The organism is Marinobacter sp. S0848L (genome assembly GCF_023016065.1).
Classification (GTDB): Bacteria; Pseudomonadota; Gammaproteobacteria; order Pseudomonadales; family Oleiphilaceae; genus Marinobacter.
The window spans coordinates 57,672-115,342 of record NZ_JALKAQ010000009.1 but is presented as its reverse complement, the minus strand read 5'-3'; the positions used below and the strand labels follow the sequence as shown (position 1 = coordinate 115,342).

The following is a 57,671-nucleotide window of genomic DNA, read 5'->3' as shown; positions in this document are numbered from 1 at the left end:
CGATACCGCCAACCAGATCCAGCAGCAAACCCGGCGCATCTCAACCATTCTGCAATCACTGATGAACTTCTCTCGCACGGGTAACCACGCCCATGCCACACGCTATGAACCGGTCAGCCTGCACCGGTGTGTTGAAGAATCCATCAATCTGCTGTCATTGGGCAATAACAGCAAAGGCATTCACTACGCAAACGATTGCCCACCGGAACTGCAAATACTTGGCGATGAACAACGTTTGGTGCAGGTGTTCGTCAACCTGCTGGCCAATGCCCGCGACGCTTCACCCGAGGGTGGCAGCATACAGGTGACTGGCAAGCGCGATAGCTACTCCGCTATCATCGAGGTAATTGACGAAGGTTCCGGGATACCGGAAGATCAACAAGACCATGTTTTTGAACCTTTTTTTACTACCAAAGCGTCGAACAAAGGTACTGGCCTTGGCCTCTCTCTTGTGTACAGTATTGTTGAAGAACACTATGGCAACATCCAGGTAGAGAGCCCTGCCCACTCCATGAGCGGCAAAGGAACTTGCATGAGGCTTCGCCTGCCAGCTTACGAACCCGACACCGATGCTGACAGTCGCCCGAACGAAAGGTCGTGAACGTACTATGCCCCGCATACTGATTGTTGAAGACGAAGACATTATCCGCTCTGCAGTCCGAAAACTGCTCCAGCATGCCGGCTACGAGGTAGCCGATGCCATTTCGGTAGAAGCCGCGGAAGAGCTGGAACCCGATACCTTCGACCTCGTCATTACCGACCTCCGCTTACCCGGCGCCGCTGGCACCGAGATGATCAACAGGGCCCCCAATACGCCCGTTCTGATCATGACCAGCTACGCCAGCCTGCGCTCTGCCGTAGACTCCATGAAAATGGGCGCGGTGGATTACATTGCCAAACCGTTTGATCACGATGAAATGTTGGTGGCCGTCGAAGGCATTCTGGCACGCAAAGACGCATTACCCACTGGCAACGAAGACGCGGCCGATTCCGGGGCTGAAGCGCCAGATCCATCCAACATCATGTTTGGCCAGTGCGAGCCCATGGAAAAGGTGTTCACCCTTATTCGGAAAGTGGCGCCAACCCAAACAACAGTGCTGATCAACGGTGAATCCGGTACCGGTAAAGAACTGGCTGCCCGAGCACTGCACCTATTGAGCCCCCGGGCCTCCAAGCCCCTGATTTCCGTTAACTGCGCGGCGATTCCCGAGAGCCTGATTGAATCCGAACTGTTCGGTCATGAGAAAGGTTCGTTTACCGGCGCGGTGTCGGCCCGCACCGGTCTGATCGAAGCGGCTGACGGCGGCAGTTTGTTTCTGGACGAAATTGGTGAGCTACCCGCCGAAGCGCAGGCCCGACTACTGCGAGTGCTTCAGGAAAGCGAAATTCGTAGGGTGGGTGCCACCCAAAGCCGGAAAGTGGACGTGCGCATGATTGCGGCCACCCACCGAAACCTCAAAGCCATGACGCGCACAGGCGAGTTCCGGGAAGATCTTTACTACCGTCTGAACGTCATGCAGATCCGCCTGCCGCCTCTACGAGAGCGCCGTTCAGACATCCTGGGCCTGGCCGGACGGTTCCTGAAGCAACAGGCGCAGAAACTTGACCGGCCGGACCTGCACCTGAGCCCGGAAGCCATGCAAGCTCTGCAGCGCTACCGCTGGCCGGGTAACGTGCGGGAATTAGAGAACGCGATTGAACGTGCCTCTATTCTGGCAGATGGCGACACCATCACACCGTCCGTTCTGGACCTCGACAGCGACTCGGGCGACGAATACATCCCTGAAACCCTGGTAGAAGGCAATAACGAGAGCACGCCTACCCGGGAATCCGATTCAGCCAACGATTTGTCGCTGGAAGACTACTTTCAGCATTTCGTCATCGAAAACCAGGACCGCATGAGCGAAACCGAACTGGCTCAAAAACTGGGCATCAGTCGAAAATCCCTCTGGGAGCGCAGACAACGTCTGGGCATTCCTCGTAAAAAAACCAGCGGTAGCTAAAAGCGCACCGGTAACAAATGAACCAAGACTCACTTGTTACCGGACGTTCCCCTCGGTAACACTTCCCCCTTCACCCTTTGTGACCCAGGTAACACTTTCCCTCAGTACGGGGTAACACTTACTTTACCGAAAATCATAACCCACTGTTAACAAACAAGTTTCAAATTCTGGCACGGCCTCTGCACTAGTAAGAGCGCACAACAACAAAAACAAAAAGTGACAACGCAGCGGCAACAACAAAAACAAAAAGCTGCAAGAAAACGTCCGGTAACAAAAACAAAAATAGGGCGTAAGCGAACTGAGTGTTTTGGGTGCTAGGTTTTTTTGTGGTCCCTCAGCATGCGCGAGTTGTAGATGTGGATAAGAATCGTCTTTCAGACGACGCTACACCTGCCTTGATAACCCGCTCCATGCTATTGACTGCACCATGTATTCAAAGCTTTCCGCTTGCATAAAATTGATGCCCGTATTTTGGGCTCGCAGTGGGGCAAAACATTAAAAAGAATCCCGACTCAAAAACAAAAATAATTGCAGATCGTCGAAGCTTTCAGGGCGGGTTCGTGAAAACGGATCCGCCTTTTGATTGTCTGGCCGCCGCAAAATCGCCTCTTTCCCCTCCCCGGCCACACAAAATCCAGCATTTCCTACCTAATCTCAGTCAAATATGTGCAATTCCTGCGCAAACCGTTAAAATCCACGTTTTTGCTCTGCGCAAACACGGACTTCCATGCCTAATAGACTTGTAGAAAAGCTGCGTTCTTTCATGCCCGGCACCGGGAAAAAGAAAGTTAACGATTACCAGCGCCAAGAGATTCCGAGAGACCAACACAACGTGTCTCGCTCGATGATCAGCGAACCCGCCAAAAAAGTACTGAACCGGCTGAACAAGTCCGGCTATGAAGCCTATTTGGTGGGCGGCGGTGTGCGAGACATCGTGCTGGGTGGTCGCCCCAAAGACTTCGATATCGCCACCAACGCCACGCCCGAAGAAGTACACGACCTGTTTCGTAACTCGCGGCTAATTGGCCGTCGCTTTCGTATCGTGCATGTGGTCTTTGGCCGCGAGATCATCGAGGTGACCACTTTCCGCGGCAACGCTGAAGCCTCTAACGAAGACCATTCTGACCACGAACATAAAACCAGCGAACACGGTCTGCTCCTGCGTGACAACGTTTACGGCAATCTGGAAGACGATGCACTGCGTCGCGACTTCACCATCAATGCGCTCTACTACTGCATTCGTGACTTCACCATTATCGACTTTGCCAACGGCATGCGGGATCTCAAAAACCGTCAGATCCGCCTGATTGGCGACCCGGCAACCCGCTACCGTGAAGATCCGGTGCGCATGCTGCGCGCTATCCGTTTTGCCGCGAAACTTGGTTTTGATATCGAACCGGAAACCGAAGCCCCTATCCGTGAACTGGCCCCGCTACTGGGCCACATTCCACCGGCCCGCTTGTTTGACGAAGTTCTCAAGCTGTTTTCAGCTGGATATGGCGAAGCCACTTACGAGCTTCTAAAAGATTACGGGCTGCTAGAAATGCTGTTCCCGGAAACCGTGCGCGCCCTGAACAACGGAGAACCCGACGAACTTATTCGGCAGGCGCTGCGTAATACCGATGCTCGCATTGCCCAAGGCAAGTCAGTCACCCCTTATTTCCTGTTCGCCGCCATGCTGTGGCCGGCACTGCAAGCCGAATGGCGTGTTCGACAGGATAACGGCGATCCGGTGCAGCCGGCTTTGCACGGCGCGATCGGCAAGGTTATTGGTCGCCAGGTGCAAGCTACGTCGATCCCAAAGCGTTTCTCCGGCCCGATGAAGGAAATCTGGGAACTGCAGATTCGCCTGCCCCGGCGTCAGGGCAAGCGCGCTTTTGGCACCTTGAGCCATCCTCGCTTCCGCGCTGCGTATGACTTCCTGCTGGTGCGCGAATCCGCTGGCGAGCTTGAGCCTGGCCTGGGGGCCTGGTGGACTGACTTCCAGAAAGTAGACGAACGCGGGCAGGAAAAGATGTTGTCGCAGCTTGGCTCAGCCGCCGGGCCTCGCAAGCGCAGCCGTAAACGCAGCCCCAACAAAAAGCCCCAGCAGTCATGACCACAGACGTTTACGTTGGCTTGGGTAGCAATCTGGAAAACCCCACGGCGCAGCTGGCCAGAGCCGTCATGGAACTGGCTCGCCTGCCCCGTACCACCTTGCAAGCCCAGTCGCCCTTCTATGCCAGCCGGCCTGTGGGGCCACAAGACCAACCCGACTTCGTGAACGGCGCGGTGAAACTGAGCACCGGATTGTCGCCGCACCAGCTGCTGGACCACCTGCAGGCTATCGAGCAAACTCACGGCCGCGAACGCCTCAGGCACTGGGGGCCACGCACACTGGATCTTGACGTGCTTCTTTTTGGCTCCGAAGTCCTCAACGATGAGCGCCTGACTGTTCCCCATGCCGAGTTGCCAAACCGGGATTTTGCGCTTCAGCCGCTACTGGACCTGGATCCGGAACTGCAATTGCCGGATGGACGACGTATTGATCAGTTGCGCGCTCAATGCCCAGACAATCAACTGCGTAAGCTCCCCCCAATGGCCGGATCAGACTGACCCAAGGCCAGCAACTCCATGCTACCCTTGTGCCTGACACACCTCGGCATTAATCTTATACTTCTCTGAACACCGGAAGACCCCGGATCACTACTGGCCCATCCACCCAAAAGGCAAGGATCTTATGGCAGTTACCATTAATACCCTGCGGGAACTCAAGCAGAAAGGCGAAGCCTTCTCCGCATTAACCTCTTACGACTCCACCTTTGCACAGGTGGTCAGCGAAGCAGGCGTGGATGTAATCCTGATTGGTGACTCACTCGGCATGGTGCTGCAGGGCAACGACAGCACGCTGCCAGTGACCATGGAACATATGGTCTATCACACCAGCTGCGTGGCGAAGGGCAACAAAGGCTCGTTAATCATGGCCGACATGCCCTTTATGTCTTATGGCACCGTGGCCGACGCTCTGGATAACGCCGCTGAGTTGATGCGCGCGGGAGCCCACATGGTGAAGCTGGAAGGCACAGACTGGATGCGGGACACCATCGAAGCCCTGAGCGAACGGGGCGTGCCGGTATGCGCGCATTTGGGGCTGACCCCACAATTCGTCAACAAATTCGGCGGTTACAAAGTTCAGGGCCGTGACGACAAAGCCGCGGAAGCGATGATCGAACACGCCTGCCAGCTCGAAGCAGCCGGAGCAGACATCATTCTGCTGGAATGTGTTCCCGCTCCGCTCGCCGCCCGCATCACTCAAGCGGTAAAAGCGCCGGTTATCGGTATTGGTGCCGGTTCAGACACAGACGGCCAGGTGCTTGTCTTGCACGACATGCTGGGTGTCACGCCGGGCCGCAAGCCCCGGTTCGTCAAAAACTTCCTGGCCGAAACGTCGTCCATTCCGGAAGCCATCGAGGCCTATGCCCAGGCTGTTAAAGCACGCACTTTCCCCGCCGAGGAGCATACGTTCAAGGCATGAGAACCGTACATTCACTCAAAGAACTGCGCAGCATCCTGAGGGCCTACCGCCAACAGGAAAAGACCATCGCGCTGGTGCCTACCATGGGCAACCTGCACGAGGGCCACATCTCCCTGGTGCGCAAAGCCTCGGAAGCAGCAGACATCGTTGTTACCAGCATATTCGTGAACCCTATGCAGTTCGGTGCCAACGAAGATCTGGATTCTTATCCGCGCACCCTCGCCGAAGATCAGGACAAACTGGCACCGGCTGGCAACACCCTGATTTTCGCGCCGCCGGTTTCCGAAATTTACCCGGAAGGCCTTGCCAACCAAACCAAGGTAGTAGTGCCGGAAGTCAGCGAGGGCCACTGCGGTGCGAGCCGCCCGGGTCACTTCGAAGGTGTGGCCACCGTGGTCACCATGTTGTTTAACATGATCCAGCCGGACATGGCGTTTTTCGGCGAGAAAGACTTCCAGCAACTCGCGGTGATTCGCAAGATGACTCGCGATCTGATGATGCCCATCGAAATCATCGGCGCACCGACCGTGCGCGAAGAAGACGGTTTGGCAAAAAGCTCACGCAACGGCTACTTGTCTGAAGAAGAAAGAGCCATTGCACCGGTCGTCTACAAAACACTGACACATGCCGCACAGCAGCTCGAAGCAGGCAACGGTGATTTCGCCGCTCTGGAACAAGAGGCTCGTGATACTCTGACAAACGCCGGCTTACGCCCGGATTACTTTAATATTGTGAACAGCCTGACGCTCAAGCCGGCTTCCGACGCCGACAAAGAGCTGACCCTGCTGGTGGCGGCCTTTCTAGGCACCACCCGGCTGATCGACAATCTCTCTGTTACTCGCTAAACAACGGACTCGCTGTCGCGTATGCGCGCGGCAGCGAACAGAAAGGACACTCTGATGCCACCCGCTTCGGCAGCTCTGACTGAAAAACCCGAATGGCACGCGCTTCTCCAGCAAAAGCAGCAACTGGAGAGCGTGCTTATGCGCGACCTGTTTCAAACAGACCCCAAACGTGCAGACCGATATCTAATCAAAGGTGCGGGGCTGACGCTTGATTTCTCACGCAACCGTCTGACCGACGAAACGCTTACGGCTCTTTCTGATCTGGCAAGGGCGTGCAATCTGCCACAACGCATTACCGACCTAGTCACCGGCGCCAAGGTTAACCGCACAGAAAACCGGCCCGCGCTGCATACCGCCCTGCGCCAGCCGGCCGGTGACTCAGTCTGGGTTGACGGCAAAGACATCATTCCCGAAATCCATGCCACGCAAGCCCGCATGGAACAACTTGACCAAGCCATTCAGAGCGGCACCAAAACCGGCCACACCGGTCTTGCTTTCACCGATATTGTCAGCATCGGCATCGGCGGCTCCTTCCTTGGCCCTAAACTCGCCGTAGAAGCGCTCACTCCCTTCTGGCAAGGTAATCTGAGGTGCCATTTTGTTGCCAACATCGATGGTACGGATATCGCTGAAACGCTGAAGGCGCTTAACCCCGAAACTACCTTGTTTCTGGTGCAATCCAAATCGTTCCGCACCCAGGAAACCCTCGATAACAGCCTGATTGCCCGAGAGTGGTTCCTCACTAACGGTGGCAATCAGGATGCCGTAGCCGACCACTTTATGGCCGTGACCGCCAACTCCGATGAGGCGGCGCGCTTTGGCATCCATTCAGACAACATCTTCCCGATGTGGGACTGGGTGGGCGGCCGTTACTCGCTCTGGTCGGCTATTGGTTTACCCATCGCCCTAATGGTTGGCATGGATAACTTCCGCGCCCTGCTGTCCGGCGCGCACGCGATGGACCAGCACTTCAAAGAAGCACCAACCGAACAAAATCTGCCGGTGGTGATGGCACTGCTGAGCATTTGGTATAACAATTTCTGGGGTGCTCAAAGCCACGCGGTATTGCCTTACGACGAGTATCTGAAGCACCTGCCCGAGCACTTGCAGCAGCTGGATATGGAAAGTAACGGCAAAAAGGTAACCCAGCAGGGTACACCGGTAAATTACGAAACCGGTCCCATTCTTTGGGGCGGTGTTGGCGCAAACGGCCAGCATGCCTATCATCAGCTGATTCACCAAGGCACCCGTTTGGTGCCTGCCGACTTTGTGATACCGCTGACGTCGCACAACCCCGTGGCTCACCACCACGCTACACTATTTGCGAATTGTCTGAGCCAGGCCCGCGCCATGATGGCCGGCAAAACCGAATCAGAGGCTAAACTAGAACTAATCGACGGAGGTCTGGACCAAAGCGCCGCCGACGAACTGGCGCCTCACAAAGCCATCCCCGGCAATAAGCCCAGCAACATCCTGATGATGGAAAAACTGACACCTGAAACTTTAGGTGCTTTGGTGGCACTTTATGAGCACCGCACCTTTGTACAAAGCGTGATTTGGGATGTGGACTGTTTTGATCAGTGGGGAGTTGAGCTTGGCAAACAGATGGGCAACGAAATTCTGCCCCGTCTGATTGATGACGCAGACTCCAACAGCGCCGGCGACAGCGCAACCGACAATCTGATTCAGTTGTTTCGTTCAGCTAACCGCCGCTGAAATCTGCCGTCCCTGCCAGCTAAAATCCACCGGCCAGAGCTTCTGGTCGGTGCGATAGTCCTGCCATAGCGCACGATAGCACCGGCCGCTCACGGGATGTATCTCGCCCGGCGCAATATCCGCCAACGGTTTTAGCACAAACGCATTCTTCAGAATTTCTCCCCGGGGCAACTCTACTCCCGCTATAACACCCACTTTCTGATCGTAGGTGAGAATATCCAGGTCCAGAGTGCGCGGGCTGAAGCGGGGCGCATCCGGGCGGCGACCAAAATCCAGCTCCATCTGCTTCATACGCTGCGACAACTCGGGCACCGCTAGCTCCGTGTGAAAACCTACAGCCATATTCAAAAAGTTGGAACCGGAAAACCCGACCGGCTCGCTCTCGTACACCGGCGACACCGACAACTCACCAAACATTTCCTGCAAGGCGTCCAGCGCGAACCCCACATGCCGATAGCGCTCAACATTACTGCCGATACCCAGAAGCACCCTCGCCATCAGCGCTGACCTCGTTCAATGCGAACGCCCACAGAAGTAGCAGCGGGAACGGCTCCGGGCTTTCTGATCGTTAAACGCAACCAACTTACCCCGAAGTCCTGCTGCAGCATGGAAGCAACCGCCTCTGCGGCCGCTTCAATCAATTGAGGCTGCAAAGCCTGAATGCACTGACCAACCCGCTCACTGACCGTGGCGTAATCGAGAGCGTCGGAGACATCATCACTCGCCGCCGGTACTCGGTTATCCCAAGCCATTTCCAGATCCACCAACAGGCGCTGGGTAATCTCCCGCTCCCAGTCGTACACACCAATGACGGTTTCGACCGCCAACCCTTCGACTAACACCACATCTGCCAAACCAGACTCCCTAGGCTTACACTCTTGGCTGATTGAATATTAAACAGACAAGCGATACTGTGGCCGTTCGCCTGCTCGCCTGAATTTGGGCCAGCTATTTTCTCACAGAATACCTGATGCCGTCTGCGCACCTTGTGAAACACCTATGGAAACCCCGAGCCAACCGATCTTAATTGTTCTGCTCTGTTTTGGAGCTTACCTCGCCGGATCGGTGCTGTTTGCCATCCCGGTTTGCCGGGCCTGGCGGCTCCCGGACCCTCGAGCACAAGGCTCCAGCAATCCGGGCGCTACAAACGTGTTTCGTGCAGGAGGGTGGCAGCCGGCGCTTACGACGCTTGTTCTGGATGCACTCAAAGGCTGGCTGCCGGTTTGGCTGGCCAATCAGGCCGGCATGTCGATTATGGTGCAGGCCATCGTCGCCCTGAGCGCCGTGACCGGCCACATGATTCCGATTTTTTTCCGATTCAAAGGCGGGAAAGGTGTTGCCACGGCGCTCGGTGCGGGATTAGCCCTCGCACCACTCACCACATTGCTGATGGCCGCCGTTTGGCTGTTGGTGATTTGGCGTTCCCGCATCAGTGCACTGGCATCAATCGTTGCCATCGGCTCCGGCCCCATCATCAGCGCGATACTGGAACCGGAAACCTTGCCACTCTTCGGGCTACTCACGTTGCTTATCGTTGTCCGCCATCGCAACAACCTAATTCGGCTGGCCCAAGGGCGAGAAACCGGGCTTTAGCGTTTTCAGTCCACCAGGCCGTTAGCGCGCGGCTCGTTCACCGACGGCAAAGAGTCCATAGGCCAGCGGGGCACGGCAACGATCCGCTCACCGTCTTTCTGGCCTTTCCGCAAACGCTGCGCGCCGGCGTACGCGATCATGGCGCCGTTGTCGGTACAAAATTCCGGGCGTGCGTAGAACACCGAACCGCCAAGTTTTGCGGTCATTTTCTCAAGGCCGGCGCGCAAGCGTTTGTTTGCACTCACACCACCGGCAATCACCAAGCGTTTACAACCGGTCTGCTCCAACGCCCGGCGACACTTGATGGTTAAGGTATCCACCACCGCTGCCTCAAAGGCCAAGGCAATGTCCGCCTTTACCTGTTCATCAAACTCACCCGCCTCTTTCGCGGCGTTCACAGTGTTTAAGGTAAAGGTCTTCAGGCCACTAAAACTAAAATCCAAACCCGGGCGATCCGTCATCGGACGGGGGAAACGATATCGCCCCTCCCGGCCATTCTCCGCCAAAGCGGCCACTCTTGGCCCACCGGGGTAATCCAGGCCCAGCATTTTGGCGGCTTTATCAAACGCCTCGCCGGCCGCATCGTCCACCGATTCACCCAGCATCTCGTACTCACCGATAGCATCAACCCGCACCAGCTGAGTATGTCCTCCAGAGACAAGCAGAGCTACGAATGGAAAAGCCGGCGGGTTGTCTTCCAGCATCGGGGCCAACAAATGCCCTTCCATGTGATGCACGCCCAGCACCGGAATATCTAATGCGTAACCCAACGCGTGCGCCACCGAGCCACCCACCATCAGCGCACCCACAAGGCCAGGCCCCGCGGTGTAAGCAATTCCCTCTATGTCAGCACGAGACTTACCCGCATCCGCTAACACCTGATCACACAATGGCAACAGCTTTCGAACATGATCCCGAGATGCCAGCTCCGGCACCACACCGCCATAGTCGGCATGCACCTCGACTTGGCTGTATAAGGCGTGAGCCAGCAGGCCCCGCTCGTCGTCCAGCAAGGCAACGCCAGTCTCATCACAAGAAGTTTCAATACCAAGAATCAGCATAAATCGGGGCCGTGTCTGCGGAGATGGATTAGTCGGCCATGATTTTATCAGAAAGCCGACGCCTCCCGTCACTTTCGTTGAACAATGATTGACCTGAACTGTCTCAGCCGTTATCATTGCCGCCCTTAATTATGCACTGGTCGAGTTATAACCAATCTGACCAGGGATCGAGCCGCGAGAATCTATTCCAGCGGAACAATTTGAAACCGAATCTATCAGGTAGGTGATTGTCGAATGCCAGCTGTTAAACTGAAAGAGAACGAACCGTTTGACGTAGCACTGCGTCGCTTCAAGCGTTCATGCGAAAAAGCCGGTGTACTTTCTGAAGTACGTCGTCGTGAGCACTACGAAAAGCCGACGGCTGTTCGTAAGCGCAAAGCTGCTGCTGCCGTTAAGCGTCATCTCAAGAAGCTTCAGCGTGAACAGCGTAAGTTCGAGCGTCTGTACTGAGTTCAGACCGCTTCGACAGCAAGACTGATTGCCGGAACGGCTTATCGCCTTATCTGGCAAACTGAAAATGCCGCCGAGGCCTGGCTTCGGCGGCATTTTTGGCTGTGGTGATTAACGTTTGTATCCGGCGCCCCGGATGAAGTGGAGCCACCATGAGCGGACTGATCCCTCAACGCTTTGTTGAAGACCTTCTGGATCGAATTGATCTGGGAGAGCTGATTGGATCACGCATCACTCTCAAAAAAGCCGGCGGTAATTACAAAGCCTGCTGCCCATTTCATGACGAGAAAACGCCCTCGTTCAACGTTCGGCCCGACAAAGGCTTCTACCACTGCTTTGGCTGCGGCGCTCATGGCGATGCCATCAGCTTTATCCGCGAATTTGAAGGCCTGGGCTTTACAGAAGCGGTAGAAGAACTGGCGAAACGTGCGGGCATGGAAGTGCCGTACGACAAAGTCGCCAAACAAGAAATGCAGCAAGCCCGGACTCTGACCGACGCGCTGGATTTCGCAAGCAAATTTTATCACTCGGCGCTCACCAGCCAGCAAGGTGCTTACGCACAGGATTACCTGAAACAACGCGGTCTGGACGCTAGCATCATCGCACGCTATCAGATCGGCTTTGCTCCGGGTACCGGCACCGCCTTGTATGACGCAGCACCGAGAGATCTGAAAAAGCCCTTGCTGGAAACCAAGACCGTTTCCGACAAGTACGGCAAACCAAGGGATTTGTTCCGTAACCGGGTGATGTTCCCGATACGGAACACACGCGGCAAAACCATCGCGTTTGGTGGCCGCACGCTGGGTGACGACAAAGCCAAGTACATCAACTCGCCGGAATCGGACGTATTCCATAAAAGCCGCGAGATTTACGGCCTGCACGAAGCCCGGCAAGCCACACGCCAGCTCGACAAACTGCTGGTCGTAGAAGGCTACATGGATGTCATTGCACTGGCCCAACACGGCATCGATTACGCCGTTGCGACACTGGGTACAGCGACAAACCAAGACAGCTTGACCGCCCTGCTCCGACAGGTGCGGCACATTGTGTTTTGCTTTGATGGCGATCAGGCAGGCTTTCGAGCCGCTGACCGGGCCATGGAAAATGCCCTGGAACTGATTGCCGACGGCCTGCATCTACAGTTTCTGATGCTGCCCGAAGGCGAAGACCCGGACACACTTGTCCGAAAGGAAGGCCCAGAAGCGTTCCAAAAACGTATTGAAGGAGCGACACCGCTCTCGCGTTTTTTGTTTGACCGCCAAAGCGAGGGCCTGGACCTCGAACTCCCGGAACACCGGGGCGAACTCAGGGCCAGAGCCGAACAGCTGCTGAACAAAATGCCCCGCTGCACACTGCGGGACGCCATGTGGCACGAAATGCTGCGTTTATGCGGCGGCCGTAATCAGTGGCAGGGCCGCCAGCAAAACAGCAAAAATTACAAAGCCAAGGGCTGGCGCGGAGAACGCCAGCACCGCCCGACCGAAGAACGGGTGGACGTAAAACTCAGCAAGGACAGCACATTATGCCTGGCCTTGCTGGAAGCGCCGGAGCTGGCCACTGAAATTAAGGCACAAGCCGACAGCACCCGGCAACTGGAACAAGCGGGACGATTTGCCCGCTGGATTCTGGACCAAAACATCCAAACCCGCAAAGCATTGATTGCGGGATTGGCAACAGACAAACAGGCCCGTGACAGGTTCTACAACCTGTTTGACGGACTGGAGCATATCCCGGCTCGGGAAAGCACGCTGGCAGCAGCCAGAGAGCTATTAAGCCCGAACGAAGAAGCCGCGCGCCAGCAAAGACTGGCAACACTGCTCCGGAACCTGGCCACGCTCACCCCGGAACAACGGGAAGAGCTACGAACGCTCAGCGCGGGTACGTTAAACCCGAAAGCGGAGCATTGAGCACTTGAAACTAATGCCATTGATCACCATCTAACCGTTCATTGGCAGACCAGATAAGCGACAGCTATAATGGCTGTTTAACTTTTTTCCTCTTTAAAAGCGAGTTCACAGGGTGTCTATGTCAGGCAATTCGCAGAAATCACGTTTAAAAGACCTCATCGCTCGAGGCAAAGAACAAGGTTACCTGACTTACGCCGAGGTAAACGACCACCTGCCGGAAGACATTGCAGATCCGGATCAGGTTGAAGATATTATCCGGATGATCAACGACATGGGTATCCAGGTGTGTGAAGAAACACCTGACGCAGATACCCTGTTGATGACCGAAGGTGACTCCACAGCCGACGAAGCCGCCGCCGCTGAAGCCGCCGCTGCTCTGGCTGCTGTAGAAACCGACGCGGGCCGGACCACCGACCCCGTCCGCATGTACATGCGCGAAATGGGTACCGTCGAGCTGCTGACCCGTGAAGGCGAAATCGTTATCGCTAAGCGGATCGAAGAAGGCATTCGTGATGTCATGGCAGCTGTTGCCCACTTCCCGGGCACTGCAGGCACCGTTATTCAGGCCTACGACCGCATCATCGAAAACGAAGGCCGCATCAGCGACATCGTTACCGGCTTCCTTGATCCTGACGATGCCGAGCCGTTCATGGGCGAAGAAGTTGTCGAAGAAGCCACGGCTGACAGCAACGAAGCTGAAGACGATGACGACGCCGAAGAAGAGGAAAAGGAAAGCGGACCGGATCCCGAGGAAACCCGCCTGCGCTTTGAGCTTCTGAAAGAAAAGCTGGAAGCAGCCAACGAAGCACTGGCCAAACACGGCCGCGGCCACAAGAAAACCCAGGAAGCTCTGAACGAGCTGGGTGCGGTGTTTGCGCCGTTCAAACTGGGCAACAAGGCATTTGATGAGCTGGTTAACGTTGTTCGTTCCACCAACGACATGGTGCGCGAAAACGAACGTACCATCATGCAAATCTGCATCCGCGAATGCAAAATGCCGCGCAAAGACTTCATCAAAGAGTTCCCGGGCAACGAAGTGAACCTGGACTGGGCTCCGAAGATTGCCAAGAGCAAGAAGCCCTACGCAGCGGCTATCGCTGAGCGCCTGGATGAGATCGTCCGTCTGCAGAAGCGTATTCAGAACGTTCAGACCGAAGTGGATCTCGACGTAGTCGACATCAAAGAAATCAACCGCCGCGTTTCGATCGGTGAAGCGAAAGCCCGCCGCGCCAAGAAAGAAATGGTGGAAGCCAACTTGCGACTGGTTATCTCCATCGCCAAGAAGTACACCAACCGTGGCTTGCAGTTCCTCGACCTGATCCAGGAAGGCAACATCGGTTTGATGAAAGCGGTTGATAAGTTTGAATACCGTCGTGGCTACAAGTTCTCGACCTACGCCACCTGGTGGATTCGTCAGGCCATCACCCGCTCCATCGCGGACCAGGCACGCACCATCCGTATTCCGGTGCACATGATCGAAACCATCAACAAGCTGAACCGTATTTCCCGCCAGATGCTGCAGGAAATGGGCCGCGAGCCTACGCCTGAAGAGCTGGGCGAGCGCATGGAAATGCCGGAAGAGAAGATCCGTAAGGTCCTGAAGATCGCCAAAGAGCCGATCTCCATGGAAACACCGATCGGCGATGATGAAGACAGCCATTTAGGCGACTTCATTGAAGACATTCAGGCGCTGTCGCCGGTGGATTCTGCCACCGCTGAAGGCCTGCGTGAAGCTACCCGTTCTGTGCTATCCGGCCTGACGGCTCGTGAATCTAAAGTACTGCGCATGCGTTTCGGTATCGAAATGAACACCGACCACACCCTTGAGGAAGTCGGCAAACAGTTCGATGTAACCCGTGAGCGTATTCGTCAGATCGAAGCCAAGGCACTGCGCAAACTGCGCCACCCTTCACGTTCTGACCATCTGCGTGGCTTTATCGACGACCAAGGCAGCGCATAAAACCGAAAACACAGTAGCGGGCGCCAACCCTCACGGGTATAATGGCGCCCGCTTTTGTTATCGGGCCTATAGCTCAGTTGGTTAGAGCAGAGGACTCATAATCCTTTGGTCCCTGGTTCGAGTCCAGGTGGGCCCACCAACTCCCCTCCCCAGCAACATTCCGCAACAAAAACAACACACTCTGTCTCCTTTCTAGTCTACACAGACCATGTTCTTGCCACGCATACTGTGCATACGTGGTATTACAGACATAACACCCTGTCAAAAATGCCAACGTCCTAAAGTGACAAGTACCATAAACTGCAAGCTGAACAATCGTACCAGTATCCTTGCGCACTCGCCGGGGCTGTACACAACAACAAAGAGCGAACGGAGTGTATTAATGGTTCTTCCTTCCCGATTTTCTGTACGGGCAGCGACCCTTGCTGTTGCAGCTGTATCCGCCACCCTTTCCATGTCAGCGTCTGCGAGCATGGGCAACCTCGGCACCACCTATGGCGTGATGCCCATAGACGTTGCCACTGCCCAATCGCTTTCCATGTTTAACGACCAAGTTTCAGCGACTTACTACAACCCGGCATCCCTTACTCGCGATACCCGTGGCGAACTGACTTCGGGCATTCTGCATGCCGAACAGGAACTGCGCTCAGACAACCCCAATGCCAACGGCGATGTGGTTTCCAGCTCGCCAAGCCAGCACGTGCTGATCGGCATGAAGACTAACCTGGGCTCTTTGACCCGATTCGATCATCCTATTTATTTAGGCTTCATTGCCGGTGTTGAAAAGTACGGCAAAGAAATGCTGGCCTTTAAATCCGAAACATCAGAAACCGGCCAGTATCTGCAGAACGGAAAAGAGCCGCTGTTCCTGAACCTTGGTGGCGCAACCCCGATCTGGCGTGGCATTTCTGCCGGTGCCTCGGTACGAATCACACTGGAAGCCGCAGCACAGCTGGATGCAGTGTCCACCTTGGGCGGCGAAACCAGTCGCGAACGACTGGCGGTTAATGCTGAGCCAACCCTGAAAACCATTCTGGGCACCACCATCGATTTTGGCAGTACGTTCTGCGGTAAAGACGATTGTTTCCTCAACGGTTGGGAAGCGGCGTTAACGTACCGCACCAAATCTTCAGCGAAAACATCTGTGGGTTCCAACATCGTTGTTACCCAGACCATCCCGGACCCAGGCCTTAGCCTGACCGTGGCCACCATCGATTCATTCCAGCCAGAAACCATCGTTCTCGGTACTCAGTACGCCGGTGACGGATGGCGGGTCGGTGGTAGCATCGAACAGCAGAACTGGTCTGAGCTAGAGGACGAGTTTGCCAAAGACAGCATCAAGGATCAGGAGACCGTATCTGCTGGCAACCGCATCGGTTTCGACGACATCCTGGTACCTCGCTTGGGTGCTGAGTACCAGCTGAATGAAAACTTTGCCGTTCGCGGCGGTATCGCATACGAAGAGTCTCCTCTTAAGACCACTCGCAATCCTGAACTCAACTACCTGGACACCGACAAGATCATCGTCGGCCTGGGCGTGAGCGCTACTTATAACCGCACACGACTGCTGGCCTTCCCTGTTCGCTTGGACCTTGGCTACCAGTACCAACAACTACAAGAGCGGGACTTCACTCTGGTCGACTTTGACGGTAACGAAACCAACGTTACTGCCGACGGTGATATCCATGTAATCAGCGGCTCCATCACCCTGAAGTTCTGAGGAGAAGCAGGTCATGAAACAATTTAAAACGTTAGCACTGATTCCCGCCATGCTGCTTGCAGCATGTGGCGGCAGTGATGAGCAAAACATCAAGCAGAGCGTCAAGGATAGAAACCAGTCTGTGTCGCTGGTTTACTCCTACCCAATGGACGGCCAGGCCGATGTAAGCCCAAAAGCAGATATCGTACTTCGCTTCTCCCATGCTATTGGGGACGATGAGGCGACACTTGCTCAAAAGATTCAGGTCCAATCCAGCGCCGGCAGCCCAGCCTTTGCCGTCACAAAGATTGATGGCGGAAAAAGTCTGAAGTTAGAGATGTCGGAAGGGCAAACGCTCACCAGCCGCGAAACCTACTCAATCACCTTCAACGAGCCTCTGCTGACTGAAGGCGGTCGTGAAATCGACACGCCAAATGCGGTCGGCGAGCCGGGGATCCAGTTCGATACTCGCGGCGAATTCAGCGGCGTTGCTGAGCTGGCAGAAACCTCTGACGAGTTCGGCGTAGCCTGGCAGGTACCCGCAAACGGCACCGCCTTCGAAGCGGCGAACTTCTCTACCTTCCGCCTCGCTTTGACACACCCGGTTCACCCGGAGTGGCAAAAGCTCGGCGGCTCTATTGAGCTTCTGGACAAAAACGGCACTGCTGTACCCGCCACCGTGTTGGTGAAGGGCAACCGCGTCACCGTTGACCCCTGCGTCACCGAAGACCCGAAAGCCTGCGGCAGCAAAGACGACATCCTGAACGCCGGCCAAGAATACACGCTCAAGCTGAACAACCTAGCCAGCCTGACCAGCGGTCCGGACGGTGCCCGTTTGAGCAAGTCGTTCAACTTCACTCCTCGCGCCACTGGCCCGACGGTGCTGCTGGAACAGCAAGCGGTAGATTCTAATGGCGGCAACCTTGCCTCAGTGTTGAACGGTCAAGCCATTAATGGCGTAGTACTGAACTCTGTGTTGCAGGGCGTTACCGACACTTCTCAGCAGACTGGATCATTGTTTGCTGAACTGGCGTATGCTCCTTCGTTTAAAGCCGACGAAGCTCTGCCCCTGCGCATCCCCAAGGGCAGCGTACTGGAAAGCACCAGCTTGAACATTAAGGTTGGCGGCAAGGTACAGGCTCTGGACGCAAAAGATGGTAGCAATCAGGAAACTGGCACGATTAAAGTAACCATGCTGTCTGATGCCTCCGGTTACATGGCCCCTAACCCTTATACTGACGACATCAACGCACCTCGTCACATCACGTTGTTCATGGACGTGTCGATGAACACTGAAGAGGCGATGCCGAACGCAGCACTTTCCCAAGATCTTATGGGAGTAGAACTACGCGGTATTGCCTTGGTTAAAGACGGCGTTCTAACGATTGATGCTATCGGTATGGTTGAGCCCAACCTGCTTGGCCAAGAATTTACCGACTCCACTATCGCCTTCCACCTACAAGCAGCCACTGACGTAGATTCGGTTCTCGACGCCGAGGTTTTGCGCGAAATCGATAACACTGCCCCTAAATTGGTGAGCTGGATGCCTGGCGACAAAGACAATGCCATTCCGAACACTCGTCAGTCCATTCAGCGCCCGGGCGACCCAGTGATTCTGTTCTTTGATGAGCCTTTGGACCCGGCGTCAATCGCTGGTGGCGTTAAACTCTATGCAGATGGTCAAGAACTAACACTCAACACGGCCCTCGACGGAACCGCACTCACCCTGAATCCAGAAGGTGGTTTGAAGGCAGGCATTCAGTACAAAGTATCTGCCCCTGGACTAACCGACTTAGCCGGCAATCTCTACGACAGCATGGCTAATGACCTGTCATTCAGCCTGGATGGCCAGCGCGATGTCGCTTCAGATGCACCACCAATCGCCTTAACGACATACCCAGGCTTTCCTTGCGAAACCAATCACGCCAAGCTCGACTTAGAGAACAATGTTCTTGGGGAGTGTTACACAAGGGGTGCGGACTCAACTGAAGCGGACAAAGACACTACTACCGGTGGAGATATTCTTCCTGTAAGCGAAATGCCCGCCGATCGCCCCATAATGGTCGTTTTTTCTCAGCCAATGAATCTCGACTCCATTAAACTCGGCGATACCTTTATTGTAAGAAAGGTAAACCCCGATGGAAGCCGCATAGATGGCTCCGAAGGTGAGGTAACTGGTCGTCTGGAAAAGAATAGCCAGCGCATTCGCTTCTATCCCGATAAGGCATGGGAAAAAGATGCGTTCTATCAGTACACTCTGGTGTCCAAGAGAGGCTCGGACGAGGTCACTAACGCTGCATACTCCCGGTACTGCAACGAGCCTGATCCAACTTCAGTTTGTGGAATCAATAACTACCCTCTCAAAACCGATCTGTTGGAAGGCTTGAATTCCGGTGGTGGTGCCGGGTCTGAACCTATTCAGTCAATGAAAATCTACTTCAAAGGCGTCGAACCACAGAGCTCAGTGTTTACCGCTTTGAGGAACTTACCAATCCGTGATGTAAATGCTAACTTTAAGATCGACGGAGAGAATGAACCCTTTGCTCACGAGCCAAACGGTAGTGGTGGTTATCTGCCGTCAGCTAACGCGGCAAAGCTTCTCACCAACTATGGAAATGAAAAACAAGAAGCTCGAGTTGGGTGCGCTGTCGATGACACCGACACTGATAAATGCGAGCGCAATAAGTTCATCTATCAAACATACGCGCTGAACACCGAAGTAATCGGCTCAACGGTTATCGAGGAAGGACCCGATAAAGGAAAAGATGCCTTAAAAGTGCTTTTGTATCCCACTACAATAGTAACGTCTTCGTTGGATGTGCATCTTGAACTGTTTAGCATTGTCTCGACGACTGGGCCTCAGGTTCTCAGAATGCGATATGCCCAAGACCCGGAATGCGTGGCAAGTGGCGCTGAATGCCGCCGAGATCAGCTGATCCCTGGCTATATCATTGAAGGAGATAAAGGCCAGCCTGTTTTCAAAACGAAGGTGGATGTATTCCTTGATGCTCCAGATCTGCGTCTCAAGTCGATCCTAACGGCAGAGCACAACTTGTTTAATTACGAGTTCACGCTGGACCTGGTTGGCGATGTCAATTTCTTCGACGACGGTCGTATGCAGATCGAGCAATACAACCTGAATATCCCGGAAATAATGGTTAAATCCGAAGTTCTTTCCGGATTGGTGAAAAAAGAAATTCCACTAATCATTCCAGAGCGTGGGCTTTACCTAAACTTTATTTCCAACCCAGTAAAAGACTTGCCTCGCGAATACGGGCAGCAACAAGCCGCTCCGCAGTAAGCTAACCGGTACTTTTACCTCTCAGGCCAGCCCTCCCGGGCTGGCCTTTTTATTTCCCCTTCCACAACCTCGCAAGCACCCTGCCCCAATCTCTGGCAAACTACCCTCTACTGAAAATAAGTCTGATCAACTCAGACAACATCCTATGTACTAGGGAGATCGCAAATGCCCAGAGGGCTTCAGTTGACGTTCATTGTTATCGGCTTGGTGGTTATCGGGCTGCTGTTGTTTTATATCTGGCGACAGTCGCGTTTGCTCAATGAAGAGCGGCTGCGTCAGAAAAAAGCCGAGGAGTTTCAGGCCAAGCGTAAGGAAGAAATGGTAGAGAGCATCCGGATTATTGCCATTGCCGTGGAAGAAGAGCAGGTGGAGTACTCCGAGGCTTGTTTACGCTTAAAGGGATTACTCGATTACGTAGCGCCGGAACTGCTATCGCAGGAACCGTATAACGTGTTTCAAGTGGTGCATGAAAAACTGGAACACATGCCCACGCATCGGGCGCGAAAGGCTGCAGACACGGAAATGGTGCAACAGATGGATATTGAACGTTTTGCCATCGAGAAGGAATATGCGGAGCGTATTCGCCAAGCGGCGAGCGCCATCCGTCACGTTCGTTTCGAGTGAGCCGCACCATTTGTAATGATTTGTAACAAGAAATCAGGGAACGCCTAGCCTTTAGTTATATAATTCAACACCTTCAGCCCAGCAACAAAAATGAGAACCGCGTCACATTTCATTTTCCTCGGCCGCGGCTTTCCTTTTGAGAAGCTTTAGCTAAATTTAAAGCAGGGCCACGGAATTTGTCACTTTGCTCCGGGCCCTGTCCTTGTTTTCTCCTGATTAGTGAGACGGACTCTGCAATTTGCGGACATCATTGCCGGCCCCTGCGGGTCGGCTTTTTTATTCAGTTAGGCGACATCATTCCCGCCATGGCCATCACGCTGTCTTTATTCTCGACCAGCTCATCAAAGCGGCGCTCTACCTTTTCACGGTCCAGCCCCAATTCTTCAAACACGTCATCGCCCAACGGCGCACCAGCCCCAAGGGCTACGCCCCGCGCCGTTAAGAGCTGGCGCCCCAGCCAAAGCAAACGGGCATACACGTGATGATCACCTTCATAGTCCGGGTTCTTCTGGTAACGAAGTGCCTTTACTACTTCTTCCGGCATGCCCCAGTTTTCCATCAAAGTGGCGGCAATCTGTTCACGGGTGATGCCCAGCAGGTGGTGTTCAATCACGCTGGAATCGATATTCGGGTTTACTTCCAACGACCGGCACACCAATTTGAAATGCGGAGGAAACACCTGAGCCAACACCAGATGACCAAAGTTGTGCAATAGCCCGGAGAGATAGGCCAAACCGAACAATGGTCGCTGCCCCCGTGGCATCATGCTTGCCAAAATGCCCGCCGACTGAGCCTGCCAGATGGCCTGCTGCCAATAGTCAACGTAGCCATCCGGGTGGTCCTGGGGTTCGTTGAGTGCGCGCCCCAGCGACAAGCCCATGGCCAGGTTCATCACCAGATCGAAACCCAAAACGCGCGACACGGCATCGTGCACTGAGCGTACCTGCCCTGCCGCTGCATAGAATGACGATGAAGCCCAGCTCACCACTTGCGCCGCAAGGCTTGGGTCGCTTTCCACAATATCGACCAAATCGCCCATCACGGCGTTGGGGTTCACCCGCAAATGAATAATGCGCTGGGCGGTTTCCGGAAGGGGTGGGAGTTCCAGAGTGTCTTCAAGCCGCTGCTGAATGCGGCGGCCCGTGAATTTCTTCAGGGCGTTGTGCAGCTCATCCCGGTCGCTTTGCCCATTACTGAGATTAACCGACACCGATTGCGCATCAATCGCGAAACTGTTGCGGTCGGCTTGGGCGGTAAGCTTACGAAAATCGTCCAGTGGCATGGTGACAGCGACGTTCTGCTCTACCAGCTCAAGCGCGATCGATTCCAATTCATCCACCCTGCGGTCGATGATGGTAGGCCAGCCGGTTAGTGATGGCAGGGCAGGCAGCTCTTGCAGACCCGCTCGCTGGCGCACCCGCACTTGCTCTTTGCGCTGCATGAGCTTCAGATCACGACCCAGGAGTTTATTCAGGTTTTCCAGATCAAGCATGTCATCCCGGCGAAGAATGGCCTGCAGGTTCCCTTCGCTATCCGTCAGAAGAACCATTCGCAACAGGTCCTTTGGTTTGGTCTGACCCACGCTGCGCAGCGCTACATCAACAGCACTGTCTCCTAACGCCTGCCGAACAACTCCTGGGAGTTCCATTAATGCCTCCTTATGAACCCTAACATCCGCATACATTCATTCTGCAATTAACGCATGCCTATTAATAGGTCTTTATTGTTAACAGTATGAACCGGTTATCATCACACATCGCCATACCGGATTTTCTCACCCAGCCACCGGCGAATCAGCGCCTGCACGATACGTGGCTGCTTCATAAGCGCCGGTGCCATTTCCTTGATCGGCTCAATCCAGCCTTTATCGCGTTCAAAATTGGCCAAACGGAACTGCATCAAACCCGTTTGACGCGTGCCAAGCACTTCGCCGGGACCCCGGATCTCCAGATCTTTCTCGGCGATTACAAAACCGTCCTGGCTGTCTCTCAACGCTTGCAGCCGGGCCTTTCCATTTACTGACAGTGGCGGGTGGTACATCAACACACAAAAACTGGCCTGCTCGCCTCGCCCTACCCGGCCACGGAGCTGGTGCAACTGCGCCAACCCCAATCGCTCGGGGTTTTCGATAATGATCAGCGAGGCATTGGGCACATCCACACCCACCTCAATGACCGTCGTGGCTACCAGAAGATCCAACTCCCCCTCTTTGAAGCGGGTCATCATCTCAGCTTTTTCTTGAGCCTTTAAGCGTCCGTGTACCAAGCCTACTTTCAGATCAGGCAACCGCTCCGTCAGTTCCTGAGCGGTCACTTCGGCCGCTTGGCACTGCAGGGCTTCGGATTCTTCTATCAAGGTACATACCCAATAAGCCTGCCGACCTTCCCGGCAGGCACTGCGTACACGCTCAATGATGTCCTCACGCCGGCTGTCTGGCACCACTACGGTTTCGATCGGTTTTCGGCCAGGGGGAAGTTCATCAATGACGGACGTATCCAAGTCGGCATAGGCGCTCATCGCTAGCGTTCTCGGTATCGGGGTGGCCGTCATAATCAGCTGATGCGGGGCCAGTGAGCCGCCCACGCCCTTCTCTCTTAGGGCCAAACGCTGATGAACGCCAAAGCGATGCTGCTCATCTACAATCACGAGCGCCAAGCGCTTGAACGCTACTTCATCCTGAAACAAAGCATGGGTGCCAATCGCAACCTGCGCCTCGCCACTGGCAACGGCTTCCAAAGCCTGCTGGCGGGCCTTGCCTTTGACTTTGCCGGATAACCACGCAATGGGAATGTCCAAGGGTTCCAGCCACGCTTTGAAGTTATTGTAGTGCTGTTCGGCGAGTATTTCGGTGGGGGCCATCAAGGCAACCTGAGCGCCTGCACTGAGGGTCTGCAAAGCCGCTAACGCGGCCACGACCGTTTTACCGGAGCCGACATCCCCTTGAACCAAACGTAGCATGGGGATCGGCTGGCTCAGATCCTGGCGAATCTCACTCATGACCTGGCGCTGGGCACCGGTGAGCTTGAAAGGCAATTCTTCCAGGAAGCGTTCAGTCAGGTCACCGGTCGGCAGCAAGGGTAAAGCCTCTCGCGCCTGAATCTGTTCTCGCACTTGCAACAAACTGAGTTGGTGTGCCAGCAATTCTTCCATCACCAAGCGCTGCTGCGCCGGGTGACGACCTTCCATCAAAAGAGGCACTGGTGCGCCGGCTGGGGGCGAATGCACCAGCTTTACCGCCTCTGTAATACACGGTAGTTGATAGTCCGCCAGCAACTCCGGGGGCAACCAGTCTTTAATCGGGTGCCGTTCAAGGTATTTCAGGGCTTGCTGACACAGGCTTCGAGCCCGAGGCTGCTGGATGCCTTCGGTCAACGGGTAAACCGGCGTGAGCGTGGCTTCGTTGGCCGCGGGCATCGGTGGCGGGTTGGCCTGGTATTCGGGGTGGTAAAACTCGTAACCGGCCCGGCCCGGGCGAACCTCACCAAAGCATCGCACTCGGGTACCTTCGCTGAGCTGGTTTTTCTGGGCCGCGTTGAAGTGGAAGAAGCGCAGTACCAGAAAGCCGCTGTCGTCTTTCAACGTCACCTGCAGACTGCGACGGCGCCCCATCACCAGGTCGGCTTTCATGACCTCCCCTTCCACCACCGCCACATCGCCTACCCGCAAGCTGCCCATCGGCACCACCCGTGTGCGGTCTTCATAGCGATGGGGCAAATGGAACAGCAGGTCTTGCATGGACTGGATGCCAAGCTTGGCCAGCTTATCCGCCAAGGCGTTCCCTACGCCTTTGATCTCGGTAACGGAGATGTCATCCAGTGACGCCATGGCTTACCTCATTTTTGTGGCACTGCTGCGGGTGTTTCCGCCTTGGCCCGCTCAATCACCCGGCACTGGCTCGCCGCCAGCGAGAGCATGTCGATGGCTTTAGGGCGCGGGAAGGTAACTCGCCATGCCAACGCCACCGTGCGGAAAGGTACCGGCGCGGCGAACGGGCGCACGGCCAGAATATCTTCCTGATATTTGATCGCCGTGGCTGCCGACAACGGCAACACCGTGATGCCCAGACCTGAGGCAACCATGTGGCGGATGGTTTCCAGTGAACTGCCTTCCGTCACCAGACCCGGCTGACTCTCACCGGCCCGGCGGGTAACGGCATCCACCAACGGCGGGCAAGATTCCAGCACCTGATCGCGGAAACAGTGACCGGGGCCAAGCAACAACAGCTGTTCTTCGGCCATTTCTTCGGCCGTAATCTCGTCTTTCTCGGTCAGCGGATGGTCTGCGGGCAACAGCACCACAAAGGGCTCGTCGTACAACGGCAGAGTGACCACCTCCGGCTCATCGAACGGCAGGGCGATGATAATGGCATCCAGATCGGAGTGCCTGAGTTTCTGGCGCAGGTTTGCGGTGTAGTTTTCTTCGATAAACAGCGGCATCTCTGGCGCCGCCCGGCGCAGCTCCGGCAACAGATGCGGGAACAGATAGGGGCCAATGGTGTAGATAGCACCCACTTTCAAAGGCGAGTTCAGCTGGTTCTTACCGTCCTGGGCCAGATCTTTGATCACGCCCACCTGGTCCAGAACCGTTTGGGCCTGATCAATAATCCGCTGCCCGACTTCCGTCACCCGAATGCTGCTTTTGCTGCGCTCGAACAAGGAAATACCGAGTTCTTCTTCCAGTTTCTTTACCGCCACACTCAAGGTGGGCTGGCTTACATGACAACGCTCGGCGGCGCGGCCAAAATGCCTTTCCCGGGCAAGCGTAACAACGTATCGTAACTCGGTGAGGGTCATCGTCGGCTCCGGTCGGATTGTTCAGGTCGAAGTTGCACTTACTTTATCAACCAAAGGATAAGGATTGAAATTGTCTATGGCAATGACGAATCATAAGCAATTATCACGAATTCTGGTGGCAGGCTGCGGCAAACTCGGCGGGGACATGGCACTGGCACTGGCTGAAAACAATGCGCAGGTCTTCGGCCTTCGCCGAAGCCCCGAGAAAGTGCCCGCGGGCATCACCGGCATTGGTGCCGACCTGACCAAACCCGAGACTCTGGAAGGCAAGCTTCCCGACGATCTGGACATTGTTATTTATTGCCTGACACCCTCGTCGTACGACGAGCAGGGCTATCACGACGCCTACGTTACCGGCTTGAAGAATTTGTTGAATGCCATTGGCGAGCGGCCCCTCACTCGATTGTTTTTTGTCAGCAGCACCAGCGTTTATGCTCAGAACGACGATGGCTGGGTAGACGAAACCAGCACGACAGAACCCAGCCGTTTTACCGGCAAGCATATTCTGCAAGGTGAGCAAACGGCCTTGAACAGCATTCACCCCGCCACGGTTGTCCGCTTCAGCGGCATTTACGGCCCCACACGCCAACGCTTTCTGGAAGAAGTGCTTGAGGGTCGGATGAATCCGCAACCACCGGCACCCTACAGCAACCGGATTCACGAACAAGATGCCGTGCGGGCAATCACCCACATGAGCGAGCTGGCGTTAGCAGGCAAAGATTTGGAAGACGTTTACATCGTGACTGATTGCGAGCCGGTCAGGCTGGATGAAGTCGTGGCGTGGGTTCAGCAGCAGATACCGTGTAAAGCACCGGTAGAGGGCGCGCGCAAAGGCGGCAGGGCAGGTAGTAAGCGGTGCAGTAACCAGCGGTTGCTGGCCAGCGGATTTGAATTCCGGTACCCCGATTTTCGGGCAGGGTACCGGGAGATGATCAACAGCCTTAGCTGAGCACCATCACGGCTTCCATTTCTACAGGCACACCCTTCGGCAGCGCTGCAACACCCACGGCGGCGCGCGCCGGGTAAGGCTGCTGGAAATAGGTTGCCATCACTTCGTTGACGGTCGCGAAATTGGCTAGGTCCGTCATGTAGATGTTCAGCTTGACGATGTCTTTCAACTCGCCACCGGCGGCTTCGCACACGGCTTTGAGGTTTTCGAACACCTGACGGGTCTGAGTCGCGAAGTCACCCGCAACCACTTCCATGGTTTTCGGATCGAGCGGAATCTGGCCCGACAGATACACGGTATCGCCTGCTTTCACCGCCTGAGAATAGGTACCGATCGCCTGCGGAGCGTTCTCGGTCTGGATGACAGATTTGTTCGTCATGACCTTCTATTTCCTCTGAAGAAAAACGACCATCGTCACCCTTCTGCGTAGCGCCTGTCAACTACGCCAAAGGTCTTGATCAGTAGCGCACCCGGCTGATGTGGGTAACCGCACGAATATTGCGCACTCGGCGCATCACCCGCGCCAGATGGCGGCGGCCGTTTACATGGACAACCAAACTGACGATGCCGAATCGGGCGTTTTGATCTTCCACGTTGATGCGTTCGATGTTCCCGTCTGCCATGGCTACGGCATTAGCGATCTCCGCAATCACGCCGCGCTGACGCTCCAACTCAACCCGCAGCTCAACTGAGAACTCATCAGTAATGTCTTTCGCCCACTTCAGGTGGGTTAACCGGGCTCGGCCTTCATCATCTTCAGGCAGGCGCGAACAGGTGTCGGTATGGATGATCATGCCATTGCCGGAATCCATAATGCCCACCACAGGATCGCCCGGAATGGGCTTACAGCAAGACGCAAACTTGAGCAGGATGCCTTCTGCACCGCGGATCATCACCGGACCAGATGCTTCAATCTGTTTGGTGTCGGCGCTCGGCTTTTCTTCTGGCGCTTCGTAGCCGGCAACGAGTTGGCGTGCCACCAGATAAGCCATCCGATTGCCTAAACCAATATCACTGATCAGATCGTCAAAACTGTTCACCTGATTATGATTCACAACGGCCTGCTTCTGGGCGTCGGTGATGTCGGACAACTTGGTATCAAAACCATTCAGCGACTTTTTCAGCAGCGCTCGGCCAAGCGCCATAGATTCTGCCCGCTTTCGGGTTTTCAGGGCGTGGCGAATACTGCTGCGCGCTTTGCCGGTGGTGACAAAGCTCAGCCACGCCGGGTTCGGCCGGGCGCCGGGTGCCGTGATTATTTCCAGCGTCTGCCCGCTCTGAAGCGGCTGACTGAGTGATGCCAGATTACGGTTCACGCGGCAGGCAACCGTGGCATTACCGATATCCGTATGGATGGCGTACGCGAAGTCCACTGGAGTGGCGCCTTGCGGCAATTCCATGATCCGCCCTTTTGGCGTGAACACGTAGATTTCATCCGGGAACAGATCCACCTTCACGTTTTCGATGAACTCCATGGAGTCATCGGCCCGCTCCCGCATCTCCATAAGCCCTTTCACCCAACGATCAACGCGGGTCTGGTTGACCTTGCCTACACCCGGCTCTTCGGTTTTGTACATCCAGTGAGCGGCAATGCCGTTGTTGGCGATGTGCTCCATCTCTTCCGTGCGGATCTGAATCTCGATGTTTACGTGCATGCCAAACAGCGTGGTGTGCAACGACTGATAGCCGTTGGCTTTAGGCATGGCGATGTAATCTTTGAAACGGCCAGGAAGAGGCTTATAGAGGCTGTGGACGGCACCTAGAATGCGGTAGCAGTCATCTTCGTTGTCGGTGATGATACGAAACGCATACACGTCCATAATTTCATGGAACGACTTCTGCTTGAGCTTCATCTTGCTGTAGATGGAGTTCAAATGCTTTTCCCGCCCCATAATGCGCCCGGGCAGACCACGCTCCTCCAGCTTTTCCTGCAATTTGCCGCGGATATCCTCAATGATTTCCCGGTGATTGCCGCGCAGCTTTTGTATCGCTTTGGATATGTACTTGGAGCGCATGGGATACAGCGAAGAAAAACCCAGATCTTCCAGCTCGGTGGAGATCGAGTGCATACCCAGACGATTGGCAATCGGCGCGTAGATATCGAGCGTTTCAGTGGCAATGCGCTGGCGCTTCTCAAAGGGCATCGGGCCAAGGGTGCGCATGTTGTGCAGGCGGTCGGCCAGTTTGACCAGAATGACCCGAATGTCTTTGGCCATCGCCAACGTCATTTTCTGGAAGTTTTCGGCTTGCGCCTCCGCCCGGGAACGAAACTCGATCTGGGTAAGTTTAGACACGCCATCAACCAACTCGGCGACGTCATCACCAAACTGGTCGGCCAGCGCGTCTTTGGGAATCCCGGTGTCTTCAATGACATCGTGCAGCATCGCAGCCATCAGGCTTTGATGGTCCAACCGCAGCTCGGCAAGAATATGAGCAACCGCCAGGGGGTGAGTAATGTAGCGGTCCCCACTTTTACGCATCTGCCCTTCGTGGGCTTGTTCGGCATAATAGTAGGCCCTTCGCACCTGATTGATGCGACTGGTATCTAGATATGAACTGAGTTCTGTAGCCAGTTCTTCAACCGTTGCCTCTGCCGACACCGCGCCTCCACTAAGTTCTTTATGCCAGGGACAAAAAAGCCCGAATGCGAACATCCGGGCTCTTCCTTGTCTTTCCCGCTGGCTTCTATAGTTACACTATAAAACCGCAGAGACAGATTTCAATGCTTCTCGCGCTCCAGCAGGTAATTCTTCGTATACCTGATGGATTTGAGCTTAGTCTTCTTCTGTTTCGGTCAGCAGACTGCGAGAAACTTTTCCTTCGGCGATTTCGCGCAAGGCGATAACCGTTGGCTTGTCGTTTTCTTCCGGCACCATTGGCTCAGAACCCTTGGTGGCGATCTGGCGGGCGCGCTTGCTAGCCAGCATAACCAGCTGGAAGCGGTTATCTACATGTTCCAGACAATCTTCAACGGTAACTCGTGCCATTATGTTCCCCGAAATAACAAGTACTTTAACTAGACCGCGTAGTTTACTGCTGCCGGTTCAATTTGTATACAGCGGCAAACCGTTATCTGTGCATCTTTCAGCGGCTACTGGTTTGCCCCGGTGAGCCCTGTCAGCAAATCAGCAAAGCGCGCTTGCTGAACAGACATTTTCAATCGGCAGCTGCGGGTGATCGCCAACAAATCGGCCAGCGCCACATCGAAATCGTCGTTCACCACCAAATAATCAAATTCGACCGCATGACTGCACTCGGCTTCGGCTTCGGCCAACCGGCGCTCGATCACTTCCGGCGCATCGGTACCCCGGCCAACCAAACGCTGACGCAGAATTTCAGGGGAAGGTGGAACGATAAAAATGCTCACGCATTCCGGCGCCAACCGGCGAACCTGCGCCGCACCCTGTTGATCAATTTCCAGAATAACATCCCGTCCTTGCGCAAGAGTTTCCCGCACCCACACCTGCGACGTGCCGTAATAGTTCCCGAACACATCGGCATGCTCGAGAAAGTCACCACGATTGATCATTTCCTCGAACTGCTCACGACTGACAAAGTGATAGTTCACGCCATCCTGCTCGCCTTCACGCATCGGGCGAGTGGTGTGCGATACAGACACACCCAACAGTGAATCTGCACGGAGCATTTCCGCCACCAGACTGGTTTTACCTGCACCCGAGGGCGCCGAAATCACAAACAGGGTTCCCTGCCCACCGGCCTGACTCATGGTTCAACCTCTCCTGCACATCAATTGGCGGCCTTTGAAACGGCCAGAAAGCGCGCAATTATACGAGGTTTGACTTACCTCCGCACCCCACCCCATTGGCAGCTGATATTATGGATTCAATTCTCTTACAAAGGATGGATAAAGCGCATGGATAAACTCCTGATCGTCATGGACCCTCAGCACAAACACCAAATTGCACTCTCTCGAGGCGTGGAACTCGCGCGGGCAACGGGTGCCAGCGTAGACATCGTGGCGTTTGTGCATGAATACCTTGATGCCCTGCCCAACGACCCGGTGGTTCAGGAAAGAGCCAAGAAGGCCTTAATTGAGATGCGGGAAAAATGGCTGGAGCAAATGCTGGCTCTTACCGATTGCACCGACCTGAAGGTTAATGTGCGTGTCGTGTGGGAGAAGCAAATCCATCAGTGGATTAGTGATTATTGCCAGCAAGAACGCGTAAGCGCTGTGATCAAAACCGAAAACCGATCAGAAACGCTTTTATACACCCCAACCGATTGGCATTTGATCCGGGCATGCCCGGTACCCGTCATGCTGCTGGCCGAACTCAAATGGAACAAGGCCCACCCGATTCTTGCTGCGGTGGATCTCGGCACAGAGAAACCCGTTAAAAAGGCGTTAAACAACCGAATCATCGATCAGGCTTGGCACTTAGCCAAAGCAATGGGCAGCGAACTGCACTTGGTACACGCTCTGCACACATCGGTATTGTTAGCTGATCTGGAAATCATCGACACCGCCGCCCACGAGCGGAAACGCCGAGAAGCACTCAAACCAAGAATCGAGCACTTGTGTAACACCTGGCACCTGACGCCAGAGCAAGTTCACATCGTGTCCGGGCCGGCGCAGAAAGTCATCCCCAGCGTCGCCAATAAAATCAAAGCCGATATGGTGGTGATGGGCACAACAGGAAAAACCGGGCTCGCCGCACGAGTCATCGGCAACACTGCCGAAAAAGTACTCACACATCTACGAACGGACTTGGTAGCGGTTAAGCCGGCAGAATAGCCGGCCTCAAAGACGTGCGGGGCCAGCCTCCCCGCCGTCAAAATCACTCCAGGTTTTGCACCTGAATATTGGGACGATTTCCTAACTGACTGCGGCGCAGCTGATCGTTTATAATCTTCGCACCGACAGAGTAGCAAAAGCCACCAGCAGACCCACCATGCTGTTTTTTTTAAGGATTTTTCACTCCTTTTGGACCAGATGGTCAACCGTACAACGCACACCTGCAGTCGAGCCATACCGCTCTGGCAGTCCACTTCACTCCTTAGAACTCAAGCACAAGGGCGGTCTACATGGCCAAAAAACCAAGCGACGACAAGAATGGCCTGCAGGAGCTAATCCAGAAAGAGGGAGATGCTCTGAAGGCTTTATCTCGACTCGACCTTTGCTTTGAACACAGAACTCAGCCGTGTTCAAAGTGGGACGTCAGAATCCCTCCCTACCCAGACACACCATCACGGGATGCCGCGCATAAAGACCAAGAAAGATTACCGGCACAAGCAACCGAACCTCTTCTGGAGAAAGACGCCTCGAAACAGATACGCGACCAACTTCTGAAGGAAGCGAGCCGAGAATTGACCCAAGCTGCTCGCAACAAACGGCAAGAGCAGATGGAACAGCGATTGTCTAAGCAACGGCACCTCATCCACCGAGAGCTACCAAGGAACCACCACTGGAAACGCTCACCTTTGAAGGTTGTGCACCAACAAATGAAAATCATCTGCGAAGTCGCGGGTCTTGATGTCAAGAAAGGTGACATGCCCAAAGTTACCAATCAGCTAGCAAAGAAAGGCTATCTCCCTGCACGCTTTCTGAAGCAGGAATGACCGCAGGCCGATAGGCACAACAACACAACTGACCACCCAAAAACTACAAATAAAAGTTAATACTTAACAATCAGTTAGAAAAACAAAACCGATACTGCCAGTGAAGGAAATCCGTTACTGACAGAAACGCCCCACCGCTGAACTACTTTGACGAAAATGCTCCCTCAACTTACTGAGACAGGAGCATTGCCATGCACACCGATACCTACCCCACCCAAACGCCTTACGCCGGGCGCGGACAATTCTGCGACCTTACTGACAGGGCCGTACGCGAGCAGGAGTGCGCGCGCATCACCGGATTGTCACGGGCTTACCGCTTCGATCTCGAAAAGCTTGGCTCATTCCCTATGCGACGTCGGCTCAGTGCACGCTCTCACTACTGGCTGCTGAGCGAGCTGTTGGCTTGGCTCGACAACCCAAACGATTTCCAACAGACAAACTCCTCAGTCAAGGCGGATTAAGTGATGGCGATGAAATCCAAAGAACAGAAAGCACCTCAAGTGGACTGGGCGGATGTTCATTACCAAGTCCGCGCTGGCTTTTCGCGCAAGTCTGTACTGGACGGAGTTAAAGCCCAAAACCCTGAGATCCATATGAGCTACCCCCGCTTTTGCGCCAACTACCAGACTTGGCTTAAACAGTTCCCTGAAGGGAGTCAGGTTCACGCCAAGCCGGGTGAGGAAATGGTACTCAGCCACGAGGACGTCCAAACGAAGATCCAGTTGCCCGGCAAAAAAGACCCTGTCGTCCTGAGGATCTTTTTCGCCTTGCTACCTGCGAGTGGCTACTTGATTCTCGACATGTTCGAAGCTCGAAGTTCTCATCAGCTCTTCGGCTGCATGCAACAAACATTCGAAAAAACGAATGGAACAACAGAGCGAACGATTCTCCAGTTCAAGGACGCCAGCTCCGACCTTTTGAGCGCAACGGCGGGATACGACACGCGAGTTGTGAAACGGGGAAAACGGTTTGCCAAGCCTACTGGATGCTCGACTCAAATTACCTCTGCCATTCGCTTTGTCATGGAAAAGGTCGCTTCCAACAAACCCGGTTCGGCAGAGCAGCTCAGAAGCCTCCTCTGCCGCTTGAGCAGCGACTGGAACCGACAGTGCGCCCTGCCTCTGCAGGTGACTCGTGAGCGTTACTTCGAGGAGGTCGAGTCCTTATTTTTGAATTTGCTACCTGCAAAGCGCCCCTGCTTTACAGATTGCCGCGTTGCTAGAGTCCCACCGAATAACCACGTTATTTACGACGGCTACCACTACTCGGTCCCGTTCGAGCTAACCGGGCAGGAAGTACGCATCTCAGCTTCATCAGACCGGATTCAAGTTTTCCGCCGGGATTGCATAGTGGCAGAGCATGACCGCGCCTTCATTGCCCGCCGAGGCCAGTACTTTACCAACCCCGACCATATGGCGACGCCATCCGATCGAAACAGTCGGGAGTGGCCTCCTGAGCGCCTGATCGTATTGGCGCACTACATCGGACCGAATGCTGTTCGCTGGATAACGGATCGACTGGAGGAAGCCGCATACCCAGAACATGCATACAACAGTTGTTTTGGTGCTCTACAGCTGGCTCGTCAGGTTAAGCCTAACAAAATGGAGCGGGCCTGCAGGAAGGCAAACCAAAGCAAGCACAGTTCAATCTCGCATTTGCGTTCGCTGGTAGGGAGTTGACGCGTCAACACTGCCATAGGCTTTTGGATCGAGCCGTCAACGAGAATTGTCGCTGGAACGATAGGTGGCTGGGGCCGAGATATTCGAATTTGTCCCCAAAAATTTCGGTTCCCAGAGTGCCCTAACGAGTTCCAGCGCAGCTAACCATGAAATTGGCGAAGGCTATATGTGGATAGGTTTTTAATAGTGTCCCCCTACCAACTAGTCGTCATGCCTTCAAGCAAGTGGCCGGAAGATGAAGACATTCCACTATGATCAAATTATAACCATTGATGGACTCACCTTCCCCATCAACAGCATGCAGAACTCGGGCTGCTGTGTACAGATGCTAGAAGCGTGTAAGGGCCAGCTTGATGCGATGCTGTCTTACCACAACAAGGTCTTCGTGATGTACTTCGGGCTGCACCCTCAGGAATACTCGCCACGCAACGAGGTTATGTCGAGCTTCGTCAGATCAATCCGCAAGAGCTTGACCTGCGCCCCCAACCGCAAACCACAGAATGCAAAGTCCTACAAAGTACAACGACTTGGGTACGCATGGTTTCGTGAGATGGAAACCGTGCATAAGCATCACTATCATTGCGCGCTCATGGTGGACGGTAACAAGGTCAGGTCAACATATCGAATTGCAGAGAGGGTCCTCATTCCCACAGCAAACCGACTGAACGCCACTGCTTACATCTATCAGAAGCCAACGATGGTCAATCGCAAACAACTGGAGCTATACAAGGACTGCCTGTTCCGTATCTCCTACGGAACGAAAGAGCGCGGCAAAGGCCGACGTAGCCCCGGCGCAAATGACTACAGCACAAGTCGAATCAAGCCAAACCCAGACTCCAACTGGACCCCGTTCAAATCGGAAGGCCTGCTAAAGCCATGGGGCGATAGCAGGACGCGCTCGTCATCAAACGGTGACCGCCGCTCAGGAAAAGGGAGCAGTGAATACCCCCAGTCGAAAATTCACATCTATCCAAGATGAATAACGGTGCGGGGCTCTATGCCTTCGGCAAAAACAGGACTCCTCAACTGCCCTGCAGCGCTTTTGGCCAAAATTGGCCGCTGCGCTGGAAACCCTGCTTAGCCCTCAATCCCAGCCATGGGGGCTTCCTAAAACGTTGTGGCGGAATTAATCGCGCGGTCAGCCATTACATGGCATAAGCCGAACGGAACAGTTCCTCAGCCTCCACCACAGAGCGTTACCGTGCCCCACTCACTGGCTCTCTAGGGCCCAGACCGCTGCCAACAATGCCCGATCCTGAAAAAACCATTCTGCAAGTTGCTGCGCCAAAGTTCATTGCAGCTCCCACAGTCTCCGCGAAGGCTTAAAAACCATTCCTACTCATCAGCTTAAAAACCAGCAACTATAGGCCGTTACTTTTGAGAATTTCTTCTGCAATTTTATTTGCCAGCTCTTCTTCTACGGTTCCGGTTTGAAGGTTAATGACAGGCTTATAAAATATGTCATTTAGTGAGGAAACAGATCCGTACGATTTACCAATGTGGTACATGCAGTAAGCCAACTCAAAAAAGGACTCCTCCCCAAAAGCCTTCTTGAACTCTGAGCTTCGATCAACATCCGAAACGGGGAAAACATCTTCATAAAGTTGGTTGTACCTTTTTATATCCAGAGAATCCGACTTATTAAATGCCTCCACCATTGATATCGCCTCACGGCAAGAAGTCATATTTATAATTGTTTTGAAATCAGAAACTCTGGACACCATCATCTTCCTACTAACTGGCTTGACATATTGGACCTGCAAGTCGGAGACCATGTCTGGACTGTTATCGAACATCGATTTAATTGCACGCTCCATGTCCGCATTTACGCCTTGCCCATGAGCCAAGGGAAAATACAAAAAAGTAGATAGAACTAAAAAAACAAACTTCCGATTCATGAACCTTTCACCCTTAAATAAATCTTTTACTTAATCTTTCCACTGGTCAACAACTCCAACCCTTCGTCGTAACATTCAGATACGATAGATTCTATAAACTCATCTTTTTCTGATTCTTGTACATCTCTAGCGTACGCCTTATCGATAATGCCCCCTTTTAGATTATCGAGCTCAGATAATGAATTGATTATGGCTTGCTTTTGATATCCCTTGAACTTCAGAGACAGGAATATATCAGCGTATGCTTGGTGGGCTCTGCAGTAATCGACAAGCTGGCTTACCAAGTATGCTTCTCTGTCGGTAAATTCAGCTTTGGCATTTGCAGAAAGAAACAAAGAGGCCAAAAAAATATAAACGCACTTTCTCACCTTATTCTATCCTTATTCAGTGAATCGACTAAAATTCAACCAAATGACTATACTTCCCAGCTTTGGTTTGTCCTATGCAGTAAAGCTGTAAGGCACTATCTAAACAGTATCACAAGGCCCTAATACCAAAGAAAAATCGGCAGCAATCATAGCACCGAGCCAGAATGCTAGCCAGGCAGCGAGTTTAGGCTCAATCCCAAAGCTGTGCCCATAAACTGAGCTGGCGACAACACATAGTGACCGTGCATAGAGCAAAGGGCACAGTCTTATCGTATTTACGCGGTTTGATTAGGGTATACCTTTTTCAAACTACCAGAATCATTGTGAAAACCACTTTTCAGACCACTTATTTCAGACTATAGTTGTTGAACCAGTTAACTTGAACTGGATTGAGACTGAGAGATGATGAGCAATGAGTTTTCACGTCAGGGCGTATCTCCGTGCGTCGACAGATGAGCAGCACGTGGAACGTGCCCGAGAAGATCTGAAGCAGTTCGCGAAAGAGCATGACGTCAGGATTGCTGGTTGGTACTTTGAGACAGAGTCTGGTGCGAAGCTCAAGCGGCCTAAGTTGATGGAATTGATCGCCGATTCAGAGGAGGGAGACATCATCCTTGTCGAGCAGATCGATCGACTAGCTCGCTTGACCTCTGAAGACTGGGAGACCTTGAAGCGGCTGCTGGCCGAGAAGAAGCTGGCAGTCGTTTCCAAGGAACTTCCAACTTCCTATATCGCTTTCCAGCGGGACAAAAGACAGGCCGGCTTTACAGATAGCATACTCAAATATATTAACGACATGCTTCTGGATGTGCTTGCGACCATGGCAAGAAAAGACTATGACGACCGGCGGAGGCGTGCAGAGCAAGGCATTAGGCGGGCAAAGGCCGAGAACAGGTACAAAGGTCGGCCCAAAGACGAGCGGAAACGTCAGCTCATCTCCAGCTCTCTGAAAGATGGTAAGAGCTACACTGAGATTTGCGATGCTGTCGGATGTTCGAGGTACCTAGTCTCAGAAGTGGCAAAATCACTGCGAGAACCAGCTGACTGATACCCATAAAACCAGTGCTAGCGGGCGGTAGACAGTTGTACAACTCAGCACCGCTGCGTATTCAAACACGCACTTGGCGCCCCCTTCGAAGAGTAGAGTTGTACAACTCCCGCTCTACTCTGCATCTTCAAACACGCACCTCGGGCACAAGCCGACGGGCTAGTTGTACAACTCCTACCGGCTCCACCCATTCGATAAAACCTCTGCCTGACTCATCACCAGATCGATTGCCTCCGGGGCTTGGTCTGGCGGGTACTTATACCGTTGAAGTGTTCGCCGAACGAGAACACGAAGTCGAGCTCGCACGCTCTCCCGGACCTGCCAGTCAACGGTTGTCGATTTCCGCAGTTTGTCCGTAATCTCAATGGCGATCTTCTTCAGGATTTCGTCGCCAAGCTCCCGAACAGCACTCTCGTTATTGGCCAATGCGTCGTAGAAGGCGATCTCGTCGGGGTTAAGGCCCAGCGCGGCCTCATGGGCCATCTCCTCTTGGAACTGCTTGGCCATAGCGATGAGCTCTTCGATCACCTGAGCGGTCTCGATGGCGCGGTTGTTGTACTTTCGCAGGGTCTCCTGAAGCCGGTCTGCGTATTTTTTCTCTTGTACAACGTTCTTGCCGGTCTTGGCCCTGATGTCGTCTTTCAGCAGCTTCTCCAACAACTCAACGGCGAGATTCTTGTACGGCATCTGCCGCACGTCCTCCAAGAACTCGTCGGACAATAACCCAATGTTCGGCTTGTCGAGACCGCAGAGTGCGAAGACGTCGTCGACACCTTCAGCGACAATGGCGTTGTCCAGTATCTGCTTCAAGGCTGAGTTCTTCTCAGCCTGTGTCAGCTTGCGGTCAACGCTGGTGCCCTTGGTAATGGCCGCCTTCACGGCAGACAGGAACGCTATCTCTTTCTGCAGGGCCCGAGCCTCGTCGAGGGTGCCGCACAAAGAGTAAGCCTTGGTGATGGCCAATACGGTGTTCAGGAAACGCTTCTTTCCGTCTGGAAGGCCGAGGACGTAGTTGGCGGCTCCGACAAGGAGCTTCTGCGGGTTGGTCTCGAATTCACTGTAATCGAAGCCATCACCGTGCGGGCCCTTGGCGAACATGCCGTGGATGATGTCCAGTTTCTCCAGAAGTACCGCGTAGGCCTCCTCAGCACTGTGGGTTGGGGCGCCCTTGCCCTTGGAGTCTGTGTAGGTTTTTAGCGCCTGCTTCAGCTCGTTGGCGATGCCAATATAGTCGACCACCAACCCGCCGGGCTTGTCCTTGAATACCCGGTTCACGCGAGCAATAGCCTGCATGAGGTTATGCCCCTTCATGGGCTTATCAACATACATAGTATGGCAGCAGGGAGCGTCGAAACCGGTCAGCCACATGTCACGGACGATGACCAGCTTCAGCGGGTCGCTTGCGTCTTTGAAGCGTTTCTCGAAGCGCTTCTTGGTTTGCTTGTTGTAGATGTGGGGTTGCAACTCGGGTTTATCCGAGGCGGAGCCAGTCATCACAACCTTGATGGCCCCTTTCTCCGGGTCAGAGTCATGCCACTCGGGCCGCAGTTGTACAATTGAGTTGTACAACTGCACACAGATGTCCCTGCTCATGGCAACGATCATCGCCTTGCCGTCGATGGTCGCTGTTCGCGCCTCAAAGTGGTTAACCAGATCCTCAGCGACCTGCTGGAGTCTCGGGCCTGAGCCCACCAGCTTCTCCAGTCGGCTCCACTCGCCTTTAGTTCGCTCTCGGGCGCCAACGTCGTCTTCATCTTCGACGACTTCGTCGACCTGATCGGATAGCTCCGCGATTAGCTCCCGGTTGATGTCCAGCTTGGCCAGACGTGATTCGTAGTAGATGGGAACGGTGGCCCCATCGTCCACGGCATCTTGAATGTCGTAGATCGACACGTAGTCACCGAAAACAGCTCGGGTATCCTTGTCGTCGCTGGAGATCGGGGTGCCGGTGAAGCCAATGAAGGAGGCGTTCGGCAAGGCATCACGCATGTGCTTGGCGTAGCCGAACTTGTAGCTCCCGTCCTGCTTCAGGGTTGCCTTGAGGCCGTACTGGCTGCGGTGGGCTTCGTCAGATATCACGACGATGTTGTGGCGATCGTTCAGGATCGGATGACCAGACTCATCTTCGGAGAGGGCGAACTTCTGCACAGTGGTGAAGATTATCCCGCCGGATTCTCGCTCCGCTAGCAGCTTGCGCAAGGTGTCGCGATCTTCGGCCTGCACGGGCGTCTGCTTGAGCAGGTCCTTCGCGGCGCTGAAGGTGGCGAAGAGCTGACCGTCGAGATCGTTACGGTCGGTGACCACAATCAAGGTCGGATTGTTCATCTTAGGTTGCTGGAGCAGCTTACCTGCGTAGCAGCACATTGAGATGCTCTTGCCGGAACCCTGCGTGTGCCAGACAACCCCGGCCTTTTTGCTGCCCGGAACCACTCGCTCTCCATAGGTGGCTCGGCGCTCACCTACCCCTTTTGTGTGTTCTGCGGCGATCACAGTTGCTTTCACCGCCTCTCGAACAGCGTGGAACTGATGGTAACCGGCAATCTTCTTGATCAGCCGGTCGGCGTCGTTCTCGAACAGAACAAAGTAGCGGATATAGTCCAGCAGAAGTTCGCGATCGAAGAAGCCCCTCACGAGTGTCTCTAGCTGCCAGTCTAGCGCGGGCTTGTCATCCTCGTGCCTTAGGGTGCGCCACGGCAAATAACGCTCCTGAGAGGCCGTCAGAGAGCCTAGACGTGCGTCCCATCCATCGCTGACCACCAGCGCTTCGTTGAACGCGAACAGCTCCGGCACTTCATTCTTGTAGGTCTGTATTTGGTTGAAAGCATCCCAGATGTCGGTGTTTTCGTTGCTGGGATTTTTAAGCTCAAGCACCGCAATCGGGACACCATTGATGAAACAGATCACGTCTGGGCGTCGGAGCTGCTTTGTGCCCTCGATCGTAAATTGGTTAATGGTGCGAAACCGGTTGTAATCGAGGGCGTCAAAGTCGATCAAAAACGCATGGTCGTGGACCACCTTGTCTTCCCGCTTGTATTCTACCGGTACCCCCTCTAACAGGAGGTGGTGAAAGGTGCGGTTATTGGTGACCAGATCGAGACTGTCGGGATTGGCGATTCGCGCCATCCCCTGTTCGATGGCGGATTGCGGAAGGTGCGGATTAATCCTGCGTAAAGCCGCTTCAAGATCCCCCAGTAACAGCACCTGCCGGTAGTTTGCGCGTTCAGGTGTCGGGCCGTCACAGGCGATGTCTGGCCCATGGGCTACTTCCCAGCCGTTATCTGCGAACCATTCGAGGCAAAGCTGTTCCAGTTGATCTTCGTTCATCGGTGAGTCCCTTGCAGCCTGTGCCACAGCACAGAACACAAAAATTCATTTGACACTTGCGGCACGGCACTTATACTTGTCCGCAATACGCCCGGCGCCTCTTCACAATTCTGTTGTGTACGCGCCGGTTCTCATTTCTGGGACCATAAACCCCACGTCTGCCACCCCTCTACTGCGCCGAAATCCTCGATTTTTATAGCCCCTGTCGGTGACCGAGGAAACTCTGCAATTACATCCTTCAACCGCTGGCACCAGCTGGAGTTCGGGCATATCACCTGCAGCATGGTTTGCATCAAGCAAAAATAAAAGAACGGGCGCGCGTTATTCATAAGTTGCCAGTAATGGGCATGTGAAGGTAGCGGGGAGCGTTCCAGCACGTTGATATTCCACAGCCGGCTATGGTGCGCTGATACATTGCGAATGAAGTTCAAACTGCGCAACCATGAAGAAAACGTACCACCGTCAGGTGCTCCATACTTTACTGCGATGCAGTCTTGATCTGCTATCTTCATTCCGGCATAGAGCTTGGACATCATGCCGAAGTCCCAGACCTCAACAGCAACCCAAATAGGCAGTTGACCATAGTTGTTCTGGTAATGCTCGACGAAGGGTTCGCGACGAGAGCGCCATAGGTGACTACGATACTTGTCTAGCCACTTGGCATGCTCTGTACGCCCTCTGGCAGGACCACGCGATTGGATCTTTTTACTAAAATGTCCATGCAGGCATCGGGGCTTCTCATGCGCGTGTGGATCAACTCTCCCTAGTAAATGAGCGATATCGACCCGCACTGCCATTTCGATTCGCTCCAGTGCATCCATGGCTAGCATCCGCAACTTCTTGTCGAATACGTAAAGCTGTACCACGTCAGCAAAGTGGCTGCCTTCGACAAAATCATCCAGACGCCGGGGTGTCTTACTATTAGCGGCATGCACGGGATCTAACTCGCGGAATGGGTACCAGTATCCACTGAGCCGGTAGTACCCGAGGCGTTCAAGATAGCTCTTGGCCGCGACTTGATCCTCTATGGCCATCCCTCGCTGCTGCAACAACTCAAGCTGATCATCGAGGGACTTCCATGGTTTAGGGTACTGCGGCATAGCTGTGTCCTAACTCAACTTTAACTACGAGTAATTGTTGGTGGTTGTCATTCTTTTGCCCTAACGTTCCAAAACGGAACATATGCCCTGTCCGTCAAGCTATACCTGCTCATCTCGTGAGATAAACAGATGAACTGTGTCAGTCATGGACAACTTCAGCTGTATCAAACGAAGCTTGTTTGAGCTGTTGGTTGATGCTCTTCAGTGGACCACTAAGTACGGACTCTAGCTTGGTCATGTGCTCGACCAGCCAGCTGATCATCTCCGGCCAGTTGGCTTTGTCGTAGCCATCGACGGCCTTCGCGTACTGAATACGGCATGCCTTCTTGTTGGGAAGTGGCAGCCAGTCCAGCGCGTGGCCCAAGCCCGCTTCCAGCTCTGCCTTCTGGGCCTCCAACCGTTCAAAGACGAAGGTATTGGCCTCCGCCTGACTGTTCTGAAGGCTTAGTCCCACACGGATTTCGTGCTTACCAAAAATGAGTTGGTACGGCATGCCGCTAATACCAGAGCCCGCACTGAGCCAGTGATCCTTTGCCGGACTGATGTTGTTGTACAACGAGCAACTACTTTGGTTGAAAACTTCCAGTGCCTGTTCCCAGAACGCTAACCTCAATGTATGGCGTTGTTTCTGCTCGGTGTCTGCACTTTTCTCCTCATCCTCCTTCGCCACCATGCCGATCATAAACTCGGTGGACTCAGGGGTGGGAATGATCTGTTCTATGTTGAGGAAAAGCTCGTTGCCTGCCCTATACGGGGTGACTTTGAAGCACTGGCAGGCGATGCCGAACTGGCTCAACCAGAGTACCGTGTTGGTCACTTCCTTGCGGTATCGGGCAGCGACTAAGATAAGACGCTGAGTTTTTATGCGGTTGATCTGTGCCGCCTCCAACCCATCCACTTCCAGAAATTCGATCAGGTTATCGACGGCGTTGGCTGCGGGCTGGCCGGTCTCCTGTGACTTCTGATTTAGGTAGCGCTGGTAAATGTCGACCACCTGCGACTTGCTGAGGTTGGCACAGTACCCGGCATACTTCAGTGCCTGCCAAACCACATCACGCCCAGTATCATCGAGTTTGTTTTCAATAATGACCAGATTGCCTTCTTTGTCGATGGCCAGAAGGTCCAGACGCTCACGGGTATCATCAAAGCCATCGAACTCTTTCTGAATGATCAGGAGCTCATCACCGTCGACCTGTGCTAGCGCCTGCGGGCAGTTTTCCAGCCATTCTTGGAGGTGCTTTCGTTCGCTGAAGCCCAGCTCACCGAAGCGTTTCGCCTCCAGAGGGGCAATGCGGTTCTGGGACGGGTCGATCTTAAACATTGGCTACTTCCTGTAATTCGGTCTGGGGGTCAGTTTCTGGCAGGGTCAGCTCACCGGAAAGGAGCTTAGGTAGGAGGACGTCTCTGATCTGGGCTAAAGACTTAATCTCGTCTCCGTAACGTTTTGCCAAGCGCAGGTAACTGCCAGCAACTGTATCAAAACGGTCGACGAGTTCAGGAGGATAGTTCACCCAAGGTAAATCAGCCAAGGCTTTGGCGCTGGCCCTCTGGCGCCCACTTGTGCCTGTCATCGACTGTATTGCAGCTGAGCGGAAGGCCTCATTGCGGGCAATGAAATACCCGAGCGATACTGGATAGGATGCTTTTGGGCGTAGGACAATATATTCCGTTGAACCCCAACCGGTTTCACCACTGTTCAGAAAATCTACAAACGCCGTCTTGCCGTTTTCGAGACACGGAGTAATCCGAGCAAGCAGTGTGTCGCCATTAATAAACTTAGTACCACTACCAACTTGCCGCTCAGTGATCTCGTCGGCTAAATGGCCTGATGTGGGAACATTCTTCATGTCGAGGTAGGGAGCGACCACACCTTTTCTTAAGGTTCGACGGGGATTGAACTCTAAAAGATCTGATAGAGTTCCAACTGTCCAACCCTCTGGTATCTTGCCCAGCTCGCTGTCTTGCATGGCAGATGGGAAGAGTTCGGCTGTCGAGTATAATTCAGTGTATTTCTCAGGCTGTTTGGTCCGCATCTGGGCCAGTTGTTCAGGGTCTCTACCGGAGATCGCCTGCATGGCAGCCAACTGAATGTCGCTTTCTGTGCCACCAGCCTCCAACCCAGCGATCTTGGCTTTAACCGGCTCGAAGTCGACAAACCAACTCTTGAAGATTGCCTGAGCTATTTGTTCTAGAGTTTGGTTGATACGGCGGTTGAGTTCGATCTTAACGTCCAACCGTTTGAGCACTCCTGCCACCGCTTCTTGTTCGGATAGTTCAGGAATACGGATTGGAAAATCCGGTAGTTCTTTCAAAGCGATTCGGTCTACAGTCGCCCCATGTATTTTGCGTGCCTCGATAGTTTTTTGGAACTCCGGTGCGAGGTATGCATATAGAAGATACTCTGAAATCACCTTAGATCGGTCTGGACGCATCAGCCCCATGCGGCGCCCTAAGCATGCGCGAATACCATCAGGCATCAGCGCGGCTTCGCCGAGCCTCGTCTCATAAGAGAAAAGGACATCCCCTTGTTCGGGAGTGACCCGCTTAGTCCACTTCTTAAAGTCCTCTTCGCTCAGGTGTGCAGATTGACTCAGATCGAGAGCACCACTCTTCAAGCTAGAAATGCTAAGGAAATATGGTCCGGTTTCCGTTTTCTTGGGAGTAGCATGTGGCCCATCGAAAACCTCAGCTATCTCTCCGATGGTTGTTTGCTTGTTAGAGCTCATACCCTAGCCCCTTGAGATTCACCTTGATCTCCGCTTCCAGCCGTCCACTTTCTGCAAACTGTGCGCTTAGCTGACTGGTCAGCCGCGACATCTTCTCAGCGAAGGGCTCGCCATCGTCCTCCTGATCAGGAGCACCGACATAGCGTCCGGGTGTTAGCACAAAGTCGTGCTTTTCGATCTGCTTGGAGTCGATAGAGGCACAGTACCCGGCCACATCCTGATAGCCCTCACCTTGTTGCCAATTATGGAAGGTATCCGCCACCCTCCGGATGTCGCCAGCGGCGAAGTCACGCAGAACACGATCTTTCATATATCCGAGGTTGCGCCCGTCGATGAACAGCACTTCATTGCGGCGGTCACGCTTCTTTCCGTCCTTTCCGGACTTATCTTTGGTCAGGAGCCAGATACAGGCCGGGATCTGAGTGTTGGTGAATAGCTGCCCCGGTAGAGCGACCATACACTCCACCAAGTCGTCCTCGATGAGCCGTTTGCGGATCACGCCTTCGTTGTTTGTGTTGGAGCTCATCGAGCCGTTGGCCAACAGCAGCGCCATACTCCCAGTCGGGGCAAGGTGGTAGAGCATGTGTTGCATCCACGCAAAGTTCGCGTTTCCTTTGGGTGGCGTGCCGTATTTCCAGCGAGCATCATCAGCTAATGACTCGTTCCACCAGTCTTTGATGTTGAAGGGCGGGTTAGCCATAACGAAGTCGGCCCGTAAGTCAGGATGCCTGTCGTTCAGGAATGTATCGGCGGGAATCTTTCCGAAGTTGAAGTCGATGCCCCGTATCGCCATGTTCATCGCTGCCAAGCGCCACGTGGTGGGGTTGGACTCCTGACCGTAAACGGAGATGTGTTTTTTCTGCTCAGCGGGGTCGTAGTGCTGCTCTTTGGCGTGCTCCTCAATGAACTTGTCGCTGGAGACGAAGAAGCCCCCGGACCCCATGGCGGGGTCATAGACTCGACCGCTATAGGGTTCAAGCATCTCGACGATCAGTGTGACTATGCTTTTCGGTGTGTAGTACTGGCCGCCCTGCTTTCCCTCAGCCAATGCGAATTGACCAAGGAAATATTCGTACACGTGGCCGAGGATGTCCTTGCTGTGCAGGTTCAGGCGCTCACCGTTGTACGACGGCTTAGTGAAGGATGTGTCTGAGAACGTATTGATGAGGCCTAGCAACTTGTCGTTATCCAGCTGGTACTGGCTGATGCGGTTCAGGATGCCCTTGAGCTTCTTGTTGCTGCGTTCGATCTCCTCAAGCGCGTTGTCGATGAGCCATGACACGGAGCGCAGCTTCACTTCATTGCCAACGTCATCCTGCCAAAGCACCGTGCCCACGGGTAGTACGGCCTTTTCTTTCAGTGTGCTCCACCGAGCCGCCTTGGGTACCCAAAAGACGTTTGCTTCCCGGTAATAGTCCAGCACCTCCAGCTCGTTTTGTAGTGCCTGCCGGTAATCATCATCGCTGTCGAAGTCATCGCGAGGCAGGTAATAGATGTTCTCTTCGTCATCGCTCTGAAACAGCTCCAAAAGAGCTTCCTGACGCTCCTCGAAGGCATCGGAAACGTACTTGAGGAAGATCAGACCTAGCACTACGTGCTTGTAATTGGCCGCGTCGAGATTGGAGCGCAGTTTGTCGGCAGCTTTCCAGAGCTTATCGTCAAGGTCGTCAAGGAATTGCTGTTCCGTGTTATTCATACAGTCCCTCTGGGGTGTGCAGATCGAGTGGTGCGGCTGAGAGTGTATAACACTCAACGCACATGTCATGTCTTGCGCTGGGTCGGGTGTACGTAGCAAGAGCTTGAGGGGTGGCTGCTTGTCTTGGCGGATTTGGGCATTCAGGCGCCCTAAGTGGCCATTTGCAGGAAAGCTATGGGCTGCCTTGGGCGTTTCGATTAAGGGCCTCTGAGCGCGGCCTCAGTGGCCCTGAGTGGCACCCTTGTTATGGGCTGCAAAAGATAAGGCTGTGTTCGATGCTTTGCCATGGGGCTTGTGAGTCACCACACCACGCCCGCTATGGACCGCGAACCAATCTTTATCCAACCGCCGAGAGATTCTCGTCCTCATCGAAACCAGCCAAAGGCCACAGCACGTCGAGCCATTGGCGTTGGGCGCTCCGACGCTCCTCGAAGAAGTCGTGAACATCATACACATCAACCTTATGGTTGATGTAGCGCTCAGCTATATCGGGCCTTACCCCCAAACGAGAAAGAACACTCCTGCACGTCCGCCGAAAGTCGTGGACAACAAAATGTTCCAGCTCATGGTCAACTTTCTCAAGGGCCCGATTCAACGTATCTGGCCCAACATGCTGGAACCTCTGCTGCCCTCTCCTTCGCAATCTAGCAGGAAAAACGAATCTTGAGCCCGCACTGAAGACCTTAAGCTCTCTGAAAATCGCGATTATCTCTGGCTCTAAGGGGATACCCACATCGAGCCTCATCTTGTTTTTTTCTGCCTGTAACAGCCAGACACCTCTCGACAGATCAATGTCCTTCCACTCGGCTTTGAGCAACTCCATTTTTCGAACGCCCAGCGCGAGCAGTAAGAAAACGGTGAGATAGTTCTCTCGTGAAACTGCAGCTCCCGCATGCCTCATTGCTCGAAAAAGTCTGGAAATCTCCTCATCCTTAAGCGCACGGTTGCGAGGTTTTTCAGTTCCTCCAGCATCACTAAGCTTGAATGAACCAGCGGGACTGAAATCGATAACTCCAAGTTTAATGCCGTGGTCAAAAAGGTTCTTTAGCAGCCTAAGAGTCTTATTTGCCGTCGCCTTAAATTTCCTACGTCCAGAAGTAATCTCGTGAAACAGGCTGGAGACGTCGATAGCCCTGACGTCAGCAATAGGCCAGTCTCCAAAAAAAGGACGAATTTTCTGCTCGTAAAGAGCCTGCTCTTTACGCTGAGTTAGAATTTGCTTCACCCGGAGCTTTGCGTAACTCTCCCAAAGGTCATCGACAGTTCGTAGGTCCTGCGCTTTTTTGGCTTTCCGCTCGATAAGGGGATCTATACCCCGTTCAATCTTCCCTCTCCACTCCCTCGCCTCTTTCCTCGCATCAGAAAGAGAGAATGCCTCAAAACTTCCAAGAGTCGGTTCGCGACGGTTTCCCTTCACAGGGCTCGTATATCTGAACAGCCAGCGCGCGTAGCCCGACTCCGTGATATCCAAATACAAGTTCCCACCGTCAGGATAGCGCCCCGGCTTTCCGTTCTTGATAAGGAATTTAACTCTAGAGACAGTGAGAAGCTGAGTGGTTCTGCTCACTTGCGATACCTCGATACTCACAACTGGTGGGTCGAACTGACCCTCCTCAGAGGCCAGCGACTTTAACCCACCAGCAGAGCCACCACAAGAACAAAGACAACCACGGACAACCGTGAACAAAAAAACGCAAAAAAACATCTAGGCCATTGATAAAACTGGCCTTAATCCAAACTTCGAAGACAACCCAAGACAACGCTGAACGTCATTCAAGGTTCTGCACCTGCTCGCGCATCTGTTCAATCAACACCTTAAGATCAACAGCAGCACGGGTTACGGCAGCATCAAAACTCTTGCTGCTGAGCGTGTTGGCCTCACGATTCAACTCTTGCATCAGGAAATCCAAACGACGACCAATCGCCTGATCACCCTGCAAGGTTTCCCGAACCTCACTGACGTGGGCATCCAACCGATCCAACTCTTCCGCCACATCACTCTTCTGGGCCAGCATCACCATCTCCTGAGCAACCCGCTCGGGATCCAACTCCACTTTGGCCTTCTCAAAACGATCACGGAGCGTTTGCTCCTGAGCCGCCAGCAACTCCGGCATACGCGCACGCACCTCAACCACCAGATTGCTGATGGTGGCCAAGCGATCCTCAAATAACGGCCGCAACCGCTCTCCTTCCCGCTCGCGAACACTCACAAGCTCTGCAACCGTCTCCGCAAACAACTCAGCCGCCGCAGTTTGAGCGGCACTGTAATCGTGCTCCGGCACCGACATCACCCCGGGCCAGCGCAGAATATCCAGCGCGCTGATGTGTGCGGGGTTATCCAGCATCCGATTAATATGATTCGCAGCCTCGTTCACCGCGTTGGCAATTTCATCGTTAATCTCGAAACCCTGAACCTCATTCTCGGCCGACTGCAGGCGCATGGAGACATCCACCTTGCCCCGCTTCAACCCCTTGCGCAATTCCTCACGAAACCGGTTCTCCAGCTCACGAAACGCTTCCGGCAACCGAAACGAAGGTTCCAGATAGCGATGATTCACGGTGCGAATCTCACACGTGAGCGTGCCCCAGCCACCACGGGCATCCTTACGGGCAAAAGCAGTCATGCTGCGAATCATAAAGGCTCCAGTACCAAACGATGTTCATTCGAGTTTAACAGGCAACCGCCGCAAGCGGCGACCCATACCAATAGCGGACACCACTCACCCGATCCCACGCCCCGCCGTGCTATACTCGCCGCCCCTTCAAAACACAGACCGGCCACACGCCGGACATTCATCTTCAGAAAACAGGACACACTATGCGACCAAGTGGCAGAACGCCCGAGCAACCCAGAGACGTCCGGATCACCCGCAACTATACCCGCCACGCCGAAGGCTCTGTGCTGGTTGAGTTCGGAGACACCAAAGTAATCTGCACCGCCTCTGTGGAAAACAAAGTACCTCCCTTCCTGCGCGGCGAAGGCAAAGGCTGGATCACCGCCGAATACGGCATGCTGCCCCGCTCCACCGGCAGCCGCATGGGCCGTGAAGCCGCCCGCGGCAAACAAGGTGGCCGCACCGTAGAAATCCAGCGCCTGATCGGCCGCAGCCTGCGCGCCGCGGTAGACATGGAAGCACTGGGTGAGCATACCATCACCATCGACTGCGACGTGATCCAGGCCGACGGCGGCACCCGCACCGCGGCCATTACCGGCGGCTGCGTAGCACTGGTAGATGCCCTGAACCATCTGGTAGAAACCAAGCGCCTGAAAAAATCCCCGCTGAAGCAGATGATCGCGGCAATCTCTGTGGGCGTTTACAAAGGCACACCGGTTGCTGACCTGGACTACCCGGAAGACTCAGAAGCCGAAACCGACATGAACGTCATCATGACCGACAAAGGCGGCTTCATCGAAATTCAGGGCACGGCAGAAGGCGCACCTTTCGAGCAGACAGAACTGGACAGCATGCTTGGCTTGGCACGCACGGCTATCAATCAGCTGTTTGAAATTCAGAAAGAAGCTTTGAACGCCTAACGCAAAAGTTTGGGCGTTGGCGGGGATGTCGCTTCACAGAATGTCGGAGGCCATGGATGGCCGGAGAGAAGCGCACATGGATGTGCTCGTAGCGGTTCTGGGAAGCGACATCCCTGCCAACGCTTCCCCCTCAGTTCAAAGCTGAACTCAGAAACCAATCTCAATATCGTAATCCATCACCACCGGAGCGTGGTCAGAAAAACGCGTACCGCCATCAATCCAACCATCACTGATGGTCTTGCGAATGCCCGGTGTCAGCAACTGATAATCCACCCGAATGCCCGCCTTCTTGCGCGAACCCTCGGTCTGCTCCGGCCACCAGGTAAACTGATTACTCTGCTTATTGATCTCACGGAACGCATCAATACAGCCCATCTCATCAAACAAACGATCCAACCAGGCCCGCTCATGGGGCAAAAACCCGGAAAAATCCGTCTTGTGATAAAGCGGGCTGGCATCCGTCACATGATGAGCAGACTGCAAGTTCGCACAGAAAATAAACTGACGGCGCTTGCGCAGCGTCTTCTGCATATGCACGCCGAACGCATCCAGAAACTCATCTTTGTGATCCAGAACCGTCAGATCATCATCGCCAATCAGCTCTTCCTCACGCCCCAGCGCACAAGGCGCCAGCACACAAGCCACAGACACCTTATCGAAATCCGCCTGAATAAAACGACCTTCACGGTCTGCCTGCTCATTGGCAAAGCCGTACATAATCGCCTTCGGGAAATGACGGGTATAAATGCCGACCCCGCCGTGCTCATTCAGCTCACCATCAATAAAGTAAGCCTCATAGCCCTCAGGAATCAGATTTTTATCTTCGACTTCATAGGCACGCATACGGTGGTCCTGAACACACACCACATCGGCGTCCTGCTCTGCCAGCCAGTCAAAAAAGCCTTTCTCAACAGCCTGCTCCAGACCGTTGACGCTAATGGATACTACGCGCATACGTGTTCCCTGATTCGGTTTCTGTGTATGATACCGGTTTTACGCCTTATTTAAAGTCAAACCCCGCCAGAAGCCTTGCCATGCACGACTATCAGAAAAATTTTATCGAGTTTGCCATTCAGCGAAATGTTCTGCGTTTTGGAGAATTCACTCTCAAATCCGGGCGCACCAGTCCTTACTTTTTTAATGCCGGACTGTTCAACACCGGAAACGACCTGCTGCAACTGAGCAAGGCCTACGCCGCTGCAATTGAGCGGAGTGAATTGGATTATGACATCATTTTCGGACCCGCCTATAAGGGCATTCCGTTGGCCACGGTTACCGCTATGGCCCTTGCTACAGACGGTAACAGCAAACCTTTTGCCTTTAACCGCAAAGAAAAGAAAGATCACGGTGAAGGTGGCAATATTGTAGGCGCACCACTACAAGGTAAAGTACTGATTGTTGATGACGTGATCACCGCGGGCACCGCCATTCGGGAAGCCATCGACATCATCCGTGCCGCCGGCGCAGAACCTGCCGGAGTATTAATTGCTCTGGACCGCCAGGAAAAAGGCAACGGCGAGCTCTCCGCCATTCAGGAAGTCGAGCAAGAGTTCGGCATCCCGGTGGTTAGCATTATTCGCCTGGAACAAGTACTAGACTACTTAAAGTCTAACCCCGAATTTTCCGGCCACGCAGAAAACGTAGCCAGCTATCGGGATCGTTACGGAGTCTGATACATGCAGCACCGCTTCACTAAAGCCCCGGTTTTTGCCGCTCTCATAGCCTTGGGACTGACAACCTCAGCTACCGTGCAGGCGGGCATGTATCGCTATACCGACGACAACGGCCAATTGGTGATCAGCAACACCATCCCGCAGGAGGCCACCAAACGCGGCTACCAAATCATCAGCGACAGTGGGCGAGTTATTGAAACCATAGCCCCCGCCCCGACCGCCGAAGAACTCGCCGCCCGAGAGGCTGCAAAAGAACGCAAACAGCAACAGGAAGCCCAGCTAGAACAAGACCGGCTGCTACTCAAACGTTTTAGCCACCCCGATCAGGCTGTTCGGGCCATGCATCGGAAGGTTCAGGAACTGGAAGGCCTCATTGCCTTGAAGCGCGGCAACATTTCTGTGCTGACCAGCCAACTCGACAACGAACAACGTCGAGCCGCCGAGATGGAAAGAGCCGGGCGAAAGGTGCCAGACGCGACACTGAAAAAAATCTACCGGCTGGAAGGTCAGGTGCGCGATATCGAGCGGGAAATTGTAGCTCAGCGGCTGGAAATTGATGCGGTTGCCAAACGCTTTATATCCGACATCGAACGGCTTGAAGAAATCACCGGCTCAGAGCGCACCCTGCCTCTGACCGATGCGGAAGCAGAAGCCGCCAGTTCCGAGTGACACTCGCTAGCCTTCCTACAAGGTTAAAAGCACAAAAAAGGCGCTCACCATGGAGCGCCTTTTTCGCTACTGCAACAACCTAAATCATTAGGCAGAAGCAGCGGTTTTCTTCTTGGCGGCAGTCTTCTTCGCCGGCTTCTTGCTGGCAACAGACTTCTTCGCCTCTTCAGCGCTTTCAGCGACGTCTTCCGCAGCTTCTGCAACAGCGTCAGCGCCTTCAGCAGCTTCTTTCTCCAGCTTGGCAACCAGCTCGGCGGCAAAGTCACCGAAGCGGGTGTTCAGGCTGCGCAGCTGATTAAACAGAGTGTCGGAGTAGCCGTTGTAACGCTCACGCAAAGTCTGAACGGTGTATTCGCGAACTTCTGCTTCCAGCTTCTCAGCGTAGTCAAAAGGCTTGGCTGCCAGCTTCTTCTGCTGCTCTTCTGCAGCAGTGATGCCCTTCTCAACGATGTCCTGAAGCTGCTCTTGGTAAGATTTAAGTTTACCCATAATAGTTCTCCTTAAGTTGGTCTCTTTCGGCCCAAATCCGGAAAATCCGGCGGCCTTTAGTAGATTTCAACACTTAAGTTACGGGTAAAAATTAGAATGTTCATACTAAAAGTGATTACCCAGTCTTTACCAAATTTTCACTTGATCACTTCTTAGCCACGGGCATAATCCTCAGCTGCTTTTTCTGGCCCGTCTCCCTGTTGTATTCAGGCTCCATGCGAACCTTAAGGGGCATCTCCACAAGACCCCGTATGCGAGTAAACCATGAACAATTTCCCATCACACCGGTCAGGTGTTCGGCGGCGAGTGTCGCTTGCGGCCCTACTTATAGCGTCAACACTTGTGTTGGCAGGCTGTCAGGACAGCGCAAGCTCATCAAATACAGCAAAGAGCCAACACACCGAAACCCCGGCCAACACCCCAACAAAACAGCTTCAGGACAACACCAGCGGCACATTCACGAACACGCCTGACTCGTTTTCCAAACGCCCACCGGCAAATCAGTCGCTCAGCCTGCCAAAAACACTCGTGTGGAGCGCTCCGCTCACGCGGGAAGACGGCTCATCTCTTGCCGTGGGGCAAATTGCCGAATACCGGATCTATTACCGCTTGAAGTACAAGGACCGCTTCAGCGTGATCCCGATTACCGACACCAGCAACACCAAATACCCGCTGACCGGCCTACCCCCGGGCGCTTACGAGTTCGCCATTACCACTGTCGATGTTGAAGGGCTGGAGAGCCGCCGCTCAAAGTCAGTCGAAATCAACCTGATTTAGGCGGCGTTTAGTCTGGAAGAAAGGAGTCGTTACCAGCGGAACAGCACCCAGCTGGGGACAAGGAGGTCCGAGTCCGTGTCCTGCACCCAACCACCGCCATCAGCAGGCACCAGATAATATTCTGGCCCGACCTCGGGCACGACTTTGATTTCCATCAGCTGCCCGTTCACCCGATATTCGTAAAACACTTCGCCATCACCCGGGCGAATCACAATCTCGGTACCACCTGCAGGGGGTTGGTAGTCAGTGATCACCAGCGGCTCTTTTGGCGTTTCCACCGGTGTCGCATCCAAAGCCCCGTCATCCTGAGCCATCAACGGCACAGAGAAACAGCCCAACAACAGGGTGGAACAGGCGATTCGTTTCATTTTCATGGTACCCTCTGAGTCATCGTTCAGGCTTTGAATTGCACTCTTCTTAAGAGTTGCATAAGCCAACCCACGCTTCAATCAGAATCCGGATTTGCATCGACATGACTGAGAAAAAAACTCCACCCGTGGTTCTGGTAGACGGTTCGTCCTATTTGTTCCGTGCCTACCACGCGCTGCCTCCGCTGACCACCAGCAAGAACCACCCCACCGGCGCAATCAAAGGCGTAGTCAGTATGCTGCGCCGACTGGACCAGGACTTTCCTGAATCCAAAGTCGTGGTGGTGTTTGATGCCAAGGGCAAAACCTTCCGTCACGAGATGTACGAAGAGTACAAGGCCAACCGCCCGCCGATGCCGGAAGACCTGGCCATGCAGATTGAACCCATCCACGAGATTGTAAAGGCGATGGGGCTGCCGCTTTTGATTGTGCCCGGTGTCGAGGCCGACGATGTCATAGGCACACTGGCCTATGAGGCCACCGACAAAGGCATTGATGTGGTGGTGTCTACCGGCGACAAAGACATGGCGCAACTGGTGAGCGACCACGTCACCCTGATCAACACCATGACCGAAACCGCCATGGACCGCGACGGCGTTATCGAGAAATTCGGCGTAACGCCAGAGCAGATCATCGATTACCTGGCCTTGGTTGGCGACAAGGTAGACAACATTCCGGGTGTGAACAAGTGCGGCCCGAAAACCGCGGTCAAATGGCTTCAGGCATACCACGACCTGGACAACCTGATCGAACACGCCAGCGAGATCAAAGGCAAGATTGGCGAATACCTGCGCGAGGCCATCGACACCCTGCCCCTGAGCCGTGAATTGGCGACCATCCGGCTGGACGTGGATCTGGAATTTGGTCTGGAAGACCTGAAAGACCGCGAACAGAACGACGATGCACTGCTGGAGCTGTTTAAAGAATACGAATTCCGCGGCTGGATTTCCGAACTTGAAAACCGTGACAGCGACAAGCCGGCAACTGCCGACGCCTCCGAACCGAAGCAGGCCATCGAAAGAACTTATACGGTCATCACCGAGCAGGCTGAGTTCGATGCATGGGTAAAACGCCTGGAAGCTGCGGATGAATTTGCCTTCGACACCGAAACCACCAGCTTGCGCTATATGGATGCCGAAATCGTCGGTGTCTCCTTCGCCATCGAACCCGGAGAAGCGGCGTACGTGCCTGTTGGCCACGATTACATGGGCGCCCCCGAGCAACTGGACCGGGATGACGTGCTGGCCCAGCTTAAACCGCTTCTGGAGAACCCCAGGCACGCGAAAATCGGCCAGAATCTGAAATACGACAAAAACGTACTGGCGAATCACGGCATTCACCTTGATGGCATCGGCAACGACACCATGGTGGAGTCTTACGTGCTTAACTCTGTGGCCACTCGCCACGACATGGACAGTCTCGCCAAAGCCTATCTGGACGAAGATACCGTCAGCTTTGAATCCATCGCAGGCAAAGGCGCGAAGCAGCTGACCTTCAATCAGATCGATCTGGAAAAAGCCGGCCCCTACGCCGCCGAAGACGCAGACATCACTCTGCGCCTGCACCATGCTTTAAACCCTAAACTGAAAGAAACCGGCAAACTCGAATCCGTATACCGGGACATTGACCTGCCTTTGGTACCGGTGCTGTCCCGCATGGAGCAGCGAGGCACGCTGATCAGCGCCAGTACACTGCGGCAGCACAGCCAGGAGTTGGCGGAGCGCATGGCCGAACTTGAGAAAGAAGCCCATGAGGTGGCCGGCGAAGCCTTTAACCTGGGCTCTCCTAAACAGCTGCAAGCGATTCTTTACGACAAACTGGGGCTGCGGGTCGTCAAGAAAACGCCAAAAGGCGCACCGTCTACCGCGGAACCCGTGCTGCAAGAGCTTGCCCACGAGCATGAACTGCCCCGGCTGATTGTGGAACACCGCAGCCTGAGCAAGCTCAAGTCGACTTACACCGACACCTTGCCCGAACTGATCCATCACCGAACTGGCCGGGTGCACACCTCATACCATCAGGCGGTGACGGCTACAGGGCGGCTCTCATCCTCAGAACCGAACCTGCAGAATATCCCGATTCGAACCCTGGAAGGCCGCCGGATTCGTCAGGCGTTCATCGCGCCGGAAGGCTACAAACTGCTGGCGGCGGACTACTCGCAGATTGAACTGCGCATCATGGCGCACTTGTCTGGTGACAAAGGCCTGCTAAAAGCCTTCGAGCACGGCGAAGATATCCACAAGGCGACCGCCGCGGAAGTATTCGGGGTGAGCCTGATTGAAGTCTCCTCCGACCAGCGCCGCAGCGCCAAAGCCATTAACTTCGGCCTGATCTACGGCATGTCCGCCTTTGGATTGGCCCGCCAGCTGGGGGTAGAGCGGAAAGTGGCTCAGGAATACATCGACCGCTACTTCGAGCGCTACCCAGGCGTACTGCGTTACATGGACAACATCCGCAAACAAGCTCACGAAGACGGCTATGTGGAAACCCTGTATGGCCGCCGCCTGTACCTGCCGGAGATCAACGCCCGTAACAAACAGCTGCAACAGGCCGCCGAGCGCACCGCCATCAACGCACCAATGCAAGGCACTGCCGCCGACATCATCAAACGCGCAATGATTGATGTGGACCAGTGGCTGTACAAAAACCACGCAGATGATGCCGTGATGACCATGCAGGTGCACGACGAACTGATCATCGAAGTTCGCGAAGAGGCAGTGGATAAAGTTCGTGACGGTTTGGTACAGCGCATGTCTGCCGCCGCCAAACTGGACGTACCGCTGCTCGTGGAAGCGGGCGTTGGTGATAACTGGGATCAAGCCCACTAACGCAAAACGCCCGGTGAGTTTCCTCAACCGGGCGTTTTTTATTGCGGTTAGCTAAGCGATGTCTTAGAACGCTTTGCTGACCTCAATCGCAGCGCTCCAGGCGCTGAGTTCGTATTCGCCAGTGTAGTTAGACGCACCTGCATTCGGATCTTTCTGAGACGGCGCGTCGTGCTGGTACTGGAATTCATTAACCTTCACGTCGTCCGCAAAGATCAGGGTCCCAACTGCTGCATCCACAGTCCAGCCACTTGCAACATCATTCCACTGCGCACCCAGCGTCAGCCAATGGCGGTCTTCAGACGGAATACGTGCCGTCACGAACTGATCCACAGGCGACTCATCAAACGCATAACCAGCTTTGAAAGCCCACTCAGGAGTGGCTTGCCAGATACCACCTACGTTGAACTGCCACGTGTTTTTCCACTTTTCGGTGATGTGGGTGATTGGAGTGTCGCCTGTGCGACCGGTTGCTCCCGAAACATTGCCGCTCGCGCCTTCTCTGGAGTTAATGTCCAGTTCTTCAAAGCGGCCCCAGCGAGCGTATGTGGCTCCCCCCAACACCGTAACAGTGTCAGTCAGTTTATGCCTCGCACCCACGGTGATGCTCTCAGGAATTGCCAGCGGCACGGTTACGTCTTCAGTCAAAGTCGTCGGTGAAACCCCACCCTGCCCATCACGAACCGGGAATTTGGTGATTTTAACGTCACCGTCCAGATCGAATTCAGTACCAGTTTGGGCAGACAAACCAAACTGAGTGCGCTCATTCAACTCGTATAAGAAGCCTACCCGAAAGTTTACTGCGACATCGTCACCTTCTATATCGGCATAGGGAGTACCATACGCTTGCTCGTATCCATCAGCTTGGGCACTAGCTCCCGCTTGAATCGCAGCCAGCGTGCCTGGAGGAAGCAACGAAGGGTCTGATACACCAGCCTGCGCCATAGCCTGAGCTATACCGGCCTGCAGGAAGCCTCCCCGAACATCTTGAAACTTGGTTAAGCGTCCTTCGGCATACATGATATTAACGCCGAGGCCCATCGACAGACCTTTTCCATTGTTTAGGGCAATGGAAGGAGAGAAGGATATTGCCGTTAGCTCTGTTTTATCCGCAAAGTAGCGGCCAACAAAGTCATCATCATAATCAGCCGCCAGACCATAAGGAGCATGAATCCCGAAACCCACATCGATGGAATCGTTCACTTCATGAGTCAAATAGAAGTTAGGCAACACCGCTAAATCTGCGATATCCCCACCCTTGGAGCCTGGTACATCTTCGCCGAAAAAGTTTCTGGCAGAGGCACTCTTCGCCTCAGCATCAATATCCAAAACCGCCGCACCAAAAGAAATATTAGTACCAGACAACTGGCTCATACCGGCCGGGTTGAAGAAAACGGTAGTAGCATTTTCAGGGTTAGCGGCGGCGCCGGCGTTGGCTACGCCCATCTGGCTGGCGCTTTGTTCGTTCAATGAAAAACCACCTGCCATTACGGTTGCAGGGGCA

49 protein-coding genes and 1 tRNA gene (2 of these 50 cut by a window edge) are annotated in these 57,671 nt (G+C 54.2%); 27 read left to right on the top strand and 23 right to left on the bottom strand.

Annotated features, from left to right (window positions below; translation table 11 throughout):
- The 7 genes from MWU64_RS11865 to pgi form a co-directional block, all read left to right on the top strand.
- Positions 1 to 601, top strand: partial view of an ATP-binding protein gene (locus tag MWU64_RS11865; protein ID WP_247064602.1) — the 3' portion only. It extends 2,360 nt beyond the left edge of the window; the window shows 601 of its 2,961 coding nt (coding positions 2,361-2,961); its start codon lies beyond the left edge, outside the window; the stop codon is at positions 599 to 601.
- 7 nt (positions 602 to 608) lie between these two features.
- The gene (locus tag MWU64_RS11860) at positions 609 to 2,003 is read left to right on the top strand and encodes a sigma-54 dependent transcriptional regulator (protein ID WP_247064601.1); all 1,395 of its coding nucleotides are present in this window, start codon (positions 609 to 611) and stop codon (positions 2,001 to 2,003) included.
- A 727-nt stretch (positions 2,004 to 2,730) separates the two neighbouring features.
- Positions 2,731 to 4,101 (top strand): polynucleotide adenylyltransferase PcnB, encoded by a 1,371-nt coding sequence (pcnB, locus tag MWU64_RS11855; RefSeq protein ID WP_247064600.1) that lies wholly within the window; start codon positions 2,731 to 2,733, stop codon positions 4,099 to 4,101.
- Positions 4,098 to 4,598 (top strand): 2-amino-4-hydroxy-6-hydroxymethyldihydropteridine diphosphokinase, encoded by a 501-nt coding sequence (folK, locus tag MWU64_RS11850; protein ID WP_247064599.1) that lies wholly within the window; start codon positions 4,098 to 4,100, stop codon positions 4,596 to 4,598. The genes pcnB and folK (MWU64_RS11850) overlap by 4 nt, the downstream gene beginning before the upstream one ends.
- A 124-nt stretch (positions 4,599 to 4,722) precedes the next feature.
- Entirely contained in the window at positions 4,723 to 5,517 is a 795-nt protein-coding gene (gene panB / locus MWU64_RS11845) for a 3-methyl-2-oxobutanoate hydroxymethyltransferase (RefSeq protein ID WP_247064598.1), read from the top strand.
- The gene (gene panC / locus MWU64_RS11840) at positions 5,514 to 6,362 is read left to right on the top strand and encodes a pantoate--beta-alanine ligase (protein ID WP_247064597.1); all 849 of its coding nucleotides are present in this window, start codon (positions 5,514 to 5,516) and stop codon (positions 6,360 to 6,362) included. The genes panB and panC overlap by 4 nt, the downstream gene beginning before the upstream one ends.
- Positions 6,363 to 6,416: 54 nt before the next feature.
- Positions 6,417 to 8,078 carry a glucose-6-phosphate isomerase gene (pgi, locus tag MWU64_RS11835; RefSeq protein ID WP_247064596.1) on the top strand — a complete coding sequence of 554 codons (1,662 nt, stop codon included), beginning with the start codon at positions 6,417 to 6,419 and terminating at the stop codon, positions 8,076 to 8,078.
- On the opposite strand, the gene folK (MWU64_RS11830) is transcribed toward pgi, so the two are convergent.
- Positions 8,061 to 8,576 carry a 2-amino-4-hydroxy-6-hydroxymethyldihydropteridine diphosphokinase gene (folK, locus tag MWU64_RS11830; RefSeq protein WP_247064595.1) on the bottom strand — a complete coding sequence of 172 codons (516 nt, stop codon included), beginning with the start codon at positions 8,574 to 8,576 and terminating at the stop codon, positions 8,061 to 8,063. The genes pgi and folK (MWU64_RS11830) overlap by 18 nt on opposite strands.
- The gene (folB, locus tag MWU64_RS11825; RefSeq protein ID WP_247064594.1) at positions 8,576 to 8,932 is read right to left on the bottom strand and encodes a dihydroneopterin aldolase; all 357 of its coding nucleotides are present in this window, start codon (positions 8,930 to 8,932) and stop codon (positions 8,576 to 8,578) included. Before folB ends, folK (MWU64_RS11830) begins: the two co-directional genes overlap by 1 nt.
- A gap of 145 nt (positions 8,933 to 9,077) precedes the next feature.
- On the opposite strand from folB, the gene plsY reads away from it, so the two are divergent.
- Positions 9,078 to 9,671: a glycerol-3-phosphate 1-O-acyltransferase PlsY gene (gene plsY, locus MWU64_RS11820; protein WP_247064593.1), complete on the top strand. Its 594-nt coding sequence runs from the start codon at positions 9,078 to 9,080 to the stop codon at positions 9,669 to 9,671.
- A gap of 5 nt (positions 9,672 to 9,676) precedes the next feature.
- Here the strand turns inward: plsY and tsaD are convergent, their stop codons facing one another.
- Positions 9,677 to 10,732, bottom strand: a complete 1,056-nt coding sequence (gene tsaD / locus MWU64_RS11815; RefSeq protein ID WP_247064592.1) for a tRNA (adenosine(37)-N6)-threonylcarbamoyltransferase complex transferase subunit TsaD — start codon at positions 10,730 to 10,732, stop codon at positions 9,677 to 9,679.
- 234 nt (positions 10,733 to 10,966) lie between these two features.
- On the opposite strand from tsaD, the gene rpsU reads away from it, so the two are divergent.
- The 7 genes from rpsU (at position 10,967) to MWU64_RS11780 (ending at position 20,673) form a co-directional block, all read left to right on the top strand.
- Entirely contained in the window at positions 10,967 to 11,182 is a 216-nt protein-coding gene (gene rpsU / locus MWU64_RS11810; protein ID WP_096278179.1) for a 30S ribosomal protein S21, read from the top strand.
- Positions 11,183 to 11,334: 152 nt separating this feature from the next.
- The gene (dnaG, locus tag MWU64_RS11805) at positions 11,335 to 13,089 is read left to right on the top strand and encodes a DNA primase (protein WP_247064591.1); all 1,755 of its coding nucleotides are present in this window, start codon (positions 11,335 to 11,337) and stop codon (positions 13,087 to 13,089) included.
- A 118-nt stretch (positions 13,090 to 13,207) separates the two neighbouring features.
- A complete protein-coding gene (rpoD, locus tag MWU64_RS11800; protein ID WP_247064590.1) occupies positions 13,208 to 15,049 on the top strand; it encodes an RNA polymerase sigma factor RpoD in 1,842 nt (613 codons plus the stop codon).
- 62 nt (positions 15,050 to 15,111) lie between these two features.
- Positions 15,112 to 15,188 (top strand) — tRNA-Ile (locus MWU64_RS11795).
- Between the two features lie 243 nt (positions 15,189 to 15,431).
- Positions 15,432 to 16,769 carry an alkane uptake protein AupA gene (gene aupA, locus MWU64_RS11790; protein WP_247064589.1) on the top strand — a complete coding sequence of 446 codons (1,338 nt, stop codon included), beginning with the start codon at positions 15,432 to 15,434 and terminating at the stop codon, positions 16,767 to 16,769.
- A 13-nt stretch (positions 16,770 to 16,782) separates the two neighbouring features.
- Entirely contained in the window at positions 16,783 to 20,049 is a 3,267-nt protein-coding gene (locus MWU64_RS11785) for an Ig-like domain-containing protein (RefSeq protein ID WP_247064588.1), read from the top strand.
- Between the two features lie 165 nt (positions 20,050 to 20,214).
- Positions 20,215 to 20,673 (top strand): DUF2489 domain-containing protein, encoded by a 459-nt coding sequence (locus tag MWU64_RS11780; protein ID WP_247064587.1) that lies wholly within the window; start codon positions 20,215 to 20,217, stop codon positions 20,671 to 20,673.
- A 280-nt stretch (positions 20,674 to 20,953) separates the two neighbouring features.
- Here the strand turns inward: MWU64_RS11780 and MWU64_RS11775 are convergent, their stop codons facing one another.
- The 3 genes from MWU64_RS11775 to MWU64_RS11765 all read right to left on the bottom strand — a co-directional run bounded on the left by MWU64_RS11775 (position 20,954) and on the right by MWU64_RS11765 (position 25,466).
- The gene (locus tag MWU64_RS11775; protein WP_247064586.1) at positions 20,954 to 22,321 is read right to left on the bottom strand and encodes an HDOD domain-containing protein; all 1,368 of its coding nucleotides are present in this window, start codon (positions 22,319 to 22,321) and stop codon (positions 20,954 to 20,956) included.
- Positions 22,322 to 22,422: 101 nt separating this feature from the next.
- A complete protein-coding gene (recG, locus tag MWU64_RS11770; protein WP_247064585.1) occupies positions 22,423 to 24,498 on the bottom strand; it encodes an ATP-dependent DNA helicase RecG in 2,076 nt (691 codons plus the stop codon).
- Positions 24,499 to 24,506: 8 nt separating this feature from the next.
- The gene (locus MWU64_RS11765) at positions 24,507 to 25,466 is read right to left on the bottom strand and encodes a hydrogen peroxide-inducible genes activator (protein ID WP_247064584.1); all 960 of its coding nucleotides are present in this window, start codon (positions 25,464 to 25,466) and stop codon (positions 24,507 to 24,509) included.
- A 76-nt stretch (positions 25,467 to 25,542) separates the two neighbouring features.
- Between MWU64_RS11765 and MWU64_RS11760 the strand changes: the two genes are divergently transcribed.
- Entirely contained in the window at positions 25,543 to 26,415 is an 873-nt protein-coding gene (locus tag MWU64_RS11760; protein ID WP_247064583.1) for an SDR family oxidoreductase, read from the top strand.
- Here the strand turns inward: MWU64_RS11760 and MWU64_RS11755 are convergent.
- The 4 genes from MWU64_RS11755 to gmk all read right to left on the bottom strand — a co-directional run bounded on the left by MWU64_RS11755 (position 26,408) and on the right by gmk (position 30,142).
- Positions 26,408 to 26,794, bottom strand: a complete 387-nt coding sequence (locus tag MWU64_RS11755; protein WP_133006601.1) for a RidA family protein — start codon at positions 26,792 to 26,794, stop codon at positions 26,408 to 26,410. The two genes, MWU64_RS11760 and MWU64_RS11755, sit on opposite strands and share 8 nt — an antisense overlap.
- Positions 26,795 to 26,873: 79 nt before the next feature.
- Positions 26,874 to 29,015, bottom strand: a complete 2,142-nt coding sequence (locus MWU64_RS11750; protein ID WP_247064582.1) for a RelA/SpoT family protein — start codon at positions 29,013 to 29,015, stop codon at positions 26,874 to 26,876.
- A gap of 174 nt (positions 29,016 to 29,189) precedes the next feature.
- On the bottom strand, positions 29,190 to 29,402 hold the full coding sequence (gene rpoZ, locus MWU64_RS11745) for a DNA-directed RNA polymerase subunit omega (RefSeq protein WP_114334795.1): 213 nt from the start codon (positions 29,400 to 29,402) through the stop codon (positions 29,190 to 29,192).
- Positions 29,403 to 29,506: 104 nt separating this feature from the next.
- Entirely contained in the window at positions 29,507 to 30,142 is a 636-nt protein-coding gene (gene gmk, locus MWU64_RS11740; RefSeq protein WP_247064581.1) for a guanylate kinase, read from the bottom strand.
- Between the two features lie 147 nt (positions 30,143 to 30,289).
- Here gmk and MWU64_RS11735 point away from each other — a divergent pair, with 147 nt between their 5' ends.
- The 5 genes from MWU64_RS11735 to MWU64_RS11715 all read left to right on the top strand — a co-directional run bounded on the left by MWU64_RS11735 (position 30,290) and on the right by MWU64_RS11715 (position 34,650).
- Positions 30,290 to 31,168: a universal stress protein gene (locus tag MWU64_RS11735; protein ID WP_247064580.1), complete on the top strand. Its 879-nt coding sequence runs from the start codon at positions 30,290 to 30,292 to the stop codon at positions 31,166 to 31,168.
- A gap of 290 nt (positions 31,169 to 31,458) precedes the next feature.
- Complete coding sequence (locus MWU64_RS11730) at positions 31,459 to 31,992, top strand: hypothetical protein (RefSeq protein ID WP_247064579.1); 534 nt, start codon at positions 31,459 to 31,461, stop codon at positions 31,990 to 31,992.
- A gap of 191 nt (positions 31,993 to 32,183) precedes the next feature.
- The gene (locus tag MWU64_RS11725) at positions 32,184 to 32,453 is read left to right on the top strand and encodes an AlpA family phage regulatory protein (protein WP_247064578.1); all 270 of its coding nucleotides are present in this window, start codon (positions 32,184 to 32,186) and stop codon (positions 32,451 to 32,453) included.
- A 3-nt stretch (positions 32,454 to 32,456) separates the two neighbouring features.
- Entirely contained in the window at positions 32,457 to 33,671 is a 1,215-nt protein-coding gene (locus tag MWU64_RS11720) for a hypothetical protein (protein ID WP_247064577.1), read from the top strand.
- Positions 33,672 to 33,906: 235 nt separating this feature from the next.
- Positions 33,907 to 34,650, top strand: coding sequence for an inovirus-type Gp2 protein (locus tag MWU64_RS11715; RefSeq protein WP_247064576.1), 744 nt, complete (start codon positions 33,907 to 33,909; stop codon positions 34,648 to 34,650).
- Positions 34,651 to 35,032: 382 nt separating this feature from the next.
- Here MWU64_RS11715 and MWU64_RS11710 read toward each other — a convergent pair whose 3' ends face one another.
- Positions 35,033 to 35,569 carry a hypothetical protein gene (locus MWU64_RS11710; protein WP_247064575.1) on the bottom strand — a complete coding sequence of 179 codons (537 nt, stop codon included), beginning with the start codon at positions 35,567 to 35,569 and terminating at the stop codon, positions 35,033 to 35,035.
- 26 nt (positions 35,570 to 35,595) lie between these two features.
- Positions 35,596 to 35,937 (bottom strand): hypothetical protein, encoded by a 342-nt coding sequence (locus tag MWU64_RS11705; protein ID WP_247064574.1) that lies wholly within the window; start codon positions 35,935 to 35,937, stop codon positions 35,596 to 35,598.
- 412 nt (positions 35,938 to 36,349) lie between these two features.
- On the opposite strand from MWU64_RS11705, the gene MWU64_RS11700 reads away from it, so the two are divergent.
- A complete protein-coding gene (locus tag MWU64_RS11700) occupies positions 36,350 to 36,985 on the top strand; it encodes a recombinase family protein (RefSeq protein ID WP_247064573.1) in 636 nt (211 codons plus the stop codon).
- Positions 36,986 to 37,159: 174 nt separating this feature from the next.
- On the opposite strand, the gene MWU64_RS11695 is transcribed toward MWU64_RS11700, so the two are convergent.
- From MWU64_RS11695 to MWU64_RS11665, 7 genes are all read right to left on the bottom strand, one after another.
- Complete coding sequence (locus MWU64_RS11695) at positions 37,160 to 40,309, bottom strand: type I restriction endonuclease subunit R (RefSeq protein ID WP_247064572.1); 3,150 nt, start codon at positions 40,307 to 40,309, stop codon at positions 37,160 to 37,162.
- Positions 40,310 to 40,440: 131 nt separating this feature from the next.
- Positions 40,441 to 41,409 (bottom strand): Abi family protein, encoded by a 969-nt coding sequence (locus tag MWU64_RS11690; protein WP_247064571.1) that lies wholly within the window; start codon positions 41,407 to 41,409, stop codon positions 40,441 to 40,443.
- Between the two features lie 139 nt (positions 41,410 to 41,548).
- Positions 41,549 to 42,730 carry a DUF4268 domain-containing protein gene (locus MWU64_RS11685; protein ID WP_247064570.1) on the bottom strand — a complete coding sequence of 394 codons (1,182 nt, stop codon included), beginning with the start codon at positions 42,728 to 42,730 and terminating at the stop codon, positions 41,549 to 41,551.
- Positions 42,723 to 44,135, bottom strand: a complete 1,413-nt coding sequence (locus MWU64_RS11680; protein WP_247064569.1) for a restriction endonuclease subunit S — start codon at positions 44,133 to 44,135, stop codon at positions 42,723 to 42,725. The genes MWU64_RS11685 and MWU64_RS11680 overlap by 8 nt, the downstream gene beginning before the upstream one ends.
- Positions 44,125 to 45,831, bottom strand: a complete 1,707-nt coding sequence (locus tag MWU64_RS11675) for a class I SAM-dependent DNA methyltransferase (protein WP_247064568.1) — start codon at positions 45,829 to 45,831, stop codon at positions 44,125 to 44,127. The genes MWU64_RS11680 and MWU64_RS11675 overlap by 11 nt, the downstream gene beginning before the upstream one ends.
- 337 nt (positions 45,832 to 46,168) lie before the next feature.
- Positions 46,169 to 47,398: a site-specific integrase gene (locus tag MWU64_RS11670; protein ID WP_247064567.1), complete on the bottom strand. Its 1,230-nt coding sequence runs from the start codon at positions 47,396 to 47,398 to the stop codon at positions 46,169 to 46,171.
- 202 nt (positions 47,399 to 47,600) lie between these two features.
- On the bottom strand, positions 47,601 to 48,467 hold the full coding sequence (locus tag MWU64_RS11665; RefSeq protein ID WP_247064566.1) for a YicC/YloC family endoribonuclease: 867 nt from the start codon (positions 48,465 to 48,467) through the stop codon (positions 47,601 to 47,603).
- 182 nt (positions 48,468 to 48,649) lie between these two features.
- Here MWU64_RS11665 and rph point away from each other — a divergent pair, with 182 nt between their 5' ends.
- On the top strand, positions 48,650 to 49,366 hold the full coding sequence (gene rph, locus MWU64_RS11660; RefSeq protein WP_247064565.1) for a ribonuclease PH: 717 nt from the start codon (positions 48,650 to 48,652) through the stop codon (positions 49,364 to 49,366).
- Positions 49,367 to 49,513: 147 nt separating this feature from the next.
- On the opposite strand, the gene MWU64_RS11655 is transcribed toward rph, so the two are convergent.
- Positions 49,514 to 50,320 (bottom strand): exodeoxyribonuclease III, encoded by an 807-nt coding sequence (locus tag MWU64_RS11655; RefSeq protein ID WP_199005177.1) that lies wholly within the window; start codon positions 50,318 to 50,320, stop codon positions 49,514 to 49,516.
- Positions 50,321 to 50,400: 80 nt separating this feature from the next.
- On the opposite strand from MWU64_RS11655, the gene pyrE reads away from it, so the two are divergent.
- Positions 50,401 to 51,039, top strand: a complete 639-nt coding sequence (gene pyrE, locus MWU64_RS11650) for an orotate phosphoribosyltransferase (protein WP_247064564.1) — start codon at positions 50,401 to 50,403, stop codon at positions 51,037 to 51,039.
- Between the two features lie 3 nt (positions 51,040 to 51,042).
- Positions 51,043 to 51,708, top strand: a complete 666-nt coding sequence (locus MWU64_RS11645; protein WP_247064563.1) for a DUF4124 domain-containing protein — start codon at positions 51,043 to 51,045, stop codon at positions 51,706 to 51,708.
- 87 nt (positions 51,709 to 51,795) lie between these two features.
- On the opposite strand, the gene MWU64_RS11640 is transcribed toward MWU64_RS11645, so the two are convergent.
- Positions 51,796 to 52,197 (bottom strand): hypothetical protein, encoded by a 402-nt coding sequence (locus MWU64_RS11640; protein ID WP_247064562.1) that lies wholly within the window; start codon positions 52,195 to 52,197, stop codon positions 51,796 to 51,798.
- A 264-nt stretch (positions 52,198 to 52,461) separates the two neighbouring features.
- Here MWU64_RS11640 and MWU64_RS11635 point away from each other — a divergent pair, with 264 nt between their 5' ends.
- Positions 52,462 to 52,974, top strand: a complete 513-nt coding sequence (locus tag MWU64_RS11635; RefSeq protein ID WP_247064561.1) for a fibronectin type III domain-containing protein — start codon at positions 52,462 to 52,464, stop codon at positions 52,972 to 52,974.
- A gap of 29 nt (positions 52,975 to 53,003) precedes the next feature.
- Here the strand turns inward: MWU64_RS11635 and MWU64_RS11630 are convergent, their stop codons facing one another.
- Positions 53,004 to 53,342 (bottom strand): DUF2782 domain-containing protein, encoded by a 339-nt coding sequence (locus MWU64_RS11630; RefSeq protein WP_247064623.1) that lies wholly within the window; start codon positions 53,340 to 53,342, stop codon positions 53,004 to 53,006.
- Positions 53,343 to 53,446: 104 nt separating this feature from the next.
- Here MWU64_RS11630 and polA point away from each other — a divergent pair, with 104 nt between their 5' ends.
- Entirely contained in the window at positions 53,447 to 56,170 is a 2,724-nt protein-coding gene (gene polA / locus MWU64_RS11625; RefSeq protein ID WP_247064560.1) for a DNA polymerase I, read from the top strand.
- Positions 56,171 to 56,233: 63 nt separating this feature from the next.
- On the opposite strand, the gene MWU64_RS11620 is transcribed toward polA, so the two are convergent.
- Positions 56,234 to 57,671: the 3' portion of an outer membrane protein transport protein gene (locus MWU64_RS11620; RefSeq protein ID WP_247064559.1), read on the bottom strand. It continues 62 nt past the right edge of the window; 1,438 of the gene's 1,500 nt are visible here — the last part of the coding sequence; the start codon falls outside the window, past its right edge; it ends in the stop codon at positions 56,234 to 56,236.

Bases quoted from the DNA above. Each gene is read 5' to 3' on its own strand.
- MWU64_RS11690 (WP_247064571.1), bottom strand. From the start codon at position 41,409: ATGCCGCAGTACCCTAAACCATGGAAGTCCCTCGATGATCAGCTTGAG.
- MWU64_RS11685 (WP_247064570.1), bottom strand. From the start codon at position 42,730: ATGTTTAAGATCGACCCGTCCCAGAACCGCATTGCCCCTCTGGAGGCG.
- tsaD (WP_247064592.1), bottom strand. From the start codon at position 10,732: ATGCTGATTCTTGGTATTGAAACTTCTTGTGATGAGACTGGCGTTGCC.
- MWU64_RS11700 (WP_247064573.1), top strand. From the start codon at position 36,350: ATGAGTTTTCACGTCAGGGCGTATCTCCGTGCGTCGACAGATGAGCAG.
- MWU64_RS11780 (WP_247064587.1), top strand. From the start codon at position 20,215: ATGCCCAGAGGGCTTCAGTTGACGTTCATTGTTATCGGCTTGGTGGTT.
- MWU64_RS11775 (WP_247064586.1), bottom strand. From the start codon at position 22,321: ATGGAACTCCCAGGAGTTGTTCGGCAGGCGTTAGGAGACAGTGCTGTT.
- MWU64_RS11695 (WP_247064572.1), bottom strand. From the start codon at position 40,309: ATGAACGAAGATCAACTGGAACAGCTTTGCCTCGAATGGTTCGCAGAT.
- panB (WP_247064598.1), top strand. From the start codon at position 4,723: ATGGCAGTTACCATTAATACCCTGCGGGAACTCAAGCAGAAAGGCGAA.
- MWU64_RS11710 (WP_247064575.1), bottom strand. From the start codon at position 35,569: ATGAATCGGAAGTTTGTTTTTTTAGTTCTATCTACTTTTTTGTATTTT.
- MWU64_RS11735 (WP_247064580.1), top strand. From the start codon at position 30,290: ATGGATAAACTCCTGATCGTCATGGACCCTCAGCACAAACACCAAATT.
- MWU64_RS11715 (WP_247064576.1), top strand. From the start codon at position 33,907: ATGAAGACATTCCACTATGATCAAATTATAACCATTGATGGACTCACC.
- folK (WP_247064595.1), bottom strand. From the start codon at position 8,576: ATGGCGAGGGTGCTTCTGGGTATCGGCAGTAATGTTGAGCGCTATCGG.
- MWU64_RS11665 (WP_247064566.1), bottom strand. From the start codon at position 48,467: ATGATTCGCAGCATGACTGCTTTTGCCCGTAAGGATGCCCGTGGTGGC.
- aupA (WP_247064589.1), top strand. From the start codon at position 15,432: ATGGTTCTTCCTTCCCGATTTTCTGTACGGGCAGCGACCCTTGCTGTT.
- folK (WP_247064599.1), top strand. From the start codon at position 4,098: ATGACCACAGACGTTTACGTTGGCTTGGGTAGCAATCTGGAAAACCCC.
- MWU64_RS11720 (WP_247064577.1), top strand. From the start codon at position 32,457: ATGGCGATGAAATCCAAAGAACAGAAAGCACCTCAAGTGGACTGGGCG.
- rpoZ (WP_114334795.1), bottom strand. From the start codon at position 29,402: ATGGCACGAGTTACCGTTGAAGATTGTCTGGAACATGTAGATAACCGC.
- MWU64_RS11635 (WP_247064561.1), top strand. From the start codon at position 52,462: ATGAACAATTTCCCATCACACCGGTCAGGTGTTCGGCGGCGAGTGTCG.
- MWU64_RS11675 (WP_247064568.1), bottom strand. From the start codon at position 45,831: ATGAATAACACGGAACAGCAATTCCTTGACGACCTTGACGATAAGCTC.
- plsY (WP_247064593.1), top strand. From the start codon at position 9,078: ATGGAAACCCCGAGCCAACCGATCTTAATTGTTCTGCTCTGTTTTGGA.
- pyrE (WP_247064564.1), top strand. From the start codon at position 50,401: ATGCACGACTATCAGAAAAATTTTATCGAGTTTGCCATTCAGCGAAAT.
- polA (WP_247064560.1), top strand. From the start codon at position 53,447: ATGACTGAGAAAAAAACTCCACCCGTGGTTCTGGTAGACGGTTCGTCC.
- MWU64_RS11725 (WP_247064578.1), top strand. From the start codon at position 32,184: ATGCACACCGATACCTACCCCACCCAAACGCCTTACGCCGGGCGCGGA.
- MWU64_RS11680 (WP_247064569.1), bottom strand. From the start codon at position 44,135: ATGAGCTCTAACAAGCAAACAACCATCGGAGAGATAGCTGAGGTTTTC.
- MWU64_RS11785 (WP_247064588.1), top strand. From the start codon at position 16,783: ATGAAACAATTTAAAACGTTAGCACTGATTCCCGCCATGCTGCTTGCA.
- MWU64_RS11645 (WP_247064563.1), top strand. From the start codon at position 51,043: ATGCAGCACCGCTTCACTAAAGCCCCGGTTTTTGCCGCTCTCATAGCC.
- MWU64_RS11755 (WP_133006601.1), bottom strand. From the start codon at position 26,794: ATGACGAACAAATCTGTCATCCAGACCGAGAACGCTCCGCAGGCGATC.
- rpoD (WP_247064590.1), top strand. From the start codon at position 13,208: ATGTCAGGCAATTCGCAGAAATCACGTTTAAAAGACCTCATCGCTCGA.
- rpsU (WP_096278179.1), top strand. From the start codon at position 10,967: ATGCCAGCTGTTAAACTGAAAGAGAACGAACCGTTTGACGTAGCACTG.
- panC (WP_247064597.1), top strand. From the start codon at position 5,514: ATGAGAACCGTACATTCACTCAAAGAACTGCGCAGCATCCTGAGGGCC.
- MWU64_RS11630 (WP_247064623.1), bottom strand. From the start codon at position 53,342: ATGAAACGAATCGCCTGTTCCACCCTGTTGTTGGGCTGTTTCTCTGTG.
- pcnB (WP_247064600.1), top strand. From the start codon at position 2,731: ATGCCTAATAGACTTGTAGAAAAGCTGCGTTCTTTCATGCCCGGCACC.
- MWU64_RS11765 (WP_247064584.1), bottom strand. From the start codon at position 25,466: ATGACCCTCACCGAGTTACGATACGTTGTTACGCTTGCCCGGGAAAGG.
- recG (WP_247064585.1), bottom strand. From the start codon at position 24,498: ATGGCGTCACTGGATGACATCTCCGTTACCGAGATCAAAGGCGTAGGG.
- pgi (WP_247064596.1), top strand. From the start codon at position 6,417: ATGCCACCCGCTTCGGCAGCTCTGACTGAAAAACCCGAATGGCACGCG.
- rph (WP_247064565.1), top strand. From the start codon at position 48,650: ATGCGACCAAGTGGCAGAACGCCCGAGCAACCCAGAGACGTCCGGATC.
- MWU64_RS11640 (WP_247064562.1), bottom strand. From the start codon at position 52,197: ATGGGTAAACTTAAATCTTACCAAGAGCAGCTTCAGGACATCGTTGAG.
- dnaG (WP_247064591.1), top strand. From the start codon at position 11,335: ATGAGCGGACTGATCCCTCAACGCTTTGTTGAAGACCTTCTGGATCGA.
- MWU64_RS11860 (WP_247064601.1), top strand. From the start codon at position 609: ATGCCCCGCATACTGATTGTTGAAGACGAAGACATTATCCGCTCTGCA.
- MWU64_RS11730 (WP_247064579.1), top strand. From the start codon at position 31,459: ATGGCCAAAAAACCAAGCGACGACAAGAATGGCCTGCAGGAGCTAATC.
- gmk (WP_247064581.1), bottom strand. From the start codon at position 30,142: ATGAGTCAGGCCGGTGGGCAGGGAACCCTGTTTGTGATTTCGGCGCCC.
- MWU64_RS11655 (WP_199005177.1), bottom strand. From the start codon at position 50,320: ATGCGCGTAGTATCCATTAGCGTCAACGGTCTGGAGCAGGCTGTTGAG.
- MWU64_RS11760 (WP_247064583.1), top strand. From the start codon at position 25,543: ATGGCAATGACGAATCATAAGCAATTATCACGAATTCTGGTGGCAGGC.